The organism is Pyxidicoccus trucidator, from assembly GCF_010894435.1.
GTDB lineage: Bacteria > Myxococcota > Myxococcia > Myxococcales > Myxococcaceae > Myxococcus > Myxococcus trucidator.
Window position 1 is genome coordinate 157,339 of the sequence record NZ_JAAIXZ010000007.1, and the last position, 57,671, is coordinate 215,009.

The 57,671-nt window shown below is 72.8% G+C and carries 6 protein-coding genes (1 of these 6 running past the window's edge); all 6 read right to left on the reverse strand.

What is annotated here, in order from left to right; genetic code table 11:
• A partial coding sequence (locus G4D85_RS21095) for a non-ribosomal peptide synthase/polyketide synthase (protein WP_164014702.1) occupies positions 1–26,234 on the reverse strand: 26,234 nt, incomplete at its 3' end.
• Positions 26,235–26,374: 140 nt separating this feature from the next.
• Positions 26,375–28,807 (reverse strand): penicillin acylase family protein, encoded by a 2,433-nt coding sequence (locus G4D85_RS21100; protein ID WP_164014705.1) that lies wholly within the window; start codon positions 28,805–28,807, stop codon positions 26,375–26,377.
• The gene (locus G4D85_RS21105; protein WP_164014707.1) at positions 28,804–30,225 is read right to left on the reverse strand and encodes an MFS transporter; all 1,422 of its coding nucleotides are present in this window, start codon (positions 30,223–30,225) and stop codon (positions 28,804–28,806) included. The genes G4D85_RS21100 and G4D85_RS21105 overlap by 4 nt, the downstream gene beginning before the upstream one ends.
• The gene (locus tag G4D85_RS21110) at positions 30,222–46,964 is read right to left on the reverse strand and encodes a non-ribosomal peptide synthetase (protein ID WP_164014709.1); all 16,743 of its coding nucleotides are present in this window, start codon (positions 46,962–46,964) and stop codon (positions 30,222–30,224) included. The genes G4D85_RS21105 and G4D85_RS21110 overlap by 4 nt, the downstream gene beginning before the upstream one ends.
• Before the next feature lie 3 nt (positions 46,965–46,967).
• Positions 46,968–52,970, reverse strand: coding sequence for a type I polyketide synthase (locus G4D85_RS21115; protein WP_164014711.1), 6,003 nt, complete (start codon positions 52,968–52,970; stop codon positions 46,968–46,970).
• 49 nt (positions 52,971–53,019) lie between these two features.
• Positions 53,020–57,671, reverse strand: the 3' portion of a protein-coding gene (locus tag G4D85_RS21120; protein ID WP_164014714.1) for a type I polyketide synthase. It continues 1 nt past the right edge of the window; the window shows 4,652 of its 4,653 coding nt (coding positions 2–4,653); its start codon straddles the right edge of the window (only 2 of its three bases are visible, at positions 57,670–57,671); the stop codon is at positions 53,020–53,022.

Genomic DNA, 57,671 nt, shown 5'->3' on the forward strand with positions numbered 1-57,671 from the left:
CCCGTGCGGTAGAGGCGGGCCCCGGGTGTGGAGGAGAAGGGATTGGGGACGAAGCGCTCGGCGGTGAGGGCGGGCTGCTCCACGTAGCCGCGGGCCAGGCCGTCGCCGCCGATGAACAGCTCTCCGGTGACGCCCACGGGCACCGGCTGGCCGGAGGCGTCCAGCAGGTACACCTGGGTGTTGCCGATGGGCTTGCCGATGGGGACGGAGGCGCCCACCTGCTCCACCGACGTCATGCGGTGGCAGGAGGCGAAGAGGGTGGTCTCGGTGGGGCCGTAGCAGGCCGTCACCGGAATGAACATTCCTTCCAGCACTCGGCGCACGTGGGGGGCGCTCACGACGTCGCCACCGGTGAGGAGTTGCTTCACGCCACGCAGGGCCTGGAGGTTGTGGTCCACCACCTGGGTGAAGAGGCCGGCGGTGAGGTGCAGCGTCGTCACCTCGTGCTTGGTGAGCACGGCCTCCAGTTCCTTCAGGTCCGAAGGTGAGTGGGGCGGGAAGACGACGAGACGCGCTCCGTGGAGCAGCGGGCCCCACAGCTCCAGGGTGGAGGCGTCGAAGGAGACGGGGGCGATGAGGAGGAACGTCTCGTCCGGGCCCAGGTGCGCGTAGTCGACACCGAAGACGGTGCGCAGCACGCCCTGGTGTGGCGTGCCGACACCCTTGGGCCTGCCCGTGGAGCCAGAGGTGAAGTCGATGTACGCGAGGCTCTGGGGCAGCGCGGCCTGAGACGGCGCGGACGTGGGCTGGCCTTCCAGGGACACCTCTCCCAGCACGACGGTGGACAGGTCTTCGGCGGGCAACTTCGCGAGCAGCTCGCGCGTGGTGAGGAGCACCGTGGGGCGTGCGTCCTCCAGCATGGCGGCGAGGCGCTCGCGGGGGTACGAGGAGTCCAGCGGCACGTAGGCGCCGCCGGCCTTGAGGATGGCGACGAGGGAGACAATCAGCTCCAGCGAGCGCTCCAGGGCGATGGCCACGCGCGAGTCGGTGGAGACGCCCAGGCCGCGCAGGTGGTGTGCGAGCTGGTTGGCCCGCTCATCGAGCTGCCGGTAGGTGAGCTTCGAGGTTCCGAGCTCGCTGGCGAACTCGACGGCGACCTTGTCGGGGAAGCGGGCGACGACCTGCGCGAAGACGTCGGGCAGGGTGGAGCCGTGCGGGTACTCGGTGACGGTGGCATTCCAGTCCACCAGCACCTGCCGGCGCTCCGCCTCGGTGAGCATGGAGATGGACGCCAGGGGCGCCTCGGGCCGGTTGACGAGCGCCTCCACCAGCACTCGGAAGTGCTTCGCAATTCGAGCCGCCGTGGTGGCCTCGAACAGATCGGTGTTGTACCCCAGCACCCCCTCGTAGCCCTCCGGCGTCTCTCCCAGGTTCAGCTCCAGCTCGAACCTGGCCGAGAGGTTGTCCACCTCCAGTTGCCGCAACGCCAGCCCCTGCATTGCCGCCGAGGACATGGGGGCGTTCTGCAAGGCGAAGAGCACCTGGAAGAGCGGGCTGCGACTCAGGTCGCGCGTGGGCTGGAGCGCCTCCACCAGCTTCTCGAAGGGCACGTCCTGGTGGGCGTACGCACCGAGGGCCGTCTCCTTGACCTGACGCAGCAGGTGGCGGAACGCCACGCGGGTGTCCACCTGGGAGCGCAGCACCAGCGTGTTGACGAAGAAGCCGATGAGCCCCTCCAGCTCACCCCGGTTGCGCCCGGCGATGGGCGAGCCGACGCTGATGTCCTGCTGCCCGGAGTAGCGGGAGAGCAGCACCTGGAAGGCGGCCAGCAGGGCCATGAAGGGGGTGGCCCCCTCCTGATGGCAGAGCGCCTTGAGTGCCTCGGACACGGAACGCGAGAGGGTGACGACGACCTTGTCGCCCCGGAAGGTGCGCACGGGCGGGCGAGGCCTGTCGGTGGGTAGCTCCAGCGAGGCGAGGCCGGCGAGCTGCCGCTTCCAGTAGCCGAGCTGCGTGTCGAGCACCGCCCCCTGGAGCCACTGGCGCTGCCAGACGGCGTAGTCCGCATACTGGATGGGCAGGGGCGGCAGGGGGGATGGCCGGCCCTGGGAGAAGGCCGCGTAGAGCGCGACGACCTCCTGCACCAGCACGCCCATGGACCAGCCGTCCGAGACGATGTGGTGCATGTCGAGGGCGAGCACATGCTCGGCCGGGTCCAGCTTCCAGAGCTTCGCCCGCAGCAGGGGCCCGGTGGCGAGGTTGAAGGGCCGCGACGCCTCCTCGCGGAGCTGCAGTGGGAGCGCTTCACGGGCAGCGCCCGACTCCAGTCCACTGAGGTCCACGGTGGCCAGGGGCACCTCCATGGGCGGATGGATGTGCTGGAGCGGCTGACCTTCCTGGTCGGCGAAGGTGGTGCGCAGCACCTCGTGACGACGTACCAATTCCGTGAGGCAGCGGTGGAGCACGGCCACGTCCAGCGTCCCCTCCAGCCGCACGAAGGTGGGCATGTTGTAGGTGGAGCCGTCAGGCTCCAACTGGTCGATGAACCATAGGCGCTGCTGGGCGAAGGACAGGGGCAGCGGACCCGTGCGGGGGAGCGGGAGCAGGTCCTGCGGCGGGGGGGGCGGAGTCGACGCCCGGACAGACCCGATGCGCGCGGCGAGCCCCTCGACGGTGGGGGCGGAGAACAGCTCGCGCAGCGGCAATTCGACGCCAGTGGCGGCTCTCAGTCGGGAGACGAGCCGGGTGGCCAGCAGCGAGTGTCCGCCGAGCGCGAAGAAGTCGCCGTGGGCCCCCACGCGTGGCACGCGCAGCACCTGGGCGAAGAGGCCGGCAACCAGCTCCTCGGCGGGCGTGCGCGGGGCAACGAAGTCGGCCTGGGCGGCGGACGTCACCGCCCCGGGAGGAGGCAGGGCCTTGCGGTCCACCTTTCCGTTGGCGGTGAGCGGGAGGGCCGCGAGGACGACGATGACCGAAGGCACCATGTACTCGGGCAGGCGCTGGGCGAGGAAGGCCCGCAGCTGCACCGGGTCCAGCGCGGACTCCGCACCCGTCTTCGAGGCGGCGACGTAGCCGACCAGGCGCTTGTCGCCGGGGGCGTCCTCGCGCACCAGGGCCACGGCCTCTCCGACGTCGGCCTGGGCCATCAATGCCGCTTCCACTTCGGCCAGCTCAATCCGGTAGCCGCGCACCTTCACCTGGGCGTCGGCGCGGCCGAGGAATTCGAGCACGCCGTCATGGCGCCAGCGGGCGAGGTCCCCCGTGCGGTAGAGGCGGGCCCCGGGTGTGGAGGAGAAGGGATTGGGGACGAAGCGCTCGGCGGTGAGGGCGGGCTGCTCCACGTAGCCGCGGGCCAGGCCGTCGCCGCCGATGAACAGCTCTCCGGTGACGCCCACGGGCACCGGCTGGCCGGAGGCGTCCAGCAGGTACACCTGGGTGTTGCCGATGGGCTTGCCGATGGGGACGGAGGCGCCCACCTGCTCCACCGACGTCATGCGGTGGCAGGAGGCGAAGAGGGTGGTCTCGGTGGGGCCGTAGCAGGCCGTCACCGGAATGAACATTCCTTCCAGCACTCGGCGCACGTGGGGGGCGCTCACGACGTCGCCGCCGGTGAGGAGTTGCTTCACGCCACGCAGGGCCTGGAGGTTGTGGTCCACCACCTGGGTGAAGAGGCCGGCGGTGAGGTGCAGCGTCGTCACCTCGTGCTTGGTGAGCACTGCCTCCAGTTCCTTCAGGTCGGAAGGCGAGTGGGGCGGGAAGACGACGAGACGCGCTCCGTGGAGCAGCGGGCCCCACAGCTCCAGGGTGGAGGCGTCGAAGGAGACGGGGGCGATGAGCAGAAACGTCTCGTCCGGGCCGAGGTGTGCGTAGTCCACGCCGAAAACGGTGCGCAGCACGGCGGCGTGCGGAGTCCCGACACCCTTGGGCCTGCCGGTGGAGCCGGAGGTGAAGTCGATGTACGCGAGGCTGTCGGGCAGGGCCGTGGAGGGCGGCGCGTGCGCGGGCGGCGCTTCCACGGGCATGTCCTCCAGCACCAGCGTGACGAGCCCCTTCGTGGGCAGCTTCGGAAGCAATGCACGCGTGGTGACGAGCACACGCGGGCGCGCATCCTCCAGCATGGCGGCGAGGCGCTCGCGGGGGTACGAGGAGTCGAGCGGGACGTAGGCGCCGCCGGCCTTGAGAATGGCGACGAGGGAGACAATCAGCTCCAGCGAGCGCTCCAGCGCGATGGCCACACGCGAGTCGGTGGAGACGCCCAGGCCACGCAGGTGCCAGGCCAGTTGATTGGCGCGCGTGTCGAGCTGCCGGTAGGTGAGCTTCGAGGTTCCGAGCTCGCTGGCGAACTCGACAGCGACCTTGTTCGGGAAGCGGGCGACCACTTGCGCGAAGACGTCGGGCAGGGTGGAGCCGTGCGGGTACTCGGTGACGGTGGCATTCCAGTCCACCAGCACCTGCCGGCGCTCCGCCTGGGACAGCAGGGAGACGGAGTCCAGCGCCGCGTCGGGCCGGTTGACGAGCGCCTCCACCAGCACCTGGAAGTGCTCCGCCATCCGCTGCGCGGTGGTGCTCTCGAACAGGTCGGTGTTGTACCCCAGCACCCCCTCGTAGCCCCGTGCGGACCGCCCCAGGTTCAGCTCCAGCTCGAACCTGATGGTGGGATTGCCCACCTCGAGTGGTCGCAGCACCAGCCCCTGCATGCCGACTGACGGCGCGGGCGTGTTCTGCAAGGCGAAGAGCACCTGGAACAGCGGACCGCGGCTCAGGTCGCGCGTGGGCTGGAGCTCTTCCACCAGCCGCTCAAAGGGCACGTCCTGGTGGGCGTAGGCCCCGAGTGCGGACTCCTTCACCCGACGGAGGAACTGGAGGAAGGAGGTCCGGCCTTCCACCTGGGCCCGCAGCACCAGCGTGTTGACGAAGAAGCCAATGAGCCCCTCCAGCTCGCCATGCCGGCGGCCCGCGATGGGCGAGCCGACGCTGATGTCCTGCTGCCCGGAGTATCGGGACAGCAGCACCTGGAAGGCCGCGAGCAGGGTCATGAAGGGCGTCATGCCCTCCTGCTGGCAGAGTGCGTCGAGCTTCTCGGAGGTGGCCGACGAGAGCGCGACGGGCACCTGCGCACCCCGGAAGGTCTGCACGGGCGGGCGAGGCTTGTCGGTGGGCAGCTCCAGCGTGGCGAGGCCGGAGAGGTGCCCGTGCCACCACCCCAGTTGCTCATCGAGCACCGCGCCTTGCAGCCAGTCGCGCTGCCAGACGGCGTAGTCGGCGTACTGGAGGGGGAGGGGCGGCAGGGGGGAAGGCCGGCCCTGGACGAAGGCTGCGTAGAGCGCCGCCACCTCACGCACCAGAATGCCCATGGACCAGCCGTCCGAGACGATGTGGTGCAGGTTCATCGCCAGCACGTGCTCGTCCGGGCCCAGCTTCAAGAGCTGCGCCCGGGCCAGCGGACCGGTGGCGAGGTTGAAGGGCCGGAGCACCTCCTCGCGCAGCCTGCGCTCCAGCTCTGCACGGATGGCCTGGGCATCCAGCCCGCTCAGGTCCACGAGGTCCAGTGGCAGCTCTGCGTGCGGAGCGATGACCTGGACCGGCTGGCCTTCGTACTGGGTGAAGGTGGTGCGCAGCGCTTCATGACGGCGCGCCAGCTCGGTGAGGCCCTGGCGGAGGGCGTCGGCGTCGAGCGGACCTTCCATGCGCACGAAGGTGGGCATGTTGTAGGAGGCGCTGTCGGGCTCGAGCTGATCGATGAACCACAGGCGCTGCTGGGAGAAGGACAGCGGCAGCGGACCTGTGCGAGGCACGGGGACAATCGGGGGTGCCGTCCGCCGTGTGGAAGCGTCCGTGGAATCGATGCGCGCGGCGAGGGCGGCCACGGTGGGCGCCTCGAACAGAGCGCGCAGGGGCAGCTCCACACCCAGCGCGGAGCGCACCCGGGACACGAGCTGCGTGGCGAGCAGCGAGTGGCCACCCAGCTCGAAGAAGTTGTCGTGGATGCCCACACGCTGCACGCGCAGCACCTGGGCCCAGAGGGCGGTGAGCTGCTCCTCGGCGGGAGTGCGCGGAGCGACGTAGGCCACGGCGGACGAGGTCGGGGCCGAGTCCGGAGCGGGGAGGGCTTTCCTGTCCACCTTGGCGTTGGCAGTGAGGGGCAGGGTGTCCAGCCGCACCAGGGCGGAGGGCACCATGTACTCGGGCAGCCGCTGCTTGAGGTGAGTGCGCAGCGCGGCGAGGTCGAGCGACTCGGGCGCGGCGACGTAGCCGACCAGGCGCTTGTCGCCGGGGGCGTCCTCGCGCACCAGGGCCACGGCCTGGCCCACGTCGGGGTGTGAGAGGAGGGCGGCTTCGACTTCGGCCAGCTCGATGCGGTAGCCACGCACCTTCACCTGGGCGTCGACGCGGCCGAGGAACTCCAGCACGCCGTCATGGCGCCAGCGAGCGAGGTCCCCCGTGCGGTAGAGGCGGGCCCCGGGTGTGGAGGAGAAGGGATTGGGGACGAAGCGCTCGGCGGTGAGGGCGGGCTGCTCCACGTAGCCGCGCGCCACGCCGTCTCCACCGATGAACAGCTCTCCGGTGACGCCCACGGGCACCGGCTGGCCTGAGGCGTCCAGCAGGTACACCTGGGTGTTGCCGATGGGCTTGCCGATGGGGACGGAGGTGCCCACCTGCTCCACCGACGTCATGCGGTGGCAGGAGGCGAAGAGGGTGGTCTCGGTGGGGCCGTAGCAGGCCGTCACCGGAATGAACATTCCTTCCAGCACTCGGCGCACGTGGGGGGCGGAGACAACGTCGCCACCCGTGAGGAGCTGCTTCACGCCGCGCAGGGCCTGGAGGTTGTGGTCCACCACCTGGGTGAAGAGGCCGGCGGTGAGGTGCAGCGTCGTCACCTCGTGCTTGGTGAGCACGGCTTCCAGTTCCTTCAGGTCGGAAGGCGAGTGGGGCGGGAAGACGACGAGACGCGCTCCGTGGAGCAGCGGGCCCCAGAGCTCCAGGGTGGAGGCGTCGAAGGAGACGGGGGCGATGAGCAGGAACGTCTCGTCCGGGCCGAGGTGTGCGTAGTCGACGCCGAAGACGGTGCGCAGCACGGCGGCGTGCGGAGTCCCGACACCCTTGGGCCTACCGGTGGAGCCGGAGGTGAAGTCGATGTACGCGAGGCTCTGGGGCAGCGCGGCCTGAGACGGCGCGGACGTGGGCTGGCCCTCCAGGGACACCTCTCCCAGCACGACGGTGGAGAGGCCCTCGGCAGGCAGCTTCGCGAGCAGCTCGCGCGTGGTGAGGAGCACCGTGGGGCGGGCGTCCTCCAGCATGGCCGCGAGGCGCTCACGTGGGTACGACGGGTCCAGCGGGACGTAGGCGCCGCCGGCCTTGAGGATGGCGACGAGGGAGACAATCAGCTCCAGCGAGCGCTCCAGGGCAATGGCCACGCGCGAGTCGGTGGACACGCCCAGGCCACGCAGGTGGTGAGCGAGCTGGTTGGCGCGCGTGTCGAGCTGCCGGTAGGTGAGCTTCGAGGGTCCGAGCTCGCTGGTGAGCTCGCTGGTGGGCGCGCCGGCGAACTCGATGGCGACCTTGTCGGGGAAGCGGGCGACCACCTGCGCGAAGACCTCGGGGAGGGTGGAGGCGCGCGGGTACTCGGAGGCGGTGGCATTCCACTCCACCAGCACCTGCCGGCGCTCCGCCTGGGACAGCAGGGAGAAGGAGTCCAGCGCCGCGTCGGGCCGGTTGACGAGCGCCTCCACCAGCACGCGGAAGTGCTCCGCCATCCGCTGCGCGGTGGTGCTCTCGAACAGGTCGGTGTTGTACCCCAGCACCCCCTCGTAGCCCTCCGGCGTCTCTCCCAGATTGAGCTCCAGCTCGAACCTGGCCGAGGCGTTGTCCACCTCCACCTGCCGCAGCACCAGCGAAGACTTCCTAGCCGCGGGCCGGGTTGCGTTCTGCAGGGCGAAGAGCACCTGGAAGAGCGCGGGGCGGCTGAGGTCCCGCTCCAGTCGCAGCTCCTCCACCAGCTTCTCGAAGGGCACGTCCTGGTGCGCGTAGCCGCCCAGTGTGGTCTCCCGCACCTGGGCGAGCAGCGCCCGGAAGCTGCTCCGCGAGGCCACCCGCGCGCGGAGCACCAGGGTGTTGACGAAGAAGCCGATGAGCCCTTCCGTCTCCGCGTACCGGCGGCCCGCGATGGGCGAGCCGACCAGCACGTCCTCCTGTCCGGAGTAGCGCGACAGCAACACCTGGAAGGCCGCCAGCAGCACCATGAAGGGTGTGGCCCCTTCCCGCCGTGCCAGCTCTGTCAGGGCCTCGCTCAGCTCCCGAGACAGCCGCACCGGCATCGTGCCGCCCTGCTGCGACAGCACCGCGGGCCGGGGCTTGTCGGTGGGCAGCTCCAGATGTGACGGCGCTCCAGCCAGTTGCTGCTTCCACCAGCCAAGCTGCGCATCCAGCGTCTCGCCGCTCAGCCACTTCCGCTGCCACACGGCGTAGTCCGCGTACTGCACCGGCAGGGTCGGCAGCGTGGGGCGCAGGCCCTCGGAGAACGCCGCGTACAGCGCTTCCAGCTCGCGCACCACCACGCCCATGGACCAGCCATCCGAGACGATGTGGTGCATCACCAGCACCAGCAGGTGCGCCTCGGGAGCCAGCCGCAGCAGGCAGGCGCGTAGCAGCGGGCCTGCGCCCAGGTCGAAGGGACTCGCCGCCTCGCGCGTGGCGATGCGGAGGGCTGCTGCACCGCGTTCGGCCTCGGGCAGCGAGCCCAGGTCCTCGACGGCGAGCGGGAAGTCCGCGGGCGGATGGATGACCTGGGTGGGCTGGCCCTCGTGCGAGGCGAAGGTCGTGCGCAGCGACTCGTGGCGGGCCACCAGCGCGGAGAAGGCCTGCTGGAGCGCTTCCACGTGCAGCGCGCCCGAGATGCGCAGGGCCACGGGGATGTTGTAGGCGGCGCTCCCGGGCTCCAACTGGTCGATGAACCACAGCCGCTGCTGCGCGAAGGACAGCGGCAGCGCGCCATCACGCGGCACGGGCGCTGGAGGCGGCGCCTCGGGTGTGCCGCCGTCGCGCCGCGCGGCCTCGAGGCGCAGGGCAAGCGCCTGGAGCGTGGGCGCCTCGAACAGGGCGCGGAGGGGCAGTTCCACGCTGAAGGCGGCCCGGATGAGCGAGACGAGCCGTGTGGCCAGCAGCGAGTGGCCGCCCAGCTCGAAGAAGTCGTCCTCGAGGCCGACTCGCCCACTGCCCAGCAATCCGGTCCACAGGGTGGCCAGCCGCTGCTCCGTGTCCGTGCGCGGTGCCACGTACTCACGCTGCCCGGAGTCGAGAGACTCGGGAGCGGGCAGCGCACGCCGGTCCACCTTGCCATTGGGCGTCAGGGGCAGTGCGTCCAGCAGCACCAGTGCCGAGGGCACCATGTACTCGGGCAGCGTCCCACGCAGGAAGTCCTTGAGCGCCTGCGTGTCCGCGCCGGGCGCCACGAGGTACGCCACCAGTCGCTTGTCACCCGCCGTGTCCTCGCGCACCACCGCTACCGCTTCCCGCACGCCGGGGTGCCGCGTCAGCGCCGCCTCGACCTCGCCCGGCTCGATGCGGAAGCCGCGCAGCTTCACCTGGTTGTCGGTACGGCCGAGGAACTCGAGGGTGCCATCGGCCAGCCACCGCACGCGGTCCCCGGTCCGGTACAGCCGCTCGCCGTCCCCAAAGGGACTGGGCACGAAGCGCTCCGCCGTCAGCTCCGGACGGCCGACGTAGCCCCTCGCCAGTCCAGCTCCGCCCACGTACAGCTCGCCCGGCACGCCCACGGGGACGGCTTGCATGGCCGCGTCCAGCACGTACGCCGCCGTGTTGCGGATGGGCCGGCCAATGGACACCGAGCGGGCGCCCACCTGCTCCTGCCGTTCCATCCGGTGGCAGGTGGAGAACGTCGTGTTCTCCGTCGGGCCATACCCGTTGATGAGCACCTGTCCGGAGGCGAGCCGCTCCCTCACCCTCACGACGGACAGCACGTCTCCGCCGGCCAGCACCTGCTTCACCCGGGCGAGGGCCTCGGGCTGGTGCGCCTGCAGCTGCTCGAAGAGGGCGGCTGTCAGCCACAGGGAGGTGATTGCCGACCGGGTCAGCGCCCGGCCGAGCTCCTCCAGCGAGGGCGTCCCCGCCGGGTACACCACCAGCTTCGCGCCGTGCAGCAGCGCGCCCCACAGCTCCAGCGTCGAGGCGTCGAAGGAGACGGGCGCCAGTTGCAGCCAGACCTCGTCAGGCCCGAAGCGCGCAAAGTCCGTGTCCAGCACCAGTCGCGACACCGCGCGGTGTGGCACGCCCACGCCCTTCGGCTTGCCCGTCGAGCCGGAGGTGAACATGACGTAGGCCAGGTTGGCACCGCTCACGCCGGCACCCGGCGCGGTGTCCAGGGCCGTCTCCAGGGCCGTCCACCCGGAGTCCACGCACACCACCTGCTCGCCGGCCTCGGCCACCGTGCCGGCCAGCTTCTCCTGGGCCACCAGCACGGTGACGCCAGCCTCGCGCTTCATCCACGCGCGCCGCTCCGCCGGGTAGCTGGCGTCCAGCGGGACGTACACGCCGCCCGCCTTGAGGATGCCCAGCACGCTGACCACCAGGTCCAGCGAGCGCTCCACGCACAGGCCCACTCGCGCTTCCGGGCCCACGCCCAGGCCGCGCAGGTGGTGCGCCAGCTGGTTGGCCCGCCGGTCCAGCGCGTCGTACGTCAGTTGCTGGTCCCTGTACTCCACCGCCACCGCGTGCGGCGTCTTCAGCACCTGCGCTTCGAACAGCTCCGCCAGCGACGCGTCTCGCGGGTACGGGGTCGCCGTCCCACTCCACGCCTCCACCACCCGGCGCCGCTCCGCGGCTCCCATCAGCGGCAGCTCGCTCAGCCGCTTCCCGGGCCCGGCGACGGCGGCCTCCAGCAGCACCCGTACGTGCTCCAGCAGCCGCCCGGCCGAGTCCGCCTCGAACAGGTCGCTGTCGTAGTTGAGCACCGCGGAGGCACCCTCCGCCGTCTCCCACACCAGCAGCGAGAGGTCGAACTTCGACGTGAGGTGGCTCGCCTCCATTCCCTTCAGGGACAGGCCATGCCGGAGCTTCACCTCCGTCGTGGGCGTGTTCTGCAGCGTCAGCGCCACCTGGAAGAGGGGGTTGCGGCTCAGGTCTCGCCGGGGCTGGAGCTCCTCCACCAGTTTCTCGAAGGGGACGTCCTGGTGCGCATACGCGCCGAGCGTCACCTCGCGCACCTGGGCCAGCAGCTCGCGGAAGGTGGCCAGCGGGGAGGCCTTCGCCCTCAGCACCAGCGTGTTGACGAAGAAGCCGATGAGCCCTTCGGTCTCCGCATGCGTGCGTCCGGCGATGGGGGAGCCGACGCAGAGGTCGTCCTGCCCCGAGTAGCGCGCGAGGACCGTCTGGTATGCCGCCAGCAGCACCATGAAGGGCGTGGCGCCCTCCTGCTGTGCCAGCGCCTTCGCGCCGTCCCACAGCGCCTTCGGCCACGCCTCCTGCCGGACACCGCCGCGGAACCGCTGGGCGGCCAGGCGCGGCTTGTCGCCAGGCAGCTCCAGCGCGCGGGGGGCTCCGTCCAGTTGCTTGCGCCAGTAGTCGAGCTGCGCCTCCAGCGTCTCCCCTTGCAACCACTCCCGCTGCCACACCGCGTAGTCCGCGTACTGCACCGGCAGCTCGGGCAGGGGCGAGGGCTGGCCCTGCGAGAAGGCCTCGTAGAGCGCGGCCACTTCCCGGACGAGCACCCCCGAGGACCAGCCGTCGGTGACGATGTGGTGCAGGTTGAGCAGCAGCACGTGGTCGGTGGCGCCGCGCTTCAGCAACAGCGCACGCATCAGCGGGCCGGTGTCCAGGGAGAAGGACCGCCGCGCGTCCTCGTCCACCCGGCGCCGCGTCTCGGCCTCCGCGGTGTCCTCATCCAGCCCGCTGAGGTCCACCGTGCGCAGCGGCAGCTCCGCGACGGGCGCGATGACCTGCACGGGAGCTCCGTCCTCCTGACGGAAGGACGTGCGCAGGACTTCGTGCCGCCGGACCAGCTCCTGGAGTGCGCGCTCCAGCGCGGCCACCTCGAGCGGCCCGTCCAGCCGCACCGCGGAGGGGATGTTGTAGAAGGGGCTGCCGGGTTCCAGCCGGTCGAGGAACCACAGGCGCTGCTGGGCGAAGGACAGCGGCAGCGCACCGGTGCGCGGCACGGGGACCAGCGCGGGGCGTGCCACACCGGCCTGGGTGGCGCGCGCGGCGTCGATGCGTCCGGCCAGCTCCGCCACGGTGGGCGCCTCGAAGAGGTCGCGCAGCGGCAGGTCGAAGCCGAACGCCGCGCGCACGCGCGACACCAACTGCGTGGCCATGAGCGAGTGGCCGCCCAGGTCGAAGAAGTTGTCGTGGGCGCCCACGCGCTCGGCGCGCAGCAGCTCCGCGAAGAAGCCGGCGAGCTGGCGCTCCGTCTCGGTGCGCGGCTCCACGTACTGCTGGCCGTCGCTGCCCGGGGCCTCCGGTGCGGGCAGGGCCTTGCGGTCCACCTTGCCGTTGGGCGACAGCGGCAGCGCCGGTAGCACCACCACGGCCGAGGGCACCATGTACTCGGGCAGCTTCTGTCCGAGGAAGGCACGCACGGCCTGGCCCTCCAGCTCCTGCTCCGCTTCGGCCACGACGTACGCCACCAGGCGCTTGTCGCCGGGGACGTCCTCGCGCACCACCACCACCGCCTCGCGCACGCCCGCCTGCTGGCGCACCACGGCCTCCACCTCGCCCGGCTCGATGCGGTAGCCGCGCACCTTCACCTGGAAGTCGGTGCGGCCCAGGAAGTCCAACGTGCCGTCGCGGCTCCAGCGCACCTTGTCGCCGGTGCGGTAGAGGCGCGCGCCCGGCTCGGCGCTGAAGAGGTGGGGGACGAAGCGCTCCGCCGTCAACTCCGGGCGGCCCAGGTAGCCCCAGGCCAGTCCGTCACCGCCGACGTACAGCTCGCCGGGCACGCCCACCGGCACCGGCTGCAGGGCCGCGTCCAGCACGTACGTGGTGGAGTTGGACAGCGGCCGGCCAATGGGCACCGAGGTGCCTGGCTCCGCGCCTCGCCTGAGCGCATGGGTGGCGGAGAAGGTGGTGTTCTCCGTGGGGCCGTAGCCGTTGACGAGGACGGCGCCCTCGGGCAGCCGCGCGAGGTGCTGGCGCACGCGCTCGACGGGCAGCACGTCACCGCCGGCGAGCACCTGCTGCACCCCGGCCAGCGCTTCACCCTGGTGCCGCACCACCTGCTCGAAGAGGGCCGCCGTCAGCCACAGCGTGGTGATGCGCTGGCCCACGAGCAGCGCGCCCAGCTCCTCCAGGGAGAGCGGGTGGGGCGGGGCCACCACCAGGCGGCCACCGTTGAGCAGCGCGCCCCACACCTCCAGGGTGGAGGCGTCGAAGGCCACGGGTGCCAGCAGCAAGGAGGTGTGCCGGGGCCCGAAGTCGATGAAGGTGGAGCCGCGCACCAGGCGCACCACGCCCCGGTGCGGCACGCTGACGCCCTTGGGCTGGCCGGTGCTGCCCGAGGTGAACATGACGTAGGCGAGGCTGGTGGCGGAGACGTCCACCTCCGGTGCCGTCTCCGGCTGGCGGGCCACCAGGGACGCCTCGGTGTCCACACACACCAGCAGCTGGCCGAGGGCGGGCAGCTCGTCCGCCACCTGCTCCTGCGTCAGCAGCACGCCGACGCCGGCCTGCTGGAGCAGGGAGGTGATTCGCTCGGTGGGGGAGGCGCGGTCCACTGGCACATAGGCGGCGCCAGCCTTGAGCACGCCGAGCAGGGCCACCACCAGGTCCAGTGAGCGCTCCATGCACACGCCCACGCGCGTACCGGGGGCCACGCCCACGGCGCGCAGGTGCCAGGCCAGTTGATTGGCGCGGCGGTCCAGCGCTCCGTAGGTGAGCTGCGCGTCCGCGAAGACGACGGCCACCGCGTCCGGCGTGAGGGCCGCCTGCCAGGCGAACAGCGTGTGGATGGCCGCGTCGCGCGGGAAGTCCGTCGCGGTGGCGTTCCATTCCACCAGCACCTGCAGGCGCTCGGCCTCCGTCAGCAGGGACAGGGACGAGAGTGGCGCCTCGGGTCGAGCGATGAGCCCCTCCGCGAGGACGCGGAAGTGGGCCGCCATGCGCTCGATGGACCCGGGCTCGAACAGGTCGGCGTTGTAGGAGAAGTTGCCGGCGTAGCCCTCGGGCGTGCGCCACAGGCCGAGCTCCAGCTCGAAGCGGACAGGGCTGTCCTCGACGGGCAGCACGCGCACGGCCAGCCCTGGCAGGCTCAGCTCGGGCATGGGCGCGTTCTGGAGGACGAAGGTCGCCTGCACCAGCGGGGGACGGCTCAAGTCCCGCTCCACCCGGAGCGTCTCCACCAGCCGCTCGAAGGGCACGGACTGGTAGGTGAAGGCGCCGAGCACACTCTCCCGTTCCTGGGCGAGCAACGCGCGGACGGTGTCCGCGCCGGACACCCGGGCCCGCAGCGGCAGCGTGTTGACGAAGAAGCCGACCAGCCCCTCCAGCTCTCCGCGGTCCCGGCCGGCCAGCACGGAGCCGACGAGCAGGTCCTCCTGTCCGGTGTAGCGGCTCAGCAGGAGGTGGAACGTCCCCAGCAGGAGCATGAAGGGCGTGACGCCCTCGCGGTGGCAGAAGGCCTCCAGCGCCTCGGCCAGGGGGAGGGGCAGGAGGACGGGGCTCGCGGCGCCGCGAGCGGTCTGCAGGGCGGGGCGCGGCTTGTCCGTGGGCAGCTCCAGTGCCAGCGGTGCCCCGGCGAGCCGCTCGCGCCACCAGCCGAGCTGGCCCGCCAGCACGTCATCCTTCAGCCAGCCGCGCTGCCACGCCGCGAAGTCCGCGTACTGCACCGTCAGCTCCGGCAGCGGCGAGGGCCGGCCCTCGGTGAAGGCCACGTAGAGCGCGGCCAGCTCCCGCACCACGACCCCCATCGACCAGCCATCCGACACGATGTGGTGCTGGGTGAGCACCAGGACGTGCTCCCGCGCCCCCAGCTTGAGCAGGGCCGCGCGAAGGAGCGGGCCGCGCACCAGGTCGAAGGGGCGGAGCGCCTCGTCACGCACCCAGCGGCTGAGGTCTCGCTGCGCCTCGGGTTGCTCGGACAGGTCCGTCACCGGCAGCGCCACGGGCGCGGCCGGGCGGATGACCTGCACGGCGCCGCTCGCGCCCTCGCGGAAGGTGGTGCGCAGCGCTTCGTGCCGGCGCACCAGCTCCGTCAGGCTCCGCTCCAGGGCGCTCACCTCCAGCGCACCCGTCAGGCGGAGTGTGACTGGGAGGTTGTAGAAGGCGCTGCCCGGTTCGAGCTGGTCCAGGAACCACAGGCGCTGCTGCGCCAGGGACACGGGCAGCTCGCCCGTGCGAGGCACCGGCACCAGCGGCGGCAGCTGGGGGCCCTGGCCCGCCAGGACGGCCCGGTCCACCCGCGCCGCCAGGTCGGCCAGCGTGGATGCGTCGAAGAGGTCCCTCAGCGGCAACTCCACGCCGAAGGCGGCGCGCATGCGGCTGATGGCCTGCGTGGCCAGCAGGGAGTGTCCACCCAGCTCGAAGAAGTTGTCCGCGAGGCCCACCTGCGCCACACCCAGCACCGCGCTCCACACCCCCGCGAGCAGCGTCTGCGTCTGGGTGCGAGGCGCGAGGAAGTCCGGACGCCCGCTGGCGGCGGCCAGGTCCGCGGCGGGCAGGGCCTTGCGGTCCACCTTGCCGTTGGGTGTCAGCGGCATGGCGGGCAGCACCACCACGGCGGAGGGCACCATGTACTCGGGCAGCGACTCCTTGAGCGCCGCACGCAGCGCGGCGCCGTCGGTCCGCACGCCCTCACGCATCACCACATAACCCACGAGGCGCTTGCCGCCGGGTCCGTCCTCGCGCACCGCCACCACCGCCTCGCGCACGGCGGGCAGCTTCGACAGGGCGGACTCCACCTCGCCCGGCTCGATGCGGAAGCCGCGCACCTTCACCTGCGCATCGGCGCGGCCGACGAAGTCCAGCGTGCCGTCCTCGCGCCAGCGCACCACGTCGCCGGTGCGGTAGAGGCGGGCTCCGTGCTCGCCCGAGAAGGAGTCCGGGACGAAGCGCTCGGCCGTGAGGGCGAGGCGGCCCGCGTAGCCGCGCGCCACGCCGACGCCGCCGATGAAGAGCTCGCCCTTCACCCCCACGGGCACCGGCGCGCCGCGCGCATCCAGCACGTACACCCGCACGTTGGCCAGCGGGCGGCCGATGGCAGGCACGCGTCCGTCCGCCACGCACCCGGTGAGCGTGGCGATGACCGTGGCTTCCGTGGGGCCGTAGGTGTTGAGCAGCCGCCGTCCTGAAGCCCAGCGCGCCACCACCTCGGCGGGCAGGGCTTCGCCGCCGGAGATGACGGTGCGCAGCTCGGGCAGCCCTTCGGCCGACGTGGCGGCGAGGGCCGCGGGCGTGAGGCTGATGACGGTGAGGGCCTCGTCGCGCAGCAGCTTCTGGAGCGGCGCGCCCGGCATCAGCTGCTCCAGCGGCGCCAGCACCAGCGCGGCGCCGGAGCACAGCGTGGTGAAGACCTCCTCCACCGACAGGTCGAAGCTCAGGTTGGCGAACTGGAGCACGCGGCTGCCGGGACCGATGCCGTAGGCCACGGCCTCGTGGGTGACGAGGTTGGCGACACTCCGGTGCTCGATGGCGGTGCCCTTGGGCGTGCCGGTGCTGCCGGAGGTGTAGAGCAGGTAGGCCAGGTGGTACGGGGCCACGCCCGTCACCGGCGCCTCGGTGCTCTCCCGGGACAGCGCGTCCCGCTCGGAGTCCAGGCAGAGCGCGCGGGCGCGATGGGCCTCGGGGTAGCGCTCCAGCAGCGCGGACTGCGTCACCAGCGCCGTGGACCCGCTGTCCTCCAGCATGAAGGCCAGGCGCTCCCGGGGGAGCAGCGGATCCACGGGCACCCAGGCGGCGCCGGCCTTGAGGATGCCGAGGAGGCCCACGACGAGGTCCAGCGAGCGCTCCACGCTGAGCGCGACGCGCACCTCGGGTCCAGCACCCCGGCGGCGCAGCGCGTGGGCGAGCTGGTTGGCCCGCTGATTCAACCGCGCGTAGGTGAGGTGCTCACCCTGGAAGGAGGCGGCCAGCGCGTCCGGCGCGCGGCGCACCTGGGCCTCGAAGAGCGAGTGGACGCACGCCTCCGGGAAGTCCGCCCGGGTGGCATTCCAGTCCACCAGCACGCGCCTGCGCTCGTCCTCCGAGAGCAGTGAGAGCGCGGACAGGCGCTGCTCGGGGCCGGCCACCATGGCCTCCACGAGCGTGCGCAGGTGCCGGACCATGCGCTCGGCGGTGGAGGCGTCGAACAGGTCGGCGCGGTAGTCCAGCGCGCCCTCGAACCCGTCCGCCGTGCGCGTCAGCGTCAGCGTGAGGTCGAACTTGGCGGTGTGCGCTCCCACAGGGGCGGTGCGCAGCGTCAGCCCTGGCAGGGTCAGCTCCGCGGGCGGGGTGTTCTGGAGGATGAACATCACCCGGAACAGCGGGGCCTGGCGCAAATCGCGCATGGGCTGGAGCTGCTCGAAGGGCACGTGCTGGTGGGCGTAGGCGCCGAGCGCCAGCTCGCGCACGCGGCCCAGCAGCTCGCGCACGGAGGGGTTCCCGTCCAGGCGGGTGCGCAGGACGAGGGTGTTGAGGAAGAAGCCGACCAGGCCCTCCAGCTCGGCGCGGTTGCGGCCGGCGACGGGGGAGCCGACGCAGAGGTCCTCCTGTCCGGAGTAGCGCGACAGCAGGAGCTGGAAGGCCGCCAGGAAGAACATGAAGGGCGTGACGCCCTCGCGGTGGCAGAGCGCCTCCACGCTCCCGGCCAGCTCGCGTGGGAGTACGGCGGGCGCCAGGGCGCCCGGAGGCGAGGGCGAGTGCGTGCGCGGCCTGTCAGTGGGCAGCTCCAGGTCCTGCGGCGCGCCGTCGAGCTGGCGCCGCCACCAGGTGAGCTGCTGCTCCAGCTCCGTGCCATCCAGCCACTGGCGCTGCCAGGCCGCGTAGTCCGCGTACTGGAGCGTCGGCTCCGGCAAGGGCGAGGGCTGGCCCGCGGTGAAGGCGGAGTAGAGGACGGTGAGCTCACGCACCAGGACGCTCATGGACCAGCCATCCGCCACGATGTGGTGGACGTTGAGCAGCAGCACGTTCCGCCCCTCCTCCAGCTTCAGCAGCATGGCGCGCAGCAGCGGGCCGGCGGCGAGGCTGAAGGGGCGCAGGGACTCCTCGTTGATGAGCCGCCGCGCCTCGGGCTGGCGCTGCTCGGGGGGGAGCCCGCTCAGGTCGAAGCGGGACAGGGCCAGCGGGGCGGGCTCGGCGATGCGCTGCACGGGGCCTTCCGCCTCACCCTGGAACGTGGTGCGCAGGGCCTCGTGGCGGTGCACCAGGGCTTCCAGGCTCCGGTGCAGGGCCCCGGCGTCGAGCACCCCGTCCAGCTCCAGGGTGAACGGCATGTTGAAGGCGGGGCTGCCGGGCTCGAGCTGGTCCAGGAACCACAGGCGCTGCTGCGAGTACGAGACGGGCAGCGGCTGCGTGCGCGGCACGCGCTCGATGGCCGGGAGCGCCCCCACCGCACCGGCGCTCACGGCGGCATCGATGCGCACGGCGAGGGCGGCCACGGTGGGCGCCTCGAAGAGGGCGCGCAGGGGCAACTCCACGCCGAAACACGCGCGGACGCGGGAGACGACCCGGGTGGCCAACAGCGAGTGGCCGCCCAGCTCGAAGAAGCTGTCGTGGGTGCCCACGCGCGGCAGGCCCAGCAGCTCCGCCCAGAGGCCGGCGAGCAGCTCCTCCGTGGGCGTGCGCGGGGCGACGTAGGCCGTTGCCGCGGGAGTGGCCAGCGACTCGGGCGCGGGCAGGGCCCTGCGGTCCACCTTGCCCTGGGCGGTGAGGGGCAGGGCGTCCAGTCGCACCAGGGCGGAGGGCACCATGTAGTCCGGCAGCCGCTCCTGGAGGAAGGCGCGCAGCGCGGCGAGGTCCAGCGACTCGGACGCGGCGACGTAGCCCACCAGGCGCTTGTGGCCATGCACGTCCGCGCGTGCCACCACCACCGCGTCGCGGACCCCGGCATGGGTGCTCAGGACGGCCTGCACCTCGCCGGGCTCGATGCGGAAGCCGCGCACCTTGACCTGGGAGTCCGCGCGGCCCACGAAGTCCAGCACGCCCCCGTCGAGCCAGCGGACCCGGTCCCCCGTGCGGTAGAGGCGAGCCCCGGGGAGGCCGGAGAAGGCGTCGGGCACGAAGCGCTCAGCCGTGAGGGCTGGCTGCTCCACGTAGCCCCGCGCCAGGCCGTCTCCGCCAATGAACAGCTCGCCCGTGACGCCCACGGGCACCGGCTGGCCGCGCGCGTCCAGCACGTACAGGTGCGTGCCGCCAATGGGCCGGCCGATGGGCACGGAGGTGCCCACCTGCTCGGGCCGGGTCACCGGCCAGGTGGTGGCGAACACCGTCGTCTCGGTGGGGCCATAGCCCGCGGTGACGGGGATGCGCAGCTCCTCCACCGCGCGGCGCACGTGGGCCGGGGACACCACGTCGCCGCCCGTCAGGAGGTGCTTCACCCCGCGCAGCCCCGGCGGCGGGGTGTCCACCAGCTGGGTGAACAGGCCGCTGGTGGCCCAGAGCAGCGTCACTCCCGCGGACTGGAGGACGTGGCCCAGCTCTTCCAGGGACGGCACCTGGGGCGGCATCACCACCAGGCGGGCGCCGTGCAGGAGCGCGCCCCAGATTTCCAGGGTGGAGGCGTCGAAGGAGATGGGCGCGAGGTGGAGGAGGACTTCGTCGGGCCCGAAGCGGGCGTAGTCGACGTCCAGCAGGGTGCGCAGGACGTTGCGGTGGGTGATGCCGACGCCCTTGGGCCTGCCGGTGGAGCCGGAGGTGAAGTCGATATAGGCGAGCGAGTCGGGCAGGGCCGACGGAGCCGGGGCGTGAGTGGGTGCGGAGGCGAGCGCGGCCTCCTCCAGCACGACGGTGAAGAGCCCCTCCGTGGGCAGCTTCGGGAGGAGGGCGCGCGTGGTGACGAGCACGTGAGGAGCGGCGTCCTCCATCATGGCGGCGAGGCGCTCGCGCGGATACGACGGGTCCAGCGGGACGTAGGCGCCACCGGCCTTGAGGATGGCCACCAGCGAGACAATCAGCTCCAGGGAGCGTTCGACGGCGAGGGCCACGCGCGAGTCGGCGGACACGCCCAGGCCGCGCAGGTGCCAGGCGAGCGGGTTGGCGCGCTCATCGAGTTGCCGGTAGGTGAGCTTCGAGCTGGCGAGCTCGACGGCGACCTTGTCGGGGAAGCGGGCCACCACCCGCGCGAAGACGTCGGGCAGGGTGGTCTCTCGCGGGGAGGTGGAGGCGGCCGCGCTCCACTCCCCCAGCACCTGCTGGCGCTCGGCATCGGACAGGAGGGACAGCTCACCCAGCCGGGCGTCGGGCCGGGCCACCAGCGTCTCCAGCGCCAGGGCCCAGTGCTTCAGCAGCCGCTCCAGGCGGGCCGGCTCGAACCGCGCCGGGTCGTACGCCAGCCGCAGCTCCAGCCTCGTGCCAGGGACGATGATGGCCACCAGCGGCAGGTCCGCCTGTTCGAGCGCGCTGATGTCACGGATGCCCAGCTCGGCGCGGGCCGACTTCACCGCGGCGTCGACAGGGTAGTTCTCGAACACGAACAGCGACTGGAACAGCGGGGTGCCGCGAGGCACCGCGCTCCAGCCCTGGATTCGCACCAGCGGCGCATGCTCGTGCTGGCGCTGCCCTCCCTGCTGCGCGTGCAGCCCCTCGAGCCACGCGAGGACCCGGGCCTCCTCGTCCACGCGGACGCGCACGGGCAGCGTGTTGATGAACAGGCCCACCGCGCGGTCGATGCCGGGCAGCTCGGCGGAGCGGCCGGAGCCGGTGGCGCCGAAGACGACGTCGTCCTCGCCCGAGTGGCGCGAGAGCACCAGCGCCCAGGCAGCCTGCACCACGGCGTTGGGCGTGAGCTGGTGCTGGCGGACGAACGCCTGGAGCGCCGCGCTGGCCTCGGCGGACACCGACGCGTGCAGCTCCCTGCGCCCGTGGGCCACGCCGGCCCGCTCCGGAACGAGTCCGGGCAGCGGCGTGGGGGCGGTGAGGCCGCGCAGCGTCTGGCGCCAGTACGCCTCCGTGCGCTCCATCGGCTGGCGCTGGAGCCAGGCGACATAGTCGCGGAAGGCCAGGGACACGCCCTGCTGGAGCGCGCGGCCGGCGCGAAGCTCCTCGTAGGACGTGAACAGCTCCTGGAGGATGACGCCCAGGCTCCAGCCGTCGATGAGCAGGTGGTGGTGGGTCCAGAGGACGCGGTGCGCGCGCTCGCCCAGGCGCACCACCGTCAGGCGCGTCAGCGGCGGGCGGAGCAGGTCGAACCCGCGCGCACGGTCCTCGGCGACCAGGGCGTCGAAGCGCGCCTGATGCTCCGCTTCGGGCACGTCGCGCCAGTCATGCTCCTGCCAGGGCAGGGGCGCGCTCGGGTGGACCACCTGCAAGGGCTCCTCGAGCCCGTCCCATATAAAGGAGGTGCGCAGCACCGGGTGGCGCGCCACGGCGGCCTCCCACGCGCGCCGGAAGGCGGCCAGGTCCACCGTCCCGCCGAACGTCCAGGCGAGCTGCGAGACGTAGACGCCCGACGCGGGCTCCGCGAGCGAGTGGAAGAGCATGCCCTGCTGGAGGGGCGACAGCGGGTACAGGTCCTCCACGGCCAGGCCCGCCGGCAGCAGCCTGTCGAGCGTGGACGGCTCCAGCTTCGCCAGCGGGAAGTCGGAAGGCGTGTAGCGGCGCGCATCCTCGGAAGCGCGGGTGGAGATGAGCTGCCGCAGCGCGGAGAGGCAGCGCGCGGCCAGGGCCTGGACGGTGTCCTCGTGGTGCACGGCCGCGCTGTACGTCCAGCCCAGCGTCAGCCGGCCCTCGAAGACGTAGCCGTTGATCTCCAGCAGCCAGGCTCGCTCGCCCTGGGGGCTCCAGAGCGCGCCGGTGGGCTCGCGCGTCGGCGCGAAGGGCAGCGCCCCGGAGGCTTGGGCGCCGCCGACCTGGTCGAACTGGCCCAGGTAGTTGAAGAGCACCTGCGCGTGGGGCGCCTCGCGGAGAGCGCGCGCCTGTTCATCGCTCCCCAGGTAGCGCAGCAGGCCGTGGCCGATGCCGCGCCGAGGCAGCCGCCGCAGCGAGTCGCGCACGGCGCGCAAGCTGTCGCCGAGCGTGGAGGCGCCGGACACGTCCAGCACCACCGGGTAGGTGGCGGTGAACCAGCCCACCGTGCGGGACAGGTCCACGTCGTCGAAGAGCGCCTCGCGGCCGTGGCCTTCCAGCGCCACGCGCAGCCGGGGCTGGCCCGTCCACTCCGTCAGGCTGCCGGCCAGCGCGGCCAGCAGCACGTCCTGGATGTGCGCGCGCCACGCGGCGGGCGTCTCCTGCAACAGCAGGCGTGTCTCCTCCGCGTCCAGCGACACCTGCACCACGCGGGCGTCGGCCAGGGTGTTGGCCGCGCCGGGCACGTCCACCGGAAGGGCCGGCACCTGGAGGCGGCCCTCCTCCAGCCAGTAGGGCAGCTCGCGCGCCAGGTCCTCGGAGCGGGCGAAGGCGTGGAGCTGCTCCGCCCAGGCCTTGAAGGAGGTGGACTTGGGCGGCAGCACCGGCGCCTGTCCCCGCTGGAGCTGCGCGTACGCGGTGGCCAGGTCCTCCAGCAGCGTGCGCCAGGAGACGCCGTCGACGGCGAGGTGGTGCACCGCCAGCAGCAGCCGGGGCGCGGCGTCCGCGCCCGTGTGGAAGAGGCAGGCGCGCAGCAGCAGGCCCTCCTCCAGGTTGAGGCCCTCCTGGAGGCGCGAGGCCTCGGCTTCCAGCGCCCGGGCCCGTCCGGCCTCGGGAGTGGAGGACAGGTCCACCCGCGCCAGCCGCACCGGGGCCTCCGGGCCGGCCAGCTCCTGCCGCCACTCGCCGTCCGCCCCGCGCGTGAAGCGCAGGCGCAGGGCGTCGTGGTGGGCCACCAGGGCCTGGAGCGCCTGCTCCAGGCACGGCACGTCCACCGGCCCGCGCGCGGCGAGCATGACGGCCTGGTTGTAGTGGTGCACCCGGGCGGGGGGCTGCTCGAAGAAGGCGCGCTGGATGGGCGTCAGCGGCACGGGGCCCTGCACCCGTCCCTGCTCGGCCTGGATGTGGCCTTCCTGCTTCGCCACGCGCGCCAGGGCCTCCAGCGTCTGGTGCTGGAAGATGTGGTTGGCGGCCAGGTGCAGGCCGGCCTTCCGGGCGCGCGAGACGAGCTGGATGGAGAGGATGGAGTCGCCGCCCAGCTCGAAGAAGTTGTCGTGCAGCCCGACGCGGGCCACGCCCAGCAGCTCCGCCCAGACGGTGGCCAGGGCGATTTCCCCGGGCGTGCGTGGCGCGGCGAAGTCCCCGGCGTCGCGCTGCTGAACCTCCGGGACTGGCAGCGCCTTGCGGTCCACCTTGCCGCTGGGCGTGAGCGGCAGGGCCGGAAGCACGACCAGGGCGGCGGGCACCATGAACTCCGGCAGCCGCTCGGCGAGGAAGGTCCTCAGGGCCTGGGGCTCCGGCGCGGGGCCCGCGCCCTCCTCGGAGGCGGGCACGACGTACGCGACGAGCCGCGAGCCGGAGGGCCCGTCGGCGCGCACCACGGCCACGGCCTCGGAGACGGACGGCCAGGCGCGCAGCGCGGCCTCGACTTCGCCCAGCTCAATCCGGAAGCCACGCAGCTTCACCTGGAAGTCGGTGCGGCCCAGGTACTCCAGCGTGCCGTCGGCCTGCCAGCGCACGCGGTCGCCGGAGCGGTACAGGCGTGCGCCGGGCTCGGCGCAGAAGGCGTCGGGGACGAAGCGCTCGGCGGTGAGGTCGGGGCGGCCGAGGTAGCCGCGGGCCAGGCCCACGCCGCCGAGGAACAGCTCGCCGGCCACGCCCACGGGCACCGGGCGCAGGTGCGCGTCCAGCACGTAGACGCGGACGTTGGCCAGGGGCCGGCCGATGGAGGGCTTGAGGCCGTCGGGCACGCACGGGGCCTGGGTGGCGCAGACGGTGGCCTCGGTGGGGCCATAGGCGTTGATGAAGCGGCGGCCGGGGGCCCACTTCGCCACCAGCTCGGCGGAGCAGGCCTCACCGGCGGAGACGACGGTGCGCAGCTCACCCAGCCCTTCGGCGTCCAGCACGCCCAGGGCGGTGGGAGGCAGGGTGGCCACGTGGATGTGCCGCGTGCGCAGCAACTGCTGGAGGGAGGGGCCGGGCAGCAGCGCCTCGCGCGAGGCCAGGCAGAGGGTGGAGCCGGAGAGCAGCGCGGTGAAGACCTCCCAGACGGACGCGTCGAAGCTGGGGGAAGCGAACTGGAGCACGCGGGCGCCGGGCCCCAGGCCCTGGGCCTCCACCTGACGCTGGACCAGGTTGGGCACGCCCCGGTGCGTCACCATGACGCCCTTGGGACGGCCGGTGCTGCCCGAGGTGTAGATGACGTAGGCGAGGTGGGCGGCGGTGACGCGGACCTCGGGAGGCGCGGTGGGCTGCCGCGCGAGCAGCGGCGCGTCCGCGTCCACCAGGACGAGCTGCTCGCCCCGCGAGGGCAGCTCGTCCGCCAGCGGCTCCGTGGTGATGACGACGGGGACGGCCGCGTCGGTGAGCATGAAGGCCAGCCGGTCCGCGGGGTAGCCGGGGTCCAGCGGGACGAAGGCGCCGCCGGCCTTGAGCACGCCGAGCATGGCCACGACGAGGTCGACGCCGCGCTCCAGGTGCAGCGCGACGAGCGTGTCCGGGCCCACGCCCAGGCCGCGCAGGTGGTGCGCGAGCTGGTTGGCGCGCGCGTCCAGCTCGCCGTAGCTCAGGGCCGCGTCTTCGTGCAGCAGGGCGGCGGCGTCGGGGGTGGCGCGGGCCTGGGCCTCGAAGCACGCGTGCACGGTGGCGCCGTCCCCGAAGGGCACGGCCGCGCCGTTCCACGCCACCAGCACGCGCTGGCGCTCGGCGTCGTCCAGCATCGGCAGCTCGGACAGGCGCCGCCGCGGGTGCGCGGCGAGGGACTCCAGCAGCGTCCGGAAGTGGCCCAGCAGCCGCCGCACCGTCGACTCCTCGAAGAGGTCCGTGCGGTACAGGGTGACGAGGCGCAGGCCCTGGGGCAGCGCGGTGGCGAGCAGCGACAGGTCCACCTGGCTGGTGCCGCTGTCCACCGGCTCCGCTTCCAGCACCAGCCCCGGCACGTGCAGCGGGGGCAGGGGCGCGTTCTGCAGGGTGAAGCTCACCTGGAACAGGGGTGAGGCGCTCAGCGTGCGCTCGGGCTGGAGCGCCTCCACCAGCTTCTCGAAGGGGACGTCCTGGTGGGCGAAGGCGCCGAGCGACGCCTCGTGCACCCGGGCCATCAGCTCCAGGAAGGTGGGGTCTCCGGACAGGTCCGTGCGCAGGGCGAGCGTGTTGACGAACAGGCCGATGAGGCCCTCCAGCTCGGAGCGGTTGCGGCCGGCCACGGGCGTGCCGACGACGACGTCGTCCTGGCCGCTGTAGCGCGACAGCAGCAGCTGGTACGCGGCCATCAGGAGCGTGAAGAGGGTGCGGCCCTCCCCGCGCGCCAGCGCATCGAGGGACTGGAGCAGCTCCGGGGGCAGCAGCACCGTCAGGCGGGCGCCGCGGGTGCTGGCGATGGCGGGGCGGGCCTTGTCGCCAGGCAGCTCCAGCAGGGCGTTCGGGTCCAGCCGCTGGCGCCAGTAGCCGAGCTGCGAGTCCAGCGTGTCGCCCTGGAGGAAGTCGCGCTGCCACGCGGCGAAGTCCGCGTACTGCATGGGCAGCGGCGGCAGGGGCGAGGTCCGGCCCTCGGCGAGCGCGGGGTAGAGCGCGCCGAGCTCCTTCACCAGCAGGCCCAGGGACCAGCCGTCGGAGACGATGTGGTGCACGTCGAGGAGCAGCAGGTGCTCGCGTGCGCCCCAGCGGTACAGCACCGTGCGCAGCAGCGGGCCCGTCTCCAGATTCAAGGGGCGCTGCGCGTCCTCGCGCAGGCGGCGCCACGCCCCGGCCTCGCGCTCGGAGTCGCTCCCGTCCGTCACGTCCACCACGGGCAGGGAGACCTCTCCCGAGGCGGCGATGTGCTGGACCGCGCGGCCGTCCTGCTCGACGAAGGTGGTGCGCAGCGCTTCGTGGCGCTGCACCAGCTCCTGGAGCGCGCGGCGGAGGGCCTCGACGGCCAGCTCGCCGGACAGACGCACGGCGATGGGGACGTTGAAGGCGGCGCTTCCGGGGTTGAGCCGCTCCTGGAACCACATCCGCTCCTGGGCGAAGGACACAGGAGCGCGCCGTGCTTGACGGGCCTTGTCGCGCAGCAGCTCGGCCAGCCGCGCGCGTTTCTGCTCAGGGGTCAGTGCCATGACCAGACTTCCTTTCCCGGCGCGCACACGACTCCACGACAGGGCCCCTGGGGGCCGGCCGCGCGTTGCACGCGCTCACGAAGAATACTCAATCGAAGTTGAAATCGCGGGAGCGACGATGGAACGGCGCAGGGGTGGAATCAGGCCAGGCGCTTGGGCGAAGGCTGCAGCGTCAGCGTGTTCCTGACGTGGGACTCCACCGCCTGTCGCGTGTACAGCAGCGGGTGGTACTGGACCTGCTGGCTCAGGTCCATCAGGTCCTCACGGTGCGGGTGGAAGAAGTGCTCGCTCTGGCCGGGCGCGTGGATGGACATGGAGCGGGAGAGGTCTCCCAGGTCGATGACCACGCGCAGGGCGGTGCCGTGGATGACGTTGAAGGGCCGGCTCCACTGGAAGGAGGCGCCGTCCACCGAGTAGTTGTCACCGCGCGCGGGCTGCGTCCGGCTGTTGGCGGCACGCCGCAGCGGCCCGGGGATGCCCGGCCCGCCCAGCACCCCGTGCTGGTACGTCAGCGTGTGCACGCGGCCCCAGGTCCACCCCTTCGCGTCCGCCCCGTAGTGCTTTGCCAGCCAGCGGACGGCCTCGCCGAGCGCACGCCGGAGCACGTCGTCGCGCGTCTCCCGCTCGGGCGTCTTCGGGTCGTCCCACCACGAGTCTTCGGGCTTCGACATCAGGTCGACGACCAGCGGCATGTGCAGGCTGCCGTGGCGCTCGTATTCGCCGTCCAGGTAGCGCTCCGCCAGCTTCGGCCCCAGCTTGTGGCGCAGCAGGGCGCGCAGCACGTGGATGTACCAGGCCTGGAAGACGGTGGCGCCGGTGCGGTCCACCTCGAAGCGCAAGTCCCACGCAGCCAGCTCCGCCAGCGCCTTCGCCTGCGCGTCGTCCTCGGGCTTCACCGCCAGCAGGTACGGGCGCAGCAGCTCCGCTGGGAGGGAGTACGTCTCTGCCTGGATGCGGCGCATGTCCTCCACGGTGTGCCGGGTCCCCGCCGCCAGCAGGTCCGTGATTCGCCTGGCGCGGTAGCCCGGGAACCAGTTGCTGGCGATGGCGTACGGGTAGTCATCCGACGTGATTTTGTTGTTCGCGGTGACCGCGAAGCCCGCGGGCGGGTTGAGGGAGGAGGGCAGCTCCTCGAAGGGGATGTAGCCCCGCCATTCGTACTCGCCCGTCCAGCCCGGCACCGGCACCGTCCCCTGGTGATTGGGGGCGCGCAGGGGGATGAGGCCCGTGGACTGGTAGCCCACGTTGCCGTCCGCGTCGGCGTACACGAAGTTCTGTCCCGGGCTCTCCCACAGCGCGCAGGCCGCGCGGAACTCCGTCCAGCCCTTCGCCAGGTTCAGCCCCAGCAGCGCGTCGATGAGGGGCAGGCTCTCCGCGTGGGCCCACCGCAGCGCCATGGGCTCGGCGTCGCCGAGCGCGCGGCCCATGGCCTTGTTGACGAGCGGCCCATGGCGGGTGGAGTGGATGACCACCTCGACGGACGGGCCGCCCCGGACGGGAAGCGTCTCGCGCGTCACCTCCAGGTCATGCCACGCGCCCTGGTACTCGTAGCGCCGGGGCGCCTTCGGGTCGTCCAGCTTCTCCACGTAGAAGTCCTGGGTGTCGGGCCCCAGGTTGGACATGCCCCACGCGGAGTGGCCGTTGTGGCCGATGACGACCAGCGGCACGCCGGGCAGCGAGAAGCCCACGTGGTTGAACCGGCCGCCGTGCAGGCCGTTCTCGTACCATTGGGACGGCAGGCCCAGGCCGATGTGGATGTCGTTGGCGAGCAGCGGCTTGCCGCTGGCGGTGCGCTGGCCGTGCACCACCCAGTTGTTGCTGCCGGAGACGATGTTCGGGTCTCCGAGCACGGCGTCCGTGGCGTCCAGCCCCTCCAGGGACTTCACGCCCCGCAGGCCCTCGAGCATCGCCTCGGGGGGGACGATGAGCGGCGTCTGCGGCGCGTGCGTGGGCAGCAGCAGCGCCGCCACGTCCTCTCCCGCCTCGGCCACCAGGCGCGCGCGCAGCAGCTCCAGCCGGTGGTTGCCGCCCAGCATCATCGCCAGCAGGTTGCCGCGCACCAGCGTGTCCACCGGCGTCCACGGGGCCGGGGTGGTGCCGAAGAGGGTGAACTCCAGGGGGAGCGGCTCCAGGGCGATGCGCGCATTCACTCCGGCGGAGTAGGCGTCGAGGATGGCGCGTGACTCCGCGCCCACCCGGGGCAGGGCCTGCTCCGCCATGCGCCGCAGCCCCAGCGTGCGCATGAGTCGGTCCATGGGCACCAGCCGGGGGCCCATCACCGAGGCGAGCAGCCCGCTGCCGGTGAGGCGGCCGAAGTCGAGCTGCCACAGCCGGTCCTGGGCGTGGACGTAGCCCTGGGCGAAGAACAGGTCCTGCTCGTCTTGCGCGTAGAGGTGGGGCGTGCCCCAGGTGTCGCGGAGGATTTCCACGGGGCCGCGCAGGCCGTCCACCTGGAGGGTGCCTTGCAGGCGCGGCCAGCGGCGGCGGGCGAGCCAGGGGCCGAGGCCCGGCGTGGCGACGGCCAGGGCCGGGGGTATCCGGCGGAGCAATTGGAGCCAGCGGAGGGGGTTCATGACTCGGCGCTCCCGGGGGTGGCGAGGGGCGGGGGGGCGTCCTCGTTGCGCGTGGTGGTCGAGGGCGTGGGCGCGCCTCGCGGAGGGGTGGGCAGGGTGTCGGGCAGTTCGGTCTCCACGTTGCGCAGGCGGGGTGAAAGCCACAGCACCAGCACGTTCGTCAGCAGCAGCAGGCTGAGCATGACGAACATGAGCGCGACGCCGCGTCCCTGGCCGGTGCCAATCACCCGTCCGACGGAGTCGGCGAGCGCGCCGCCTGGCGCCATCCACGGCTCGAAGAAGCGGTCCGCCAGGATGCCACCGACGAGGGACACGAGCAGGGTCATGCTCTGGAAGACCACGCGCCGCAGGGCGGCGACGCGCCCCTGCAGCGCGGGGGGCACCTTGGTCTGCCAGATGAACTGCTGGCTGGCCTGGATGAGGGGGAAGGTGAAGAGGAAGGTGGCGGCGGCGACCGCGATGAGCGGCACGCTGGGGGGCAGGGCGGCCAGCAGGAGGACGAGCCCGCCCAGGGTGGAGATGAGGGCGAGGCCCAGGATGCGGCGCCTGGGGCCTCCCCAGAGGCTGGTGACGATGCCACCCGTCAGTCCCCCCATGCCGGCGATGGAGGCAATCCACTTCAGCGAGTGGATGTCCGTGAAGGCGAGCACCAGCGGGTTGATGAGCAGCATCACCATGGCCACGATGAAGGCGCTGGCCGAGATGAAGACCAGCAGGCCGACCAGGCCCGGCCGCTCGCGGACGAAGCGCCAGGCCTCCACGAGGTCCGCCGTCAGGGAGCGCGGCCCCGCGGGCCCGGCGCCACGGGGCGGCGTGGGGAGCCGGACGACGAGCAACGTCCCCGCGGCGAAGACGTAGGAGACCGCGTCCAGGAGCAGGATGCCGCGCATGCCGATGGTGCCCAGCAGCGCGGTCGCGAGGAGGGGGCCGGCAATCAGCGAGAAGGCGCTGCTCAGCTCCGTCATTCCGGTGGCGCGGCCCAGGTGCTTCCGGGGGACCAGCAGCGGCACGGTGGCGCTCCACGCCGGGAAGCTCAGCGTGGAGCAGGCGGAGCCCAGGAAGATGGGGCCGTAGAAGTACCCGGTCTGCAGGGTCCAGTACCCGGCGTCGCGGCCCGCGAACAGCAGCCAGATGAGGAAGATGCTGAACCCCGAGCCCACGTTCCCCAGCAGGATGAGCTTGCGCCGGTCCCACCGGTCCGCGAGGACGCCCGTCAGCGGCGACAGCAGCACCGTGGGCAGGGTGCTGAAGAAGTAGATGAGGGCGAACCGGGTGACGGAGCCGGACAGCTCGTAGACGTACGCCCCGAGCGCGAAGTTCGTCAGGCCGCTGCCCAACATGGAGATGAACTGCCCGAGCCAGACGGTGCCGAAGGTCCGCATCGAGTGGCCCGGCGGGGAGGGAGCCTGGGGATTCATGAGACGTCGCGCTCCAGGGAGTCCAGGTGATGGGCGAGCCGCTCGGCCACGTGGGGGACGTGGGGCGCGCTCAGCAGCGTGTAGTGGTCGCCCGGCACTTCATACACCGTGAGCGTGCCGGGGAGCCACGCGCTCCAGCCCAGGTCCTTCGCCGGAGCGGGCCCGGCGGGTGGAATGGCCGCGCGGAGGACGATGGCGGGGCCCTGGAAGGCGCGGGCGGGCACGTAGGTGCGCAGCGCGTGGTCCAGCCGCTGGTAGACACGGAAGAGGCGCTCGGCCGCGTCCAGGTCCAGGTCCGGTGCGCCCGAGGGCGAGCGCCGTGCCTGCTCCAGCACGTGGGCCAGCGCCTCCCTCGCCTCCACCCGCCGCAAGAGGTCCACGTCCAGCGTCAGGCCTTCCCACGACAGCCCGAGCAGGCGGCCGAAGCCGGCCAGGTCCGCCAGGGTGTCCGGCTCGGGCGCGGGCCGACTGCCGGGGGCCACGCTGTCGAGGAGGGCCAGCAGCTCCACCTGTTCGCCCGCGTCCTGGAGCCGCCGCGCCAGCTCGTGCGCGACGAGCCCGCCGAAGGACCAGCCGCCCAGGACGTAGGGCCCCCGGGGCTGCACGGCGCGCACCTGGCGCAGGTACTGGTCCGCCAGCGCTTCGACGGAGTCATGGGGCGGCTCGCCGCCGTCCATGCCGGAGGCGTGCACGCCATACACGGGCCTGTCGGGGCCGAGCAGGCGGGCGAGCTCGGAGAACCTACCCACGCCGCCCCCTCCGCCATGGAAGAGGAAGAAGGGACGCCGGCCGGGCGCACCCGCGTTCATCCGCGTCAGGTTGGGCGGGGTGCTGGCTCCGTCCCGCCGCTGCTCCAGCCAGCGCACCAGCCGCTCCACGGTGGCGGACTGGAAGATGGCGGAGATGGGGATGCTGAGGCCGGTGCTGTCCCGCACGCGGGCCACCAGCCTCACGGCCAGCAGCGAGTGGCCTCCCAGCGCGAAGAAGTCGTCGGTGAGGCCCACGCGCGGCACGCGCAGGACGCTGGCGAAGGTCTCCGTGAGACGCGTCTCCAGCGGGGTGCGCGGGGCGACGTACTCGGTGCCGGGCGCGGGTGCGTCCGGCGCGGGCAGGGCCCTGCGGTCCACCTTGCCGTTGGCCGTCAGCGGCAGCACGGGGAGCGCCACCAGGGCCGCGGGCACCATGAACCCGGGCAGCCGCTGCTGGAGGAAGGCGCGCAGGTGCTCGAGGTCCAGCGCGGCGCCCTCGCTCGCGGGCGCCGGGACGACGTAGGCGACGAGGCGCTTGTCGCCGGGCACGTCCTCGCGCACCAGGGCGATGGTGTCTCGCACCTGGGGCCAGGCGAGGAGGGCGGCCTCGACTTCGCCCAGCTCAATCCGGAAGCCGCGCACCTTCACCTGGGTGTCGGCGCGGCCGAGGTATTCGAGGATGCCGTCGTCGCGCCAGCGCACGCGGTCTCCGGTGCGGTAGAGGCGGGCGCCGGGGATGCCGGAGAGGGCGTCGGGGACGAAGCGCTCGGCGGTGAGGGCGGGCTGCTCGACGTAGCCCCGGGCCACGCCGTCGCCGCCGATGAACAGCTCTCCGGTGACTCCGACGGGGACGGGCTGGCCGGAGTCGTCCAGCACGTAGACGCAGGTGTTGGAGATGGGCCTGCCGATGGGGACGGAGGCGCCCACCTGCGCGGCGTCCGTCATCCGGTAGCAGACGGCGAAGACGGCCGTCTCGGTGGGGCCGTAGCCGTTGGTGAGGGTGGCGCTCAGGCCCTCCAGCACCCTGCGGGCATGCGGGGCGGGGACGACGTCGCCTCCGGCGATGATCTGCCGGACGGTGCGCAGCGAGTCGAACTCGGACTCCACCATCTGGCTGAAGAGGCCGGAGGGCAGCCAGGTGGTGGTGATGCGCTTGTCGCGCAGCAGCGAGGCCAGCTCTTCCAGCGACGGGGTGTGGGGCGGCAGGAGGACGAGGCGACCGCCATGCAGCAGCGAGCCCCACAGCTCCGAAGTGAAGACGTCGAACGAGGTCGGCGCCACCTGCAGGAGAGTCTCGTCGGGGCCGTAGTGGAGGTGGTCGATGCCGAAGATGGTGCGCAGCACGGACCGGTGCTGGAGGGCGACGCCCTTGGGCCGGCCGGTGCTGCCGGAGGTGAAGACGATGAAGGCGAGGCTGCCGGGCAGGGCCGTGGACGGCGGCGCGGTCGTGGGCAGGTGCGACAGGACGGCGTCGTCCAGCACCACGGTGGGCAGGCCCTCGGCGGGCATCCTCGGCAGCAGCGCGCGGGTGGTGATGAGGGCGCGCGGCCGTGCGTCCTCCACCATGCCGGCGAGCCGCGCGGGCGGGTAGTTGACGTCCAGCGGGACGTAGGCGCCACCCGCCTTGAGGAGGGCCAGCACCGCCACCACCAGCTCCAGCGAGCGCTCCAGGCCGAGGGCCACCCGTGCGTCGGTGGACACGCCCAGGCTCTTCAGGTGCCACGCGAGCTGGTTGGCGCGCTCGTCGAGCTGCCGGTACGTGAGGTGGGCGTCCCCCGCCTCGACGGCGACCTTGTCCGGGTAGCGCGCGGCCACCTGGGCGAAGATGTCGGGGAGGGTGGAGTCGCGCGGGTAGTCCGCGGCGGTGGCGTTCCAGTCCACCAGCATCCGCTGGCGCTCCGCCTCGGTGAGCATGGACACGGAGGACAGGGGCGCCTCGGGCCGGGCGACCAGCGCTTCCACCAGCGTGCGGAAGTGCTCCGTCATCCGGGCCGCCGTGGCCGCGTCGAACAGGTCCGTGTTGTAGACGAGGGCGCCCTGGTAGCCCCCGGGCGCGTCCCGGAGGCTCAGCTCCAGCTCGAAGCGGACGGTGGGGGTGTCCAGCTCCACCGGGCGCAGCGCCAGGCCCTGGCCCGTCAGCGTGGCCATGGGCGAGTTCTGCATGGCGAAGATGACCTGGAAGAGCGGGGGGCGGCTCAAGTCGCGCTCCGGGTGCAGCTCCTCCACCAGCCGCTCGAAGGGCACGTCCTGGTGCGCGTACGCCCCCAGCGCCGTCTCCCTCACCTGGCGCAGCAGGGACAGGAAGGAGCCGCTCGCGTCCACCCGGGCCCGGAGCACCAGCGTGTTGATGAAGAAGCCGATGAGGCCTTCCAGGTCCGCATGCTGGCGGCCGGCGATGGGCGTGCCGACGGCGACGTCCCGCTGCCCGGAGTAGCGCGACAGGAGCACCTGCCAGGCCGCGAGCAGCAGCATGAAGGGCGTGAGCCCCTCCTGCTGGCACAGCGACTGGACGGCCTCGGAGACTGGCTGCGAGAGGCGGAAGGTCAGCTCCGCGCCGCGGAAGGTCTGCACGGGCGGGTGCGGCCTGTCCGTGGGCAGCTCCAGCTTGGGGAGCCCCGAGAGCTGCTGGCGCCACCAGTCGAGCTGCTCCTCCAGCACCTCGCCCTGGAGCCACTGGCGCTGCCAGACGGCATAGTCGGCGTACTGGAGGGGCAGCGGCGGGAGGGGGGAGGGCGCGCCCCGGGCAAAGGCCTCGTAGAGCGCCGCCATCTCTCGCACCAGCACGCCCATGGACCAGCCGTCCGAGACGATGTGGTGCAGGTTGAGCATGAGCACGTGCTCGGTGGGGCCCAGCCTCCACAGCCGTGCGCGCATCAGCGGGCCGGCGGCGAGGTCGAAGGGCCGCGCGACTTCCTCGCGCACCTGCCGGTGGAGCTCCTGGAGGGCCGCGTCCGACTCCAGGCCGCTCAGGTCCACCTCGTGCAGTGGCAGTCCGGCGGGAGGGGAGATGCGCTGGAGGGGCTGGCCCTCTTCCTGGACGAAGGTGGTGCGCAGCGCCTCGTGGCGGTGGAACAGCTCGGACAGGCCGCGCTGGAGTGCGTCGCCGTCCAGCGGCCCCTCCAGGCGCAGCGCGACGGGGATGTTGTAGGGCGTGCCGCCGGGCTCGAGCTGGTCGATGAACCACAGCCGCTGCTGGGCGAAGGACAGCGGCAGCGGGCCCGCGCGGGGCACGGGAACGGGGACGGGCGCCTGGCGTCGCGGAGCGGAGCCCTGGGCCTCGTCGATGCGGCGGGCCAGTGCCTCCAGGGTGGGCTGCTCGAAGAGCGCACGCAGGGGGAGCTCCACCGCGAAGGCGGAGCGGATGCGCGAGACGAGCCGCGTGGCCAGCAGCGAGTGCCCGCCCAGCGCGAAGAAGTTGTCGTGGAGGCCCACGCGCGGCACGAGCAGCAGGGTCGCCATGAGCTCCGCCAGCACCTGCTCGGTGCGGGTGCGGGGGGCGACGTGGGCCTCGTCCGCGAGCGCGCGCACCGCGCCGGGGGTGGGCAGCGCCTTCCTGTCCACCTTCCCTTGCGGCGTGAGCGGCAAGGCCGGCAGCACCACCAGCGACGAGGGCACCATGTACCCGGGCAGGCGCCGCGTGAGGAAGTCGCGCAGGTGCGCGGTGTCCAGCGGCGAGGCTCCGTCACCCGAGGCGGGCACGACGTAGCCCACGAGCCGCTTGTCCCCCGGCACGTCCTCGCGCGCGAGGGCGACGGCCTCGCGGACCTCCGGATGGGCGAGCAGGGCGGCCTCGACTTCGGCCAGCTCAATCCGATAGCCGCGCACCTTCACCTGGGCATCCGCGCGGCCGAGGAACTCCAGCACGCCGTCACCGCGCCAGCGGACGAGGTCTCCGGTGCGGTAGAGGCGAGCGCCGGGGACTCCGGAGTGGGCGTCGGGGACGAAGCGCTCGGCGGTGAGGGCGGGTTGCTCGACGTAGCCCCGGGCCACGCCGTCGCCGCCGATGAGCAGCTCACCCGTGACTCCGACGGGCACCGGCTGGCCGGAGTCGTCCAGCACGTACACCCGCGTGTTGCCGATGGGGCGGCCGATGGGGACGGAGGTGCCCACCTGCTCCACCGACGTCATGCGGTGGTAGGAGGCGAAGAGGGTCGTCTCCGTGGGTCCGTAGCAGGCCGTCACCGGAATGAGCATTCCTTCCAGCACCCGGCGCACGTGGGGCGCGCTCACCACGTCGCCTCCGGTGAGCAACTGCCTTACCCCACGCAGGGCACGGAGGTCGTGGTCCACCACCTGGGTGAAGAGGCCGGCGGTGAGGTGCAGCGTCGTCACCCCGTGCTTCACCAGCACGGCCTCCAGCTCCTTCAAGTCTGAGGGCGAGTGGGGCGGGAAGACGACGAGGCGCGCCCCGTGGAGCAGCGGGCCCCACAGCTCCAGGGTGGAGGCGTCGAAGGAGACCGGGGCGATGAGGAGGAAGGTCTCCTCCGGGCCCAGGTGCGCGTAGTCCACGCCGAGGACGGTGCGCAGCACGGCGGCGTGCGGAGTCCCCACGCCCTTGGGACGGCCCGTGGAGCCGGAGGTGAAGTCGATGTACGCGAGGCTGTCGGGCAGGGCCGTGGACAGCGGCGCGGACGTGGGCTGTCCCTCCAGGGACACCTCGCCCAGCACCACGGCGGGCAGCCCGTCCGCGGGCAGCTTCGCCAGCAGCTCGCGCGTGGTGACGAGCACGCACGGGCGCGCGTCCTCCACCATCGCGGCGAGCCGCTCGCGGGGATACGACGAGTCCAGCGGGACGTAGGCGCCGCCGGCCTTGAGGATGGCCACCAGCGCCACCACCAGCTCTAGCGAGCGGTCCACCGCGAGGGCGACTCGCGCGTCGGTGCTCACGCCCAGGCCGCGCAGGTGGTGCGCGAGCTGGTTGGCGCGCGCGTCGAGCTGCCGGTAGGTGAGCTTCGAGGCTCCGAGCTCGTCGGCGAACTCGACGGCGACTTGGTCCGGGGTGCGGGCCACCACCTGGGCGAAGACCTCGGGCAGGGTGGAGCCTCGCGGGTAGTCGGTGGCGGTGGCGTTCCAGTCCACCAACATCCGCTGGCGCTCTGCCCCCGTGAGCAGGGACACCGAGGACAGGGGCGCCTCGGGATGGGTGACGAGCGCCTCCGTCACGGTGCGGAAGTGCTCCGCCAGACGCAGGGCCGTGGCGGGCTCGAAGAGGTCGGTGTTGTAGGTGAGCTGCCCGGCGTAGCCCTCGGCGGTGCGCACGATGCTCAGCTCCAGCTCGAAGCGCGTCACCGCGCCCTGTGCCGCGTCGAGCGGACGCAGGGAGAGGCCGGTGAGGTCGAGAGGCGGGAGGGGCGCGTTCTGCAGGGCGAAGAGGACCTGGACGAGGGGAGGACGGCTGAGGTCTCGCTGGGGTTCGAGGGCCTCGACGATGCGCTCGAAGGGGAGGGACTGGTGGGCGAAGGCTTCGAGGGAGGAGTGGCGGGTGTGTGAGAGGAGCGCGCGGAAGGAGTCGGAGGGGGACAGGCGCGCGCGCAGGGGGAGGGTGCCGACGAAGAAGCCGATGAGAGACTCCAGCTCGGCGGCGTCGCGGCCCGCGACGGGAGAGGCGAGGAGGAAGTCGGACTGCCCGGAGTAGCGGCCCAGCAGGAGCTGGAAGGCGGAGAGCAGGGCCATGAAGGGGGTGACGGCCTCGCGGCGGCAGAGAGCGTCGAGGGCGTCTGCGAGGGGGGCGGGCAGGAGGAGCGGGACGGAAGCGCCGCGCGAGGAGAGGACGGCGGGGCGGGGCTTGTCGGTGGGCAGCTCCAGGGTGTGAGGAGCGCCGGAGAGGTGGTGACGCCACCAGGAGCGCTGGGAGTCGAGCACGTCACCCTGGAGCCAGCCGCGCTGCCAGGCGGAGTAGTCGGCGTACTGGAGTGGCAGGGGAGGAAGGGGAGAGGGCTTGCCGGAGGAGAAGGCGGTGTAGAGGGCTGCGACTTCCTGGACCAGGACGCCCATGGACCAGCCGTCGGAGACGATGTGGTGGAGGGTGAGGAGGAGCACGTGCTCGTCCTCGGCCAGTCGCAACAGCAGTGCGCGCAGCAGCGGGCCGTTGGCGAGGTCGAAGGGGCGCAGGGCTTCTTCGCGGGCGAGGCGGCGGGCTTCGTGCTGGCGCTCGTCGGCGGGGAGCGGCTCCAGGTCCACCTGGGAGAGGGGGAAGTCGGCGTCTGGGTGGATGCACTGCACGGGCTGGCCTTCGCGGGAGGCGAAGGTGGTGCGCAGGGCTTCGTGGCGGCACACGACTTCGGCCAGCGCGGCTTGCAGTGCCTGCGCATCGAGCGTGCCCTCCAGGCGCAGGGCGAAGGGGAGGTTGTAGAGCGGGCTGCCCGGTTCGAGCTGGTCGATGAACCACAGCCGCTGCTGGGCGAAGGACAGCGGCGGCTCACCCGTGCGCGGCACGGGGACGAGCGGCGGCAGCTTGCGGTCCGGGGCGGGCTGTCGGGCCGTGTCCACCTGCCGGGCCAGCTCGCCCAGCGTCGGTGAGGAGAACAGCTCCCGGAGCGGCAGCTCGGTGCCGAAGACAGCGCGGATTCGAGAGACGACTCGCGTGGCCAGCAGCGAGTGGCCGCCCAGCTCGAAGAAGTTGTCCCCGGTGCCCACGCGGGAGACGCCCAGCACCTGGGTCCAGATGTCGGCGAGCAGCAGCTCGGTGGGCGTGCTCGGCGCGAGGTAGCCGGCGCTGGACGCCGGTGCGTCCGGCGCGGGCAGGGCCTTGCGGTCCACCTTGCCGTTGGCCGTCAGCGGCAGGGCCGGGAGCACCACCACCGCCGAGGGCACCATGTATTCAGGCAGCCGCTGCTGGAGGAAGGCGCGTGGTGCTTCGGCCTGTGCGGATGCCAGGACGACGTAGGCGACGAGGCGCTTGTCGCCGGGCATGTCCTCGCGCACCAGGGCGACGGCTTCTCGCACCTGGGGGTGGACGAGGAGGGTGGCTTCGACTTCGCCCAATTCAATCCGGAAGCCGCGCACCTTCACCTGGCTGTCGGCGCGGCCGAGGTAGTCGAGGACGCCGTCTTCGCTCCAGCGCACGCGGTCTCCGGTGCGGTAGAGGCGGGCTCCTGGGACTCCGGAGAAGGCGTCGGGGACGAAGCGCTCGGCGGTGAGGGCGGGCTGTTCGAGGTATCCCCGGGCCACGCCGTCACCGCCGATGAACAGCTCACCCGTGACTCCGACGGGCACCGGCTGGCCGGAGTCGTCCAGCACGTACACCCGCGTGTTGCCGATGGGGCGGCCGATGGGGACGGAGGCGGAGAGCCGCGCGGGCGACGTCATGCGGTGGCAGACGGCGAAGACGGTGGCCTCGGTGGGGCCGTAGCCGTTGGTGAGTGAGGCGCTCAGGCCCTCCAGCACCTTGCGGGCATGCAGGGCGCTGACGACGTCGCCTCCAGCGATGAGCTGCTGGACGGTGCGCAGCGAGTCGAACTCGGACTCCACCATCTGGCTGAAGAGGCCGGAGGGCAGCCAGCAGGTGGTGATGCGCTCGCGGCGCAGCAGCGTGGCCAGCTCTTCCAGCGACGGGGTGTGGGGCGGCAGGAGGACCAGCCGCGCGCCGTGCAGCAGCGCGCCCCATAGCTCCATGACCGAGACGTCGAAGGAGATGGGCGCCACCTGCAGGAGGGACTCGTCGGGGCCGAAGTGGAGGTAGTCGACTCCGAGGACGGTGCGCAGCACGGACTGGTGCTCGACGGCGACGCCCTTGGGCCGGCCGGTGCTGCCGGAGGTGAAGATGACGTACGCGAGGCTGCCGGGCAGGGCCGTGGCGGGCGGCGCGGACGTGGGCAGGGCGGACAGCGGGGCGTCGTCCAGCACCACGGTGGCGAGGCCCAGGCCCGACAGCCCTGGCAGCAGGGCTCGGGTGGTGAGGAGGACGCGAGGCCGTGCGTCCTCCACCATGCTGGCGAGCCGTGCCGGTGGGAGCCACGGGTCCAGCGGGACGTAGGCTCCACCCGCCTTGAGGACGGCGAGCAGCGAGACGACGAACTCCAGCGAGCGCTCCAGGCCGAGGGCCACCCGTGCGTCGGTGCTCACGCCCAGGCCGCGCAGGTGGTGCGCGAGCTGGTTGGCGCGCGCGTCGAGCTGCCGGTAGGTGAGCTTCGCGCCTCCGGACTCGACAGCGACGTGGTCCGGGTAGCGGGCTGCTGCCTGGGCGAAGACCTCGGGCAGGGTGGAGCCTCGCGGGTAGTCGGTGGCGGTGGCGTTCCAGTCCACCAACATCCGCTGGCGCTCCGCCCCGGTGAGCAGCGACACCGAGGACAGGGGCGCCTCGGGGCGGGCGACCAGGGCTTCCACCAGCGTGCGGAGGTGCGCGCCGAGGCGCTCGACCGTGGTGCGCTCGAAGAGGTCGGTGTTGTAGGCGAGCTGCCCGGCGTAGCCCTCCGGCGAGCGCCACAGGTACAGCTCCAGCTCCAGCTTGATGATTCCACTGCCGAGCCCTTCGAGCGGATGCAGGGAGAGGCCGGGGAGGTCGAGGGGCGGGAGGGGCGCGTTCTGCAGGGCGAAGAGGACCTGGACGAGGGGAGGGCGGCTGAGGTCTCGCTGGGGCTCGAGGGCCTCGACGATGCGCTCGAAGGGGAGGGACTGGTGTGCGAAGGCTTCGAGGGAGGAGTGGCGGGTATGGGCGAGGAGCGCGCGGAAGGAGTCGGAGGGGGACAGGCGCGCGCGCAGGGGGAGGGTGCCGACGAAGAAGCCGATGAGGGGCTCCAGCTCGGCGGCGTCGCGTCCTGCGACGGGAGAGGCGACGAGGAAGTCGGACTGCCCGGAGTAGCGGCCCAGCAGGAGCTGGAAGGCGGAGAGCAGGGCCATGAAGGGGGTGACGGCCTCGCGGCGGCAGAGGGCGTCGAGGGCGTCTGCGAGGGGGGCGGGCAGGAGGAGCGGGACGGAAGCGCCGCGCGAGGAGAGGACGGCGGGGCGGGGCTTGTCGGTGGGCAGCTCGAGGGTGTGAGGAGCGCCGGAGAGGTGGTGACGCCACCAGGAGCGCTGGGAGTCGAGGACGTCGCCCTGGAGCCAGCCGCGCTGCCAGGCGGAGTAGTCGGCGTACTGGAGGGGCAGGGGAGGAAGGGGAGAGGGCTTGCCGGAGGAGAAGGCGGTGTAGAGGGCGGCGACTTCCTGCACCAGGACGCCCATGGACCAGCCGTCGGAGACGATGTGGTGGAGGGTGAGGAGGAGCACGTGCTCGTCCTCGGCCAGTCGCAGCAGCAGGGCGCGAAGCAGCGGGCCGTTGGCGAGGTCGAAGGGACGCAGGGCTTCCTCGCGGGCGAGGCGGCGGGCTTCGTCCTGGCGCTCGTCGGCGGGGAGTGGCTCCAGGTCCACCTGGGACAGGCGGAAGTCGCTGTCGGGGTGGATGAACTGCGTGGGCTGGCCTTCGCGGGAGGCGAAGGTGGTGCGCAGGGCTTCGTGGCGGCGCACGACTTCGGCCAGCGCGGCTTGCAGCGCCTGCGCGTCGAGCATGCCCTCCAGGCGCAGCGCGGTGGGCATGTTGTAGGTCGCGGTGCCCGGTTCGAGCTGGTCGATGAACCACAGCCGCTGCTGGGTGAAGGACAGCGGCAGCTCACCCGTGCGCGGCACGGGGACGAGCGGTGGAAGGGTGAGCCCCTGGGCCGCTCGCAGGGCCGCGTCCACCTGCCGGGCCAGCTCGCCCAGCGTCGGTGAGGAGAAGAACTCACGCACGGCCAGCTCGGTGCCGAAGACCGAGCGCATGCGGGAGACGACCTGCGTGGCCAGCAGGGAGTGGCCGCCCAGCTCGAAGAAGTTGTCTCCAGTGCCCACTCGGGCGACGCCCAGCACCTGGGCCCAGATGTCGGCGAGCAGCAGCTCGGTCGGCGTGCTTGGCGCGAGGTGCTCCGCCGGAGTCGTGGTCACGTCCGGCGCGGGCAGGGCCTTGCGGTCCACCTTGCCGTTGGGACTCAGTGGCAGGGCCGGGAGCGCCACCACGGCCGACGGCACCATGTGCTCCGGCAGCCGCGCCGAGAGGGCGTCGCGCAGGGCCCGGGTGTCCAGGCCCGCTGCTTCGACTCCCTGCGCGGACACCACGTAGGCCACGAGTCTGGGCCCGGTGGGGCTGTCCTCGCGCACCACGGCCACGGCGTCGGAGACGTCCGGCGAGGTGCGCAGGGCGGCCTCGACTTCGCCCAGCTCGATGCGGAAGCCGCGCAGCTTCACCTGGGTGTCGGTGCGCCCGAGGAATTCGAGCTGACCGTCTGCCCTGAAGCGCACCCGGTCTCCGGTGCGGTACAGGCGCGCTCCGGGCACCGCGCTGAAGGCGTCTGGCACGAAGCGCTCGGCGGTGAGGGCCGGCCGGTCCAGGTAGCCTCGCGCCACGCCGACGCCACCGAGGAACAGCTCTCCGGGCACTCCCACCGGGACGGGCTGGAGTGACTCGTCGAGTACGTAGACGCGCACGTTGGGCAGCGGGCGACCCAGGAGCGGCGGTGTTCCATCGGGCACGCAGGGCGCCATGGCGGCGCACACGGTGGCCTCGGTGGGGCCGTAGACGTTGAGGAAGCGGCGGCCCGGCGCCCACTTCGTCACCAACTCGGGAGGGCAGGCCTCGCCGCCGGAGATGACGGTGCGCAGTCCGTCCAACCCCTCGGCCGGCAGCGCTGCCAGCGAGGTGGGCGTCATGGCGATGACATGGACGTCCCGCGCCTTGAGCAGCTCCGCCAGCGCGGGGCCCGGTTGCAGCGCTTCTCCCGAGGCCATGCACAGCGTGGCGCCCGACAGCAGCGTGGGGAAGGTCTCCCAGGCGAAGGCGTCGAAGCCCGGCGAGGCGAACTGGAGCACACGCGTGCCGGGGCCGAGGCCCTGGGGCTCCACCTGGCTGAGCGCCAGGTTGGGCACGCCCCGGTGGGGCACCATGACGCCCTTGGGCTGGCCGGTGCTGCCCGAGGTGTAGATGACGTAGGCGACGTTGTCGGCGGTGGCCAGCGTCGCCGGTGCGTGGGTGGGCTGCCGGGCGAGGTGTGGCGCGAGCGTGTCCAGCTCCAGCACCAGCACTCCGTATGGGGCGGGCACGTCCAGGGTGGAGGAGGTGAGCAGCAGGGGCGCGGCGCAGTCACCGAGCATGAAGGCCAGCCGCTCGGAGGGGTAGGCCGGGTCCATGGGGACGAAGGCGCCTCCGGCCTTGAGGGTGGCGAGCACCGCGACCACCAGCTCTGCCGAGCGCTCCAGGCAGAGGGCGACACGCGTCTCGGCGCGGACGCCGTTCGCACGCAGCTCATGGGCGAGCTGGTTGGCCCGTGTCTCCAGCTCGGCGTAGCTCAGCGACTGCTCGCCATGGACGAGCGCCACCGCATCGGGCGTGCGCCGGGCCTGGGCGTCGAACAGCTCATGGATGCAGGCGCCGTCCGGGAAGGGAACGGCGTGGCCGCTCCACTCCACCAGCAGCTGGCGCTGCTCCTCGGGGGACAGCAGCGGCAGCAGGGCCACCGGCCGGGTTGCGTCCTCGCTGATGGCGGCGAGCAGCGTTCGCAGGTGCCCCCACATGCGCTCGATGGTGGAGGCGTCGAACAGGTCGGTGGCGTAGTGGAGGCTGCCGCTGAAGCCCGCGGGCGTCTCCTCCAGCGCGAGGTTCAGGTCGAAGCGGGCGGGCAGGCTGTCCGGAGCGAGCGGATGCAGGCGCAGTCCCGGCAGCTCCAGCGCGGCCATGGGTGTGTTCAGCAGGCTGAAGCTCGTCTGATACAGCGGTGCGTGGCTGAGGCTGCGCTGCGGACGGAGCTCCTCGACGAGCTTGGCGAAGGGAACGTCCTGGTGCTCGTAGGCGGCGAGGGTCGTCTCCCGCACCTGCTCCAGCAGCGAGAGGAACGGGGCGCGCGGGTCGATACGCGCACGCAGGGCCAGGTTGTTGACGAAGAAGCCGATGAGCCCTTCGGTGTCGGAGTGGTTGCGGCCGGCGATGGGCGAGCCGACGATGAGGTCGTCCTGCCCGGAGTAGCGGTGCAGCAGGACCTGGAAGGCGGCCAGCAGCGTCATGAAGGGCGTCAGGCCCTGTCGCCGCGAGAGGGCCTTGAGGGACTCGGAGAGCTCCAGGGGCAGGCGCACCGGCAGATAGGCGCCGCGCGAGGTCTGCACGGCCGGGCGGGGCCTGTCCGTGGGCAGCTCCAGCGCATGCGGCGCGCCTTCGAGTCGCTGGCGCCACCAGGAGAGCTGGTGCTCCAGCACCTCGCCCTGGAGCCAGCCCCGCTGCCAGACGGCGTAGTCCGCGTACTGCACCGGGAGCGGTGACAGCGGCGAGGGCTGGCCGGAGGTGAAGGCGGTGTAGAGCGCGGCGACCTCGCGCACCAGGTTGCCCGTGGACCAGCCGTCCGTGACGATGTGATGCAGCGAGAGGAGCAGCACATGCTCGTCCTCGTCCAGCCGCAGCAGCAGGGCGCGCAGCAGCGGGCCGGCGGCGAGGTCGAAGGGACGCTGGGCTTCTTCTCGCGCGAGGCGGCGGGCCTCGTCCTGTCGCTGTGCCGGGGGCAGCGCCGTGAGCTCCACGCGGGACAGGCGGAAGCCGCCGTCGGGGTGGATGTGCTGCACGGGCTGGCCTTCGTGGGAGACGAAGGTGGTGCGCAGGGCTTCGTGACGGCGCACCACTTCGGCCAGCGCGGCTTCCAGCGCCTGTGCGTCGAGCGAGCCCTCCAGCCGCAGGGCCGCGGGCATGTTGTAGAGCGGGCTGCCCGGCTCGAGCTGGTCGATGAACCACAGCCGCTGCTGGGCGAAGGACAGCGGCAGCTCACCCGTGCGCGGCACGGGCAGGAGCGGAGGCAGCACCAGTCCCCGCGTCGCCCTCAGGGCCGTGTCCACCTGCCGGGCCAGGGCTCCCAGCGTGGGCGCGGCGAACAGCTCGCGCACGGGCAGCTCGAGGCGGAAGACGGTGCGGAGGCGGGAGACGACCTGCGTGGCCATCAGCGAGTGGCCGCCCAGCTCGAAGAAGTTGTCTCCGGTGCCTACTCGAGAGACGCCCAGCACCTGGGCCCAGATGTCGGCGAGCAACAGCTCGGTGGGCGTGCTCGGCGCGACGTGCTGGGAGGCGGCGGTGCTGGCCGCGTCTGGCGCGGGCAGGGCCTTGCGGTCCACCTTGCCGTTGGGGTTCAGCGGCAGGGCCGGGAGCGCCACCACGGCCGAGGGCACCATGTGCTCCGGAAGTCGCTCCGAGAGGGCGTTACGCAGGGCCCGGGTGTCCAGGCTCGCGGCCTCGACGCCCTGCACGGGGGCCACGTAGGCGACGAGCAGGGGACCGGTGGAGCCGTCCTCGCGCACCACGGCCACGGCGTCGGAGACGTCCGGCGAGGCGCGCAGGGCGGCCTCGACTTCGCCCAGCTCGATGCGGAAGCCACGCAGCTTCACCTGGGTGTCGGTGCGCCCGAGGAACTCGAGCTGGCCGTCCGCCCTCCAGCACGCCCGGTCTCCGGTGCGGTACAGGCGCGCTCCGGGCACCGCGCTGAAGGCGTCCGGCACGAAGCGCTCGGCGGTGAGGGCCGGCCGGTCCAGGTAGCCTCGCGCCACTCCCACGCCGCCGAGGAACAGCTCGCCGGGCACTCCCACGGGGACGGGCCTCAGGGCCTCATCGAGCACGTAGACACGCACGTTGGGCAGTGGGCGACCCAGCGGCGGAGGTGTCCCGTCGGGCACGCAGGGCACCATGGTGGCGCACACGGTGGCCTCGGTGGGGCCGTAGGCATTGAAGAAGCGCCGGCCCGGTGCCCACTTCGACACCAGCTCGGCGGGACAGGCCTCGCCAGCGGAGATGACAGTGCGGAGCCCCTCCAGCCCTTCGGCCGGCAGCGCGCCAAGCGCGGTGGGCGACATGGCGATGACGTGGACATCCTGCGCCTTGAGCAGCTCCGCCAGCGCGGGGCCCGGTTGCAGCGCTTCTCCCGAGGCCAGGCACAGCGTGGAGCCCGACAGCAGCGTGAGGAACGTCTCCCAGACGAAGGCGTCGAAGCTCGGTGAGGCGAACTGGAGCACGCGGGTGCCGGGGCCGAGGCCCTGGGGCTCCACCTGACTGAGCGCCAGGTTGGGCACGCCCCGGTGGGGCACCATGACGCCCTTGGGCTGGCCGGTGCTGCCCGAGGTGTAGATGACGTAGGCGACGTTGTCGGCGGTGGCCAGCGGCGCGGGCGCGTGGGTGGGCTGCCGTTCGAGCAGCGCTTCGAGCGTATCCAGCTCCATCACCAGCATGCCGGGAGGCGGCAGCACGTCGAGCGCGGAGGAGGTGAGCAGCAGGGGCGCGCCGCAGTCACCGAGCATGAAGGCCAGTCGCTCGGCGGGGTAGGCCGGGTCCATGGGGACGAAGGCGCCACCGGCCTTGAGGATGGCGAGCACCGCCACCATCAGCTCCACGGAGCGCTCCAGGCAGAGGGCGACGCGAAGCTCGGCGCCGACGCCGCGCGCGCGCAGCAGCCAGGCGAGCTGGTTGGCCCGCGTCTCCAGCTCGGCGTAGCTCAGCGACTGTTCGCCATGCATGAGCGCCACCGCGTCGGGCGTGCGCCGGACCTGGGCGTCGAACAGCTCATGGATGCAGGCGCCGTCGGGGAAGGGGGCGGCGTGGCCGCTCCACTCCACCAGCACCTGACGCCGCTCCCCGGGGGACAGCAGCGACAGCTCGGACAGGCGCGTGCCGGGAGCGGCGGCGAGGCCTTCCAGCAGCGTTTGCAGGTGCCCCAGCAGGCGCGTCACCCGCTCGGACTCGAAGAGGTCGGTGCGGTAGACCACCGCGACGCGCAGCCCCTCGTCCAGCTCCGTCACCAGCAGCGACAGGTCCTGCTGGCTGGCTCCGGTGTCGACGGGCCGGGCCTCCATCACCAGCCCCGGCAGCTCCAGCGGAGGCAGCGGCGCGTTCTGCAGGGTGAAGGTCACCTGGAACACGGGCGTGCTGCCCGCCCGCCGCTCGGGCCGGAGCGCCTCCACCAGCGTCTCGAAGGGCAGGTCCTGGTGCGCCATGGCCCCCAGCGCCGTCTCGTGCACCTGGCCCAGCAGCTCCAGGAAGGTCGGGTCGCCGGACAGGTCCATGCGCAGGGGGAGCGCGTTGACGAACAGCCCGATGAGACCCTCCAGCCCCGCGCGTGTGCGCCCCGCCACCGGCGTGCCCACCACCACGTCCCGCTGCCCGCTGTAGCGCGACAGCAGCACCCCATACGCCGCCATCAGGACCGAGAACAACGTGCGGCCCTCGCTCCGGGCCAGCGCCCCGAGCGAGTGGAGCAGCGGCAGCGGCAGCATCACCGTCCGCCGCGCACCTCGCGTGCTGGCCGTGGCCGTGCGGGGCCTGTCCGTGGGCAGCTCCAGCACGGCATTCGCATCCAGCCGCTCGCGCCACCACGCCAGCCGCGAGTCCAGCGTCTCGCCCTGGAGCCAGTCGCGCTGCCACGCGGCGTACTCCGCGTACTGCATGGGCAGGTCGGGCAGTGGCGCGGCACGCCCCGCCGCGAACGCCGGGTAGAGCACGCCCAGCTCCCGCACCAGCACGCCGAGGGACCAGGCGTCGGAGACGAGGTGGTGCAGGTTGAGCAGCAGCAGGTGCTCGGTGGGGCCCAGCCGGTACAGTACGGCCCGCAGCAGCGGTTCCCGCTCCACGTCGAAGGGCCGGCGCGCCTCGTCGTGCAGCGCGCTCCAGGCCGCTTCCTCGCGTCCGGCTCCGGGCAGGTGCTCCAGGTCCACCACCTGGAGGGCGGGCTCCGCGGACGGGGCGATGAGCTGGTGCGGCTGTCCCTCCTGCTCGATGAAGGTGGTCCGCAGCGTCTCGTGGCGGCGCACCACCTCGGCGAGGCCGCGGCGCAGGGCCTCTTCGTCCAGCGCGCCGGTGAAGCGCACGGCGGTGGGGATGTTGAAGGCCGCGCCTCCAAAGCCGAGCCGCTCCTGGAGCCAGAGGCCCTCCTGGGCGAAGGACACGGGCGCACGGCGGGCGCGGGCCCGCTCTCGCTCGCGCAGCAGCTCGGCCAGTCGCGCGCGCTTCTGTTCGGGAGTGAGCGACATGGTTCAGGCCACCTTGTCCGGGTTGCCTTCCAGCGCCGCGACCTGCTCGTCGGCCACCTGGTCCGGGTTGCCTTCCATCTCCGCGAGCAGCGCCGCGACCTGCTCGTCGGAGAGCTGGTCCAGGTTCTCGAGGAGCTGCTCGGCCCGGGCCTCGGTGGCGGCGGGCTTGCGCGCCACGGGCGCGGCCTCGGGCAGCTGGTACCCGAGCCGCGTGGCCAGCGCGCGCGTGGACGCGGCGAGCGCGCGAGGCCACAGGATGCGCTTCCAGGCGTCGCTCCGCTCCCCCTCGATGCGGGTGTGCTGGAGGATGTTCGGGTCTCCGAGGCCGCCCAGCATGCGCTCCCGTTTGCCGTCATACGGCTGCACCATGCCCGCGTCGTAGGGCAGGCCCAGGAAGTCGCTGACGCCCTTCATCACCCGCTCGGGCTCGCTCACCAGCTCCTCGTAGCGGACCTGGTGGACGCGCTCGGGGCCGATGCGCTCGTAGAAGTCGAGCAGGTTCTGGTTGGGCATGGCCCACACCGTCTCCGCGACGGCGTAGGGGTCCACGTCGGCCGAGCCGAAGAGGCTGGGGCCGAAGAGGCGGTCGAAGCGCATGCGCACCAGCGACTCCATGACGGGGAGCGGGTGGCGCTGCAGGAAGAGGTACTTCGGCGCGTCAAACAGCTCCTCGCCGCGCCAGAGCGTCTCCGGGTCCATGGCGTAGGGCGGCGTCTTGTCCACCAGCAGCCGCGGGCCGGCCAGCTCCTGCAGCCGCCCGTAGACGGCCTGCGAGGAGGCGTCGTCCGCCACCAGCTTGTCGACGAAGGCCTGACCCGCGGTGGAGTCCAGGCCCAGCATCTCCATGAAGGCCCAGAGCAGGCCGCGCTCGGTCCACTCCATCTCATGGCCGAAGCCCACGTTCTGCTTCCACTCGCGCATCGACTCGAAGAAGAGGAGGTTCAGCTCGGGCGGGCAGAACAGGCGCGGGTGGCCGGCCAGCATGACGCGGAAGAGGGTGGAGCCCGCGCGCGGCGTGGAGTGGACGAACACCATGCCGGGGTTCTTCTTCGCCGCCCGCAGCTTCGGGCCGGACGCCTGCCGGCGGTAGGGCCGCAGGGCGAGGGCCGACAGCGGCACGTCCGTGGCGAAGCGCGCCGGGTCCGTCTGGCGCTCCAGCTCCGCCAGCAGGTAGCGCGACAGGTCCGGCAGCGAGGGGTGCTCGCGCAGCTCGTGCGGGTAGAGCTGGAACTTGAGCTCCTTCTTGAGGTCGAACTCCAGCTCCGAGCCGATGGCGTCCAGGTCCAGCCCCGCGAGGCTGCCGTTGGCGGGCAGGTCCTTCACGGCCCGGTTCGTCACCTTCGCCACCTTGCGGCGCAGCCAGTCCTCCAGGAGCGACGGGCGCTCGGTGGGGAAGGCGGTGCGCAGGGCCTCGGCCAGGGGCTTCGTCGGCGCCGCGTCGCGCGCCGCCAGCTCCTTCGCGATGAGGCCGGAGAGGCCGGCCACCGTGGGGTGCTCGAAGAGGCTGCGCAGCGGCGGCTCCACCTTGAAGGTGGCCTGCACCTGGTTGCGCAGCTGCGTGGCCAGCAGCGAGTGCCCGCCCAGGTCGAAGAAGTCGTCGTGCAGGCCCACCTCGGCCACGCCCAGCAGCTCGCTCCAGAGCGCGGCCACCGCCTTGTCCAGCTCCGTGGAGGGGGCGACGAAGGCCGTCTTGCCCCGGCGCACGCGGTTGGCGGCCTTCTTCGGCGACGCGCCCGGCGCCTTCGCCTCGCGGTTGACCCACAGGCGCAGGCGCGGCTCCAGGTCGCCGGTGATGACCACCACCTGGCCGTCCAGCCCGGCCTGCACCACGCGGCGTAGCGCCTCGGTGCCCTCCGGCACCGTCATGGTGTACTGGTCCATGGCCGTGCGCAGCGTGGTGTGCTTCGTCTCCTCGGGCCACGGGTCCCACGAGGCGCTGACCCAGCGCGGGGCGTCCTGCCCCCGGCGGCTCTGCGCGAAGGCGTCCAGGAACTGGTTGCCCGCCGCGTAGGTGAAGTGCGCGAGGCCGCCCAGCACCGAGGAGCTGGACGAGAAGAGGAGCACGAAGTCCTGCACGCGCCCGCGCAGCGCCTCCTCCAGCGCGTAGGTGCCGTACACCTTGGGGCCGAACTGCGTCTCGGCCGCCTCGCGGCGCACGTCCGTCAACGACAGGTAGGGCGAGTCGCCCCGGGTGACGCCCGCGGTGTGCAGCACGCCGTGCAGCGCCCCGAAGCGGGACTCCACCTGCGTTACCGCTGCCCGGAGCTGCGCGGCGTCCGCCACGTCGGCGGTGAGCACCAGCACCTGCGCGCCCTTCGCCTCCAGCGCCTTCACGCGGCGCAGGCGGCGGCTCACCGGGTCGTCCTCGGGGTGGCCCGCCAGCCACGCGTCCCAGGTGCTCCGCTCCGGCAGCGCCGTGCGGCCGACCAGCGCCAGCTTCGCCTTCGACGTCTCCGCCAGGTGGTCCGCCAGCATGAGGCCCACCGCGCCCAGGCCGCCGGTGATGAGGTACACGCCGCCCTCGCGCAGCGGGGCCACGGGCGCGCCCTTCGACTCCAGCCGCACCGGGGTGTAGGCCTGGACGTAGCGGCGGGTGCCGCGCAGCACCACCAGCAGGTCCGCGCTCCGATTGCCCAGCTCCGCCACCAGCAGGCCGGCGAGCCGCTCCGCGCGGGGGTCGTGCGGCACGGGGACCTCCACCTCCACGCAGCGGGCGGTGACGTGCGGCAGCTCCTGCGGGAGGACCTTGCAGGCGGTGAGCAGCGGAGACTTCTCCGCCAGCGCCTGGTGCTCGCCCTCCAGGTCATGCAGCCGATTGGTGATGACCTCCAGGCGCACCGGGCGGGTGCCCTTCGCCAGCGCCTGGCCCAGCGCGAGCAGGCTGTAGTAGCCGTCCCGCTGCAGCCTCTGGAACAGCTCCGGGCCCGTGCCCGCGAGGTCCGGCGGCGTCAGGCTCCACAGGTGCACCACCACGTCGGCGGGCAGGCCCTGCTGCTGCAAATCCTCCAGCACCGCCAGCACGTCCGCCTGGCTGTCCGGGGCCGCCACGAAGCGGCGCGCGTCCTCGCGGGCGAAGGCGGTGCCGGCCCGGACACGCACGACGTCCCGTCCTTCCGCCTCCAGCCGGCGGGCCAGCGCGTCGCCCACGCCCAGGCCGTCCTCCAGCAGGACCCAGCAGCGCGACTTCGCCAGCGCCTCGCCGTCCAGCGCGGGCGGGGCCGTGGGCTTCCAGGTGGGGACGTGGAACCAGTCCGCCACGTCCGCGTGCTTGCCCGTGGGGGCCCGCTGTTGCGGCTGCGAGGCGGCGCCCTCCACCGGGTCCACCCAGTAGCGCTCGCGCTCGAAGGGGTAGCCCGGCAGCGGCACGCGGCGGCGCCGCTCCGCGCCGTAGAGGGCCTTCCACTCCACCGGCACGCCGGCCAGCCACAGCTCGCCCAGCGCGCCCATGAGCTTCGCGGCGTCCGACTCCGGCTTCCGCGGGTGGCGGCAGGTGGAGAGGACCGTGCGTCCGGCGGACTCCGGCTGCGCCCTGGCGAGGCTGGCCAGCGTCTGGCCGGGGCCCACCTCCAGCAGCACGTCCGCCGCGTCCTTCAGCAGCTCGCGCAGGCCCTGGGCGAAGCGGACCGGCTGGCGCAGGTGGCGGGCCCAGTACGCCGGGTCCGTGGCCTGGGCCGCCTCAATCCACGTGCCCGTGACGTTGGAGACCCAGGGCAGCTTCGGCGCCTGGAGGCGCACGCGGCGGACCGCGTCGGTGAAGGGCGCGAGGATGGGGTCCATCATCGCGGAGTGGAAGGCGTGCGAGGTGTGGAGCCGCCGGGCCTGGACGCCGCGCGCGGACAGCTTCGCCTCCAGCGCGTCCACCGCGTCGGTGGGGCCGGACACCACGCACAGGGCAGGGCCGTTGACGGCCGCGAGGTCCAGCCGTCCCTCCAGCAGCGGCGTCACCTCCGCCTCCGGCAGCGGCACGGCGAGCATGGCGCCCGCGGGCAGCGCCTGCATCAGCCGGCCGCGCGTGGCCACCAGCGCCAGCGCGTCATCCAGCGAGAAGACGCCCGCGAGGCACGCGGCGACGTACTCGCCGAGGCTGTGGCCCACCATGGCGCGAGGCTTCACGCCCCGGGTCATCCACAGCTTCGCCAGCGCGTACTCGAGGACGAAGAGGGCCGGCTGGGTGAGCGCGGTGCCCTCCAGCTTCTTCGCGGCCTCCGCCTCAGCCTCCGTAGCCGTCTCCGCCTTCGGCTCCGACGAAGGGGCGGGGTAGAGGACGGTGCGCAGGTCCAGGCCCAGGTGTGGCTTCAGCTTCTCCGCGCAGGTGTCCACCTCGGCGCGGAAGGCGGGCTCGCTGTCATACAGCTCGCGCGCCATGTTCACGTGCTGCGCGCCCTGGCCGGGGAACATGAAGACCACCGGCCTGTCCCCCACCTCGCGCACGCCGGTGAGGACGCCCGGGGCGCCGGCCGCCAGCGCCTCCGCGGCCTCCTTCGCGGTGCGGGCCACCAGCGCGCGGCGGTGGTCGAAGTCCTTGCGGCCCACCTGGAGGGTGAAGGCCACGTCCGCCAGCACCGCGGCCGGGTGCTCGCGCAGCCACGCGGCCAGGTTGTGGGTGGCCGTGTCCAGCGCGGCCTCGCTCCGGGCGGAGAGGACCAGGAGCTGCGCGGGACGGGAAGCGCCCGAGGCCTCCGCCCTGGGCGCCTCCTCCAGGATGACGTGGGCGTTGGTGCCGCCGAAGCCGAACGAGCTCACCCCCGCGCGCAGCGGCCCCGCGCCCGCCCACTCCGTCAGCTTCGTGTTGACGGTGAAGGGGCTGTTGGCGAAGTCGATTTGAGGGTTGGGCTGGGTGAAGTTCAGCATGGGCGGCAGCTTGCGGTGCTGGAGCGACAGCACCGTCTTGATGAAGCCCGCCATGCCCGCGGCCACGTCCAGGTGGCCCACGTTGCCCTTGGCCGTGCCGAGCCGGCAGAAGCCCTTCTTGTCGGTGCTGGCCCGCCACGCGTTGTTCAGCGCGAGGATTTCAATCGGGTCTCCCAGCGACGTGCCGGTGCCGTGGGCCTCCAGGTAGCTGATGGCGTCCGCGTCCAGGCCGGCGCACGCCAGCGCTTCCAGGAGCACCTCCGTCTGGCCCTCCACGCCAGGCGCGGTGAAGGACGCCTTGTTCGCGCCGTCGTTGTTCACCGCCGAGCCGCGCACCACGGCCAGCACGTGGTCGCCGTCCGCCAGCGCGTCTTGGAGGCGCTTGAGCACCACCACGCCCGCGCCGCTGCCGAAGACGGTGCCCTCCGCCTTCGCGTCGAAGGGCCGCACGTGGCCGTCCGGTGACAGCATGCTGCCCGGCTCGTAGGTGTAGCCCGCGGGGTGGGGCACGTTGACGGCCGTGGCCGCGGCCAGGGCCATGCGGCACTCGCCCATCAGCAGGCTCTGGCAGGCCAGGTGGATGGCCACCAGCGAGGTGGAGCACGCCGTCTGCACCATGGTGCTGGGGCCGGTGAGGTTGAGCTTGTACGAGACGCGCGTGGCCAGCGACGACACGTCGTTGCCCAGCTCCACCAGCAGCCTGTCCTGAGGCTGGAGCGCCGCGCGGTGGGCCAGCAGGTGGAACAGGTACGTGCTGGTGCGGGTGCCGGCGAAGACGGAGATGCGGTCGCCCGGGTGCTTGTCCGGGTCATAGCCCGCGTGCTCCAGCGCCTCCCACGCGCACTCCAGCAGCAGGCGCTGCTGCGGGTCCATCACCCGCGCCTCCAGCGGCGTGTAGCCGAAGAGGCCCGCGTCGAAGCGCTCGATGCCGTCCAGCACCGGGGCGGCCTTCACGTAGCGGCCGGAGCCCAGCTCCTCGGCCGTGACTCCCGCGGCGCGCAGTTCGTCGTCGGTGAGCGGGACGATGGACTCCACCCCCGCGCACAGGTTCTTCCAGAACTGCTCCACGTCCTTCGCGCCAGGGAAGCGCCCGGACATGCCGATGACGGCAATGGCCAGTCCTTCGTAGCTCTCGGTCTCGTTGTTGTCGGACATGATGATTTCTCGTGGGGGGTGTGGGACGGCGGTGCGCGCGTTCGCGCTGCTACCGCTGCCTGCGGTGGAGCCACTGGTTGCGGCGGCCCAGCTCTTCCTTGCGCTTCGCCAGCTTCTCCGCGCGCTCGCGGGCCGCGGCGTCGCCCTCGCCCAGCAGCTCCGCGAGTGCGCGTGCCGTGGGGCGCTGGTACAGGGTGGCGGCGGGCACCTCCGCCTGCAGGGCCTGCCGGAGCTGCGCCGAGGCCTGGACGGCGAGGAGCGAGTCGGCGCCCAGCTCGAAGAAGTTGTCGTCGATGCCGATGGGCTCGATGCCCAGCACCCCTTGCAGCACGGTGGTGAGGGTGCGCTCCAGCTCATTGCGCGGCGCCACGTAGGCGGAGGGCAGGGCGGGGCGCGGGTGGCTCTTGCGCGCGGTGCCAGGGGCCGGGCCGGCCTGGGCGGCGGAGCGCACCGACTGCCGGCGTCGCGCGGCGAGGTCCGCCGTGCAGACGGCGATGGGGCCGCCCGAGGCACCCGAGAGGATGCGGCGCGTGGCGTCCACGCCCTCGGCGGGGCTGAGCGCGAACTTCGCCAGCGCGCCCAGGGCGGAGGCGTCGTCCAGCTTCCACGCGTCCCAGCCCACGCTGTGCCAGGGCACGGTGCCCGCGTCGGAGCGGGCCTCCGCGAGCGCGTCCATGTACGCGCTGGCCGCCGCGTGCGCCGCCTGCCCCAGGCCGCCCAGCACCGAGGACAGCGAGGACATGAGCAGCACGAAGTCCGGCCCGTCCACCGGGAGCGCGGCGGCCAGGGCCCGCAGGCTGGCGAGCCCGGGCTCGAGGTGCGCGGCGCGCTGCTCGGGGCCCAGGTCCTGGAGGGCTCCCAGCATGGCGCCGCGCAGCCCGCCCGCGGCGTGGATGACGCCGTCGAGCCGGCCGAAGCGCTCCACCGCGCGGGCCACGGCGTCCTTCAGGTGCTCCACGTGGGTGGCGTCCACCGCGAGCACGAGCACCTCGGCCCCGGCGGCCTCCAGCGCCCGGGCGGCCTCCACCTTGCGGTGCGTGGCGTCCCGCGGCTCGTGGGTGGCCAGCCACTGCTCCCACTGCTCACGGGGCGGGAAGTCCGGGCCTTCCACCAGCGTGAGGCGTGCGCGGAACGTGCGCGCCAGCTCCGTGGCCAGCACGTGGCCGGGGCCCTCCAGGCCGTCCGTGACGAGGTACACGCCCCGCTCGCGCAGCGGCCGGCTGGAGGCGGCGTCCTCTTCCAGCCGCAGCGACTCGAAGGTCCGCACCCAGCGCTGGCGCCCGCGCCAGGCGACCAGCGGCTCCGGCGCGCCCGTGAAGAGCTCCGCGAGCAGGTGCTCCGCCACGGTGGCGGCCTCGGCGCCAGGGCCGGGCGGAGTCACGTCCACCAGCCGGCAGGTGAGGTGCGGGTGCTCCTGGGGGAGGACGCGGCAGGGGCCCAGCATCGCCGCCACCTCGGGCAGCAGGACATCCGCGCGCTCCACCTTCGCGGCGCCGCTGGCCACCACGCACAGGTGCCGGAGCTCCGTGGGGCTCCGGGCGCCCAGGGCCTGCGCGAGCGACAGGAGGCCGTGCAGGCCGGTGTCCGGCGCCTGCGCGCGCGGCACGTTCTCCGCCGTCACGCCCCACAGGTGCACCACGCCGCCCGCCGTGTGGCCCTGCTGCTGGAGCGCGTCCAGCAGCGCGGCGTAGTCCTCGCGCCGCTGCGGGTCCACGGTGAAGGAACCGTCATTCCGCTGGCTGAACTCCGTGCCGGGGACCACGCGGGCCACGGTGTGTCCCGCCGCCACCAGCCGGGCGGCCAGCGCCTCACCCACGCCCGCCTCGTCCGCGAGCACCAGCCAGCTTCGCACGCTGGCCAGGGGCCCGGAGGCGGCGGCCGCGCGCGGCAGCGGCGCGCGCTTCCACGAAGGCACGTAGAACCAGTCCGCCGCGTCCGCCTGCTTCTCGGGCGCGGTGGTGGTGGCGCTCGCCGCCGGACGGGCCGCGCCGAGCGCGCCACCGGGCCGGGCGTCAATCCAGTACCGCTGCCGCTCGAACGGGTAGGTGGGCAGCGGCAGCCGGCGCCGCTGCTCCTTCTTGGCGAAGCCCGCCCAGTCCGGGTGGACGCCGCCCAGCCACAGCCGACCCAGCGCGGTGAGGAGCACCGTCACGTCGTCGGCGTTCGTCTCACGCGGGTGCCGGGTGCAGGAGAGGGCGATGCGCGCCTCGGCGTCCGGCTGCCGCCGTGCCAGCGAGGTGAGCGTCGTGCCGGGGCCTACCTCCAGCAGCGCTGTCGCGGGCTGCTGCGCGAGCGTGCGCAGCCCCTCGTCGAAGCGCACCGCCTGCCGGAGGTGCCGGGCCCAGTACTCGGGGTCCGTGGCCTGCGCCGGCTCAATCCACGTGCCGGTGACGTTGGAGAGGAAGGGCAGCTTCGGCGCGCTGCGCTTCACGGCGCGCACCGCGTCCAGGAAGGCCGGGAGGATGGGGTCCATCATCGCGGAGTGGAACGCGTGTGACGTGTGCAGCCTCGCGACGCCCACGCCCAGCGCCTCCAGCTTCGCCTGGAGCGCCGCCACGGCTTCCTCGGGCCCCGCAACCACGGTGAGGCCCGGGCCGTTGACGGCGGCCAGGGACAGCTCCGGCGTGAGGTGCGCCCGCAGCCCGGACTCCGGGAGCGGCACGCTCAGCATGGCCCCGGCGGGGAGCGACTGCATGAGCTGCCCGCGCTTCGCCACCAGCGCGAGCGCGTCCTTCAGCTCGAAGACGCCGGCGAGGCACGCGGCGACGTACTCGCCCACGCTGTGGCCCAGCATGGCCCGGGGCTTCACGCCCCAGGACATCCACAGCCGCGCCAGCGCGTACTCCACCGCGAAGAGGGCCGGCTGGGTGAGGGCCGTCTGCCCCAGCTTGCGCGCCGCTTCCTCCGCCCCCGCGGCGTCCGGGTAGAGCACCGCGCGCAAGTCCAGCCCCAGGTGCGGGAGCAGGTGCAGGGCGCACGCATCCAGGTGCTCGCGGAAGACGGGCTCGGCGTCGTACAGCCCGCGCGCCATGCCCACGTACTGCGAGCCCTGGCCCGGGAAGAGGAAGGCCACCGGCCGGTCCTGCACCTGGGGCGCGTCCGTGAGGCAGCGCGGCGTCCCCTCTGCCTCCAGCGCGGCGAGCGCGTCGTCGTGGTCCGTGCACACCAGCACGCGGCGGTGCGACATGGGCTGCCGGCCCACCTGGAGCGTGTACGCCACGTCCGCCAGGGACTGCCCGGGGTGCGCCTTCAAGTGTCCGGCCAGCCGCTGCGTGGCGGCGTCCAGCGCGGTGGCGGAGCGGGCCGACAGCACCAGCACCTGCGCCTTTCGCGACGGGCCGGAGGGGGGCAGGACGGGCGCTTCCTGGAGGACGACGTGCGCGTTGGTGCCGCCCACGCCGAAGGAGCTGACCCCCGCGCGGCGCGGGTGCTTCGGGTGCGCCGGCCAGGGCTCCAGCTTCGCGTTGACGTAGAAGGGGCTGCTGTCGAAGTCGATTTCCGGGCTGGGCTGCTCGAAGTGGAGGGTGGGCGGCAGCTCGCGGTGCTCCAGCGAGAGCACGGCCTTGATGAGACTCGAGACGCCGGCCGCGTTCGCCAGGTGGCCGATGTTCGTCTTCACCGAGCCGATGGGAATCCTGCGCGGCGGTGTTGCGGCCGGGGTGGCCGGGGCCTTGCGGGGGCGGAAGGCCTTGGTGAGCGCGCGCACCTCGATGGGGTCTCCCATCTTCGTGCCCGTGCCGTGGGCCTCCACGTAGCCGATGCTCTCCGGCTCCACGCCAGCGGCGCCCAGGGCCTCGCTGATGACGGCGGCCTGGCCCTCCACGCCCGGCGCGGTGTAGCCGACCTTCACCGCGCCATCGTTGTTGATGGCGGAGCCCTTGATGACCGCGTGGATGGAGTCGCCGTCCTCCAGCGCGTCCGCGAGGCGCTTGAGCACCACCACGCCCGCGCCGCTGCCGAACACCGTGCCGTCCGCCTTCGCGTCGAAGGCGCGGCAGTGCCCGTCCGGCGAGACGATGCCGCCGGGCAGGTAGCGGTAGCCCTCCGGGTGCTTCACGTGCACGGAGACGCCGCCGGCCAGCGCGACGTCACACTCCTCGTTGAGCAGGCTCTGGCAGGCGACATGCGTGGCCACCAGGGAGGTGGAGCAGGCGCTGAGGATGGAGTAGCCGGGCCCGCGCAGGTTGAGCTTGTACGCGACACGGGTGGTCAGGAAGTCGCCCCCGTTGGCCACGTCAATCTGCACCTGGTCCAGCATGCTGAGCTGGTCCGCGTTGGGCACCAGGTTGTGCAGCAGGTACGTGTTCGTCGGCGCGCCGCCGAAGACGCCGATGGCGCCCTTGAAGTCTCCGGAGCTCCCGGGCGCGTAGCCCGCGTGCTCCAGCGCCTCCCAGCAGCACTCCAGGAAGACGCGGTGCTGCGGGTCCATCAGCTCCGCCTCTCGGGGCGTGTAGCCGAAGAAGCCCGCGTCGAAGAGCTCCATGCCCTCCAGCGCCGCGGTCGCCTTCACCCACGACGCGTCCTGGCGCAGGGCCGCGTCCAGGCCCAGCGCGTCCAGCTCCGCGTCCGCCAGGGGGCGGATGGACTCCACGCCCTCGCGCAGGTTGCGCCAGAAGGTGTCGAGGTCGGGCGCTCCGGGGAAGCGTCCCGTCATGCCGATGATGGCGATGTCCTGCTCGTCGGCGGCGATGTCGGAGGGCA

What these genes read in the sequence shown, in the direction of transcription:
- G4D85_RS21105 (WP_164014707.1), bottom strand. Translation starts at nt 30,225, where the DNA reads ATGAATCCCCAGGCTCCCTCCCCGCCGGGCCACTCGATGCGGACCTTC.
- G4D85_RS21110 (WP_164014709.1), bottom strand. Translation starts at nt 46,964, where the DNA reads ATGTCGCTCACTCCCGAACAGAAGCGCGCGCGACTGGCCGAGCTGCTG.
- G4D85_RS21100 (WP_164014705.1), bottom strand. Translation starts at nt 28,807, where the DNA reads ATGAACCCCCTCCGCTGGCTCCAATTGCTCCGCCGGATACCCCCGGCC.
- G4D85_RS21115 (WP_164014711.1), bottom strand. Translation starts at nt 52,970, where the DNA reads ATGTCCGACAACAACGAGACCGAGAGCTACGAAGGACTGGCCATTGCC.